This is a genomic window from Vogesella margarita, from assembly GCF_028548475.1.
Lineage (GTDB): Bacteria > Pseudomonadota > Gammaproteobacteria > Burkholderiales > Chromobacteriaceae > Vogesella > Vogesella margarita.
Genome location: NZ_JAQQLE010000011.1, coordinates 1 through 53,261, shown reverse-complemented (window position 1 = coordinate 53,261; position 53,261 = coordinate 1). Strand labels below are relative to the sequence as shown.

The following is a 53,261-nucleotide window of genomic DNA, read 5'->3' as shown; positions in this document are numbered from 1 at the left end:
CGCTGCAGGTGGCGAAGCTGGACTGGTTTGCCGGCTTTGTCGACCTGGGCGCCATCCTTGGCATGATGACGGTGATCCTGGTGATGACCTACGGCCAGACCCGCATCCTGCTGGCAATGTCGCGCGACGGCCTGCTGCCCAAGGTGTTCTCCGACATCAATCCGAAATACGGCACCCCGTACAAGGCGACGTGGATGGTCGGCACCGTGATCGCGCTGATCGCCGGCTTCGTGCCGCTGCACACGCTGGCGGAGCTGGTCAACATCGGCACCCTGGCCGCGTTCTCGCTGATCGCGCTGGCGGTCATCGTGCTGCGCAAGCGCGAGCCGGACCTGCCGCGCAAGTTCTACTGCCCAGCGGTGCCGTATGTGCCGGCGCTGGCGATCCTGTTCTGTGTGTTCCTGATGACGCAGCTGTCGGCGCTGACCTGGGCGTTCTTTGTCGGCTGGCTGCTGATCGGCCTCGTCGTGTACTTCGGCTACTCGCGCCGCAATTCGCTGCTGCACAAGCCGCACTGATCCGCCAGTAAGCATATGCGGCCAACCTTGACTTCAAGGTTGGCCGCATGGTTTTTGTGCCGCGTGGTGATACGGGCGGGGCAGGGCGCCGCCATGATGGGGGCAGCGGCGCATTGCCCGAGCAGCGCCGACCGGGTGCGTCATTGCCATGATGGCGTGCCGTGCAAGGAGCCGGCCCTGGACGCCGGATTGCCGCCGGCAGCGCTTATGCGCTAGAATCAGCGCCCTGTCTGTGCCCCGGTGGTGAAATTGGTAGACACAAGGGACTTAAAATCCCTCGGCTTCGGCTGTGCCGGTTCGACCCCGGCCCGGGGCACCACACCGACTTCCAAGGAAGTCCAAGACAGAACAGAAACCCGCGAGCGACAAGGCTTTGCGGGTTTTTTGTTGTCCAGACTTACTTACGTGGACTGCGCCGCCGGCCGCCAGCGCCGCGACAGCGGGGCGAGGGCGCCCTGGGTCAGGCTGACGCCGAGCAGGATCAGGCCGCCGCCCAGCCAGTGGTAGGCGTGGATGGTTTCGCCAAGCAGCAGGCTGGCGATGAGCGCGGTAAACAGCGGCAGCAGGTTCATGAAGATGGCGGTGCGTTCGCTGCCCAGCTGCTGCAGGCCGCGCATCCAGAAGTAGGCGGCGAGGATGGAGGAGGCGATGCCGGCGAACAGCACCAGCGGAATGCCGGCGGCGGGGATGGCCAGGCTGTCGGCGCTGGCGGCCAGCGGCGTCAGCATCGCCACCGCCAGCAGCACCTGGGTGTACAGGTTCAGCCACTGCCCGAACGGCGGCGCCCAGCGCTTGTAGAGGATGCCGTACAGCGCGTACGACGCCGAGCCGATCAGCATCAGCGCGTCGCCGCGGTTGATGCCGCCGGCCAGCAGGCTGGCCGGATCGCCGTGGCCGAGCAGGTACAGCACGCCGGCCAGCGAGAGCGCCACGCCCAGCATGGCCGCCGGCGCGATGCGCTGGCGGAACACCACGCCGTTCAGCAGCAGCCCCAGCAGCGGGATCAGCGCGCAGATCACGCCCATATTGGTGGCGGTGGTGCTGTGCGCGGCGTAGTAGGCCAGACACTGGTACATCACCATGCCCAACAGCGACAGCACGGCGAGGTGCGGCAGGTGCGGGCGCAGCTCGGCGCGGCGACGCCACAGCGGCCGCGCCAGCAGCGGCGTCAGCACCACGGCGGCGACCAGCCAGCGGTAGAAGGAAATGGCGGCCGGATCGAACACGCCGGCGGCAGCCTTGGAAACAACGGTGTTGGCGGCCCAGATCAGCACCGCCAGCAGGGGAAACAGTACGGCCATGACAACGCTCCTGCAGAAGATGGCGCCAGTGTAAGCCTGTCTGTTTTGTTGCTTATAATGCAAAACAGACAAACTCATGCGCCGAATCCGACAACATGCTGCCGCCTTACTCCGCCATCGATCTGCAGCTGCCGCCGCCGGTGCCGCTGTACTTCCGCTACGAGCAGTTCATGGCCAATACCGATTTCGAGCCACACCGCCACCCGTGGGGCCAGATCAACCGCATCAGCCTCGGCCTGCTGGAACTGGTGCTGGACGACAGGCGGCTGATCGCGCCGGCCGACTACCTGGTGTGGGTGCCGGCCGAGATGCCGCACGCGGCGCACGTGCGGCAGGCGATGGACTACCTGTCGGTGTACGTCAGCCCGGCGCTGGCCGCGCGCCTGCCGGCACACGCCTGCCTGATCGCGCAGACGCCGCTGGTGCGCGCCTTGCTGGAAGATTTCCGCCAGCGCGAGGTGGCGGCGATGGGCGACGCGTGGGACGTGCGCCAGGCCGAGCTGCTGGTCGAGCATCTGGTGCGCGCCGGCAGCGTCGACAGTTACCTGCCGGACAGCAGCGACCGCCAGCTGCAGCCGATACTGGCCGCCATCCGCGCCACGCCGGGCGACAACACCACGCTGGGCCACTGGGCGCAGCGGGTGCACAGCACCGAGCGCACGCTGGCGCGGCGCTTCCAGCAGCAACTGGGGATGAGCTTCGTGCAGTGGCGCAACCGCGTACGGCTGCTGCAGGCGCTGGCGTGGCTGAAGGAGGGCTGGGCGGTGCAGGAGATCGCGGCGCAGCTGGGCTACGGCACGCCGTCGGCGTTCATCGCCATGTTCGGCAAGCAGGTCGGTTTTTCGCCGGAACGCTACCGGCGGCAGATGCGCGGCGAGGGTTGAGGCGGCGCGGGTGCTGCAACACGGCGCGGCACAAAGCATTGCGGCCAACCTTGTCACCAAGGTTGGCCGCAATCGTTTTTAACGGCGAGCTTACTTGCGGCCGGTGCTGCCGAAGCCGCCTTCGCCGCGCTCGGAGGCGTCGAAGCTGTCGACGATGTTGAAGCCGACCTGGACCACCGGCACGATGATCATCTGCGCGATGCGTTCCAGCGGCTTCAGCACGAAGTCGCTGTCGCCGCGGTTCCACACCGACACGAACAGCTGGCCCTGGTAGTCGGAGTCGATCAGGCCGGTGAGGTTGCCCAGCACGATGCCGTGCTTGTGGCCGAGGCCGGAGCGCGGCAGGATCATCGCGGCCAGCTTGGGGTCGGCCAGGTGGATGGCCATGCCGGTCGGCACCAGCACCGTCTGGCCGGGCACGATGGTCATCTCGGCGTCGATGGCGGCGCGCAGGTCCAGCCCGGCGGAGCCGCTGGTGGCGTAGGCCGGCAGGTTGTCTTTCAGGCGGGCGTCGAGGATTTGAACGTCGATGGTGGGTTTCATGCAGTGACTCGTTTCATGGGCTAAAAGAAAGGTTGGCCGCAGACCTGCGGCCAACCTTGATGGTTCGGACTCAGAGCAGGCGCACCAAATGGGCGACGATGGCGCGCGCCACCTCGGCCTTGGCCATCGCCGGCAGCGGGTGCTGGCCGGCGTCGTCGAGCAGGGTGACCTCGTTGTCGTCGCTGCCCATCGCCTGCTGCGCCAGGTTGGCGACCAGCAGCGGCACCTTTTTCTTGCGGCGCTTGCTGTCGGCAAACTGCAGCAGGTTCTGGCTTTCGGCGGCAAAACCGACGCAGAACGGCGCGGCCGGCAGGCCGGCGACGGTGGCGAGGATGTCGGGGTTTTCTTCCAGCTCGATCACCGGCAGCGCGTCGCCCTTCTTGATCTTGTGCTCGCTGCGGTTCTTCACGCGGTAGTCGGCCACCGCGGCGACGCTGATGAACACCTGGCTGCGGCCAACCTCGGACAGCACCGCCTGGTACATCTCGCCGGCGCTTTGCACCGGCAGCAGGCGCACGCCCAGCGGCGCGGTCAGCGCGGTGGGGCCGGAGACCAGCGTCACCTCGGCGCCGGCGTCGCGGCAGGCGCGGGCCAGCGCGTAGCCCATCTTGCCGGAGCTGATGTTGGTGATGCCGCGCACGGTGTCGATCGCCTCGTAAGTCGGGCCGGCGGTGAGCAGCACCCGCTTGCCGGCCAGTACTTTTTCGTCGAAGAAACCGTTCAGCAGGTCGAAGACTTCTTCCGGCTCCAGCATGCGGCCGGGGCCGGTCTCGCCGCAGGCCTGCACCCCGTGCGCCGGGCCCCACACCTGCACGCCGTCGGCCTGCAGCTGCGCGACGTTGCGCAGGTTGGGCGGGTTCTCCCACATCTGGCGGTTCATCGCCGGCACCACCACCAGCGGGCAGGTGCGCGCGCTGGCCATGGTCGAGATCAGGTCGCTGGCGGCGCCGTGCGCCAGCTTGAACAGGCAGTCGGCGGTGGCCGGCACGATCACGAACACGTCGGCGCGGCGCGACATCTCGATATGCGCCATCGCGTTGTCCGGGCGGCTGTCCCACACATCGCAGTACACCGCATTGCCCGACAGCGCCTGGAAGGTCAGCGGCGTCACGAAGCGGGTGGCGGCTTCGCTCATCACCACTTCGACGTGATGGCCGGCCTTGACCAGCAGGCGGGTCAGCTCGGCGGCCTTGTAGGCGGCGACACCGCCGGTAATGCCCAGCAGGATGCGTTTTTGCGTCATCGGTTCGGCTTTGTGTTGGTTGGCAACAGGGTGCGAATTGTAACGTATTCACCGCCGCCGGCAGCGAGGCGCGCGAACGCGGCATCACATAATAGTGATATGTCATTAAAAACCTGCTACATATGATGCTATAGCCCAATAAGGAGCCTGCGATGTCGATAGCCCACTGGCCTGAAGCGGAACGCCCGCGCGAAAAGCTGTTGCAGCGCGGCCCGGCGGTACTGTCCGATGCCGAGTTGCTGGCCATTTTCCTGCGCACCGGCATCCGCGGCTGCTCGGCGGTGGACATGGGGCGGCAGCTGATCCAGCGCTTCGGCAGCCTGGGCAAGCTGCTTTCGGCGGAACCGGGCGACTTTGCCCGCGGCAGCGGGCTGGGGCCGGCCAAGTACGCGCAGTTCATGGCGGTGAAGGAGCTGGCGCGGCGGGTGCTGGCGGAGGAAATGCAGCTGGGCGATGCGCTGTCCAGCCCGCAGGCGGTGCGGCAGTACCTGCGGCTGGCGATCGGGGTACGCGATGTGGAGGTGTTCGTGGCGCTGTTCCTGACGGCACAAAACCGGGTTCTGGCGGTCGAAGAGATATTCAGGGGCACTCTCACCGAAACACGGGTCTACCCGCGCGAAATCGTGCGCCGCGCACTGCAGCACAACGCCCACGCGGTGATCGTCGCGCACAACCATCCGTCCGGGGTGGCGGAACCCTCCGCAGCCGACCGGGCACTGACGGCCAGCCTCAAGCAGGCGCTGGCCCTGGTCGATATCAGTTTACTGGATCATTTTGTGGTCACCGGCAGCCACGCCGAATCCCTCGCGGAGCGTGGCTGGATGTAGCAGGCTGCGGCTACCGGCACGCTGCGGCAAAGTTTGTCATGGCTTGAAGCATGTAAACCGGCCCCGCCTTTCGTGACGGAGCGTGGCAGCACCAAGGAGACCATCATGAACATCCTGCGCTTGCTGAATCAGTCCGACTACATCCAGATCAACAACCAGTTGATCAAGCCCGAATTCATGTACGCCTCGGAAGACTACGCCGACGAAGACGACGTGGCGCTGGAGGCCTCGCTCGACGGCAGCGAGTTCACTCTGACCGTGGCCGAGCTGGAGGAGGCGACGCCGCTGTCCGACGGCGGCTACTGGCTGGAGAGCGTCGGTTATATCCGTTTTTTGTCGCAGACCAGTCTGCACTGAGCGCGGCCGGGCCGCGCGGCACCGGGCTGCCAGCTGTCCGCCGAGTGGCGGGCACTTGGCAGCCTTTTTCATGGCGGCGATACTGCGCGCCTCATTGATATTCCCGATAACGACAGCACGCGAGGGCAGGGTATGGGCAAGGTGGTGGTGGTAGGCAGCATCAATATGGATCTGGTGGCGCTGGCGCCGCGCTTTCCGCAGCCGGGCGAAACCATCACCGGCGAGCGCTTCCTGACCCTGCCCGGCGGCAAGGGCGCCAACCAGGCGGTGGCGGCGCGGCGGCTGGGCGCCGAGGTCAGCATGGTGGGCAAGGTTGGCCGCGACGCCTTCGGCGGCGAGCTGCTGGCCGGGCTGCGGGCGGAGGGCGTCGACACCCGCCACGTCGGCGTGGCCGACGGTGTGGCCAGCGGCGTGGCGGTGATCACCGTCAGCGGCGGCGACAACCACATCGTGGTCATTCCCGGCGCCAACCACCAGCTGTTGCCGGCCGATATCGAGGCCGCCGCGGCCACCATCGCCGCCGCCGACGTGATCCTGACGCAGCTGGAAATCCCGCTGCCGACGGTGCGCGCACTGCTGGCGCTGGCGGCGCGCCACCGTGTGCCGGTGATCCTCAACCCGGCGCCGGCGCAGGCCCTGCCGCAGGACATCATCGAGGGCGCGACCCTGCTGACGCCGAACGAACACGAGCTGGCACTGCTGCTGCAGCGCGAGGGCGAGGACATCGCAACGCTGCTGGCGGCGCTGCCGGGCAAGGTGGTGATGACGCACGGCAAGCGGGGCGCCTGGCACGCACGCGCCGACGGCAGCCTGCACCACCAGAGCGGCTTCGCGGTGACGGCGGTGGACAGCACCGGCGCCGGCGACACCTTCAACGGCGCGCTGGCCGCCTTCCTGCCGCAGGGGGTGGAAGCGGCGATGCGGCTGGCCGCCGCCGCCGGCGCGCTGGCGGTGACAAGGGTCGGCGCCCAGGGCGGCATGCCGACGCTGGCCGAGCTGCAGGCCTTCCTCGCGGCGCAGGATGCGGCGGGGAATTGATCCAGCGCAATTCGCCGGCCGGCGCGGATTGCTAGAGTGTCGCCTTCCGATGCCTGAGTCATAGGCAGTCATGGAGGTCACAATGGAAAAAATCCGCATTGCCATGGTGGGGGCCGGTGAAACCGGTACGCCACTGCTCAAGCAGCTGCTGGCTGCGCCGTTTGTCGAACTGGTCGGTGTCGCGGAGCTGAACCTTGCGTTGCCGGGCATCGCGATCGCGCGCGCGGCGGGGGTGCCGGTCACCGACAACTTCATCGAGCTGGCGGAGCAGGGCGAACGCATCGACATCATCATCGACCTCACCGGCTCGCGCAAAGTCCGCGAGGACCTGCGCCGTTTCATGCAGTTCGCCGGTAACAGCCACACGGTGATCATGCACGAACGCATCGCGCTGCTGATGATGTCGCTGTCGGCAGGTTCGCTGGTGGCGACCCGTCACGAGTCGCTGTCCTACTGAGCATCGCAGTGCACGCATCAAAAAAGGGAGGCCGCGGCCTCCCTTTTCCTTTGTGTGCTGCCGCCGTTCAGGCGCACGATTTGGCGTAGCTCGCGCGGTGGATGTCGCGCACCTCCACGCAGCGTTGCAGCGCGATGCCGGGCGGGGCGGCGACCTGCGCGTCCAGCACCTGCAGCAGCGCCGCCGACAGCGCCTGTTTCACGCTGTCGCTGCGCCCGGACAGCAGGTCGAGGCGGACGTGCACGAAGGCGTGGCCGCTGTCGGCCTCGCCCACCAGGTAGTCGTCCAGCCGCAGCGCGCGGCTCTTGATGTCCAGCGCCTCGAACTGGCCGCTGGCGATGAGCGCGGCATTGAGCGCGTGCAGCAGCGGGCGCACGGCAAGGTGGTCGAGATTGGCACTGTATTCGGCAGTCAGGTGCGGCATGGGGGCTTTCCGGCCTTGCGGCCAACGTTGGGGGGGGGTCAGGACTGGTGTTGCAGCAGCGGCGCGCCGTCGCGGAACAGGATCATTTCGCCGGCCTGCATCGCCGTCCACTGTTCGTTGTCGGTCAGCGGGATGGTGGCGATCACCGCGACACGGTCGTCGGGGGTGGTCACGGTGGCAAAGTCGACGGTGACGTCCTCGTCGACCAGGTGCGCCGCCGGAAACGGCGCCTGGCGCACGATGTAGTGCAGCTTGGTGCTGCAGTGGGTGATCAGCCAGTCGCCATTGGACAGCATGAAGTTGAAGATGCCGTGGCCGTTCAGCTCGGCGGCCAGGCGCGCGATCTCGGCAAACAGCGTGGCGGTATCCGGCGGCGTGCACCACTTGGCGCGCAGCGCCTCCATGATGTAGCAGAATGCGGCCTCGGAATCGGTGTTGCCCACCGCGTTGTAGTAGCAGCCGGGGCGGGCGTGGAAATCCTTCAGGTCGCCGTTGTGGGCAAAGATCCAGTACTGGCCCCAGATCTCGCGCTGGAACGGGTGGCAATTGGCGAGGTTGATCACGCCCTGCGTCGCCTTGCGGATGTGCGCGATCACGTTTTGCGACTTGATCGGGTACTGCCGCACCAGCGCCGACACCGGCGAATCCGCCGACGGCTTGTCGTCGATGAACAGGCGCACGCCCTTGCCCTCGAAAAAGGCGATGCCCCAGCCGTCGGCGTGATGGTCGGTCAGCCCGCCGCGGCGGTGGAAGCCCTCGAAGGAAAACAGGATGTCGGTCGGGGTATTGCAGTTCATGCCGAGCAGCTGGCACATGGTGGGTCCGTTTCTGCGGTGTTGCCGGGGTGATACCTTATTGTTTCACGCAGCGGCGCGCCCGCCAAGCCCGTTGCCGCGCCGGATGCAGGCAGGGCTTGCAATTTCCAGTAAAATCACCACCTTTGCTTTCTTTTCCGGGGGAGATGGCGATGACCACCATCGTGGTAGTACGCAAGAACGGGCAGATCGCCATCGCGGCGGACAGCCAGACCACGTTTGGCGACGACCAGCGTTTGCCGGCGGCCTATGACGTGTTCCACGACAAGATCTTCCGCCTCGGCGACAGCTATCTGGCCATTGCCGGCTCGGCGGCGCACGACCTGGTGCTGCAGGGCGCGCTGAAGGGGATGAAATCACGCGACCTGTCCAGCCGCAGCGGCCTGTTCGAGACCTTTCGCAAGATCCACCCCAAGCTGAAAGACCACTTTTTCCTGCGCCCGGAAGAAGACGAGGAAGACCCGTACGAATCCAGCCAGATGATGGTGCTGGTCGCCAATACCCACGGCATCTTCGGCGTCTACCCGATGCGCGAGGTGTACGAATTTTCCCGTTTCTGGGCCATCGGCTCCGGCCGCAAGTTCGCGATGGGCGCGATGCACGCGCTGTACGACAGCGCGCTGGATGCCAGGGCGATCGCCGAGGCGGCGGTGCGTGCCGGCGCCGAGTTCGACGCCAGCAGCGCGTTGCCGATGTCGCTCTACACTGTTTCGATTGATGAGGATTCTGACAAATGAACCAAGCCGATACCCTGCAGCGCTTCCTGTTCGACGGTGTGCCGGTCCGCGGCGCGCTGGTGCGCCTGGACGGCGCCTGGCAGCAGGTGGTGAGCCGCCACAACTACCCGGCGGCGGTGCGCCACGTGCTGGGCCAGATGATCGCCGCCAGTAGCCTGCTTGCGGCCAACCTCAAGTTCGACGGCACGCTGATCATGCAGCTGCACGGCAAGGGCGCGCTGCGCCTGGCGGTGGCCGAGTGCACCAACGAGCGCACCGTGCGCGCCACCGCGCGCTTTGACGCGGCCATTACCGACGCGCCGCTGGCCGAGCTGCTGGGCGAGGGCGGCACCTTCGTGGTGACGCTGGAGCCGAAAGAGGGCGAGCCGTGGCAGGGCATCGTGGCGCTGGAAGGCGACAGCATCGCGCAGATGCTGGAGAACTACATGCAGCGCTCCGAGCAGCTGGACACCCGCCTGATCCTGGCCTGCAACGACGACACCGCCGCCGGCCTCCTGCTGCAGCGCCTGCCGGATGGTCACGGCGACGTCGAAGGTTGGCCGCACGTGGTGGCGCTGGCCGACACCCTGCAGCAGGACGAGCTGCTGACGCTGGGCGCCGACGACATCCTGTACCGGCTGTATCACCAGGAAACGGTGCGCGTGTTCGATCCGGAGCAGGTCAGCTTTGCCTGCAACTGCAGCGAGGAGCGCGTCGGCGAGATGCTGAAGCTGCTCGGCGGCCAGGAGGCGGCCGACGTGGTGCTGGAGCAGGGCAGCATCGAGATCGGCTGCGAGTACTGCGGCCAACGTTATGTGTTCGACGAGGACGACGTCAACCGCCTGTTCAACTTCGACGTGATGGCCGCGGTGCGCGAAGCGCGCCACTGAGCTGGAGACGGCACAAACAAAAACCGGACGGCAGCGTCCGGTTTTTTCATGGCCATCACACGGCCGCGCCCACACGGTCACGCATCAGTGGTGCAGCTGGTGGTGCATGCCGTCGACCCAGTCCTCGAACTCGGTCTTGTCCATGCCCAGGTAGGCGATGATGTCGTCGGCGCGCTCGCGCCAGGCGCCGTCGCCGTGGTGGTCGGTACTGGTGCGCCACACGTACTGCGCCGCGCGCGCCACCGCCACCATCATCATGTGCTCGTGGTCCAGCAGCGGCTCGCTGCCGACCTGGAACAGCTCCGGCTGGTGCTGCAGCAGGATGGCCTGGCAGAACGGCTCCGGCATGTTCCAGGTGCGCGCCACCAGGTAGCCGACGATGTCGTGGCTGGTGTTGTGGAATTCCTGCTCGATCTTGCTGATCTGGCGGTCGCGCGCCTGGCCGATCAGGCGCAGCGTGCGCTCGTAGCGCGCATCGCGCATCAGCAGCACCGCGATGCCGCAGCTGCGGAACAGCGCGAAGCTCTGGCACTCCTCCGCCGGCCGTCCCAGGCGCTCGCACAGCGCGGCGGCGATGGCCGCCTCCTGCATGCTGCGTTCCCAGAACTGCTCGATCGCCGGCGGCGATTCCGCGGTCAGCGCCAGGCGCAGCAGCAGGCCGCTGACCAGGGTGATGGTGTTGCGGGTGCCGAGCAGGCTGACCGCCTGCTGCACCGAGGTGATGTTGCGCTGGCTGCCGAACAGCGGGCTGTTGGCGGCCTTGAGAATGGCGGCCGACAGGCCGATGTCGGTGGCGATCAGCCCGGCGACGTCCAGCAGGCTCATCTCCGGGTCGTTGCGCAGCGCGGCGAGCTGGTCCAGCAGTGCCGGACGCGGCGGAATCACCAGGTTGCGCACCAGCGCGGCGGTGGTGTCTTGGTCGAAATGGGGAACCTTCATGTTGCGGCAGCTTATGGTGGTGGGTTCGGGTCAGGGTTGCACAGTGTACCCGCGTTCAGCCGTGGCGCAGCAGGGCGATGGTCGAATCTTGACATGCGTCAGGATGGGCGGTGACGCGCAGGATGTGCTGCATCGCCGGGTGCGGTGGGCGGTGTACCGCGATGCCCTGCTGCAACAGCGCCTTTTGCCGCTGCAGCGCGCTGTCGGCGTCCGGGTACACGATGCAGACGAAGTTGGTGTGCGACGGCAGTACCGTCAGCCCGCCGTCACGCAGCGCGCCGGCCAGCCGTTCGCGCAGCAGGCAGGTGTCGCGGATGATGGTGTCGGCGCACTGTGGCGCGTCCAGCACCGCCACCGCCGCTGCCTGCGCCACGCTTGAGACGGCGAACTGGGTGCGGATCTGGTCGGTCTTGGCGATCCACTCTTCCGGCGCGATGGCGTAGCCGACGCGCAGCCCGGCGAGGCCGTGTGCCTTCGACAGCGTGCGCAGACGCACGGTGTTGGCCAGCACGCCCTCGCGCTCGGCGGCGGCGCAGAAGTCGATATAGGCCTCGTCCAGCAGCAACAGGGTGTCGTCGGCCAGCGCGCCGCGCAGGCTGGCAACGGCGTCGCGCGCGTGGAAGGTGCCGGTCGGATTGTCCGGGTTGGCGAGGTAGACCAGCGCCGCCTGGTGCGCATGGGCGGCGGCGGCCAGCGCCGGCAGGTCGTTGACCGGCACGCCGTCCTGCTCGGCGTACGGCACCTCGACGATCTCGGCGCCGACGCCCTCGGCAAAGTAGCGGAAGGTGGGGTAGGTGCCGGCGGTGCACACCACCACGTCGCCGGGCGACACCCGCGCGCGCAGGAACAGCGCGATCAGGCTGTCGGCGCCGGCGTCGACCACCACGTTGGCCGCATCCACGCCGTTCAGCGCCGCGGCGCGCTCGCGGATGGCCGTGGCGTACGGGTCCGGATACAGCCGCGCCAGCTCGTACAGCGCCTCGCCCCACTGCGTCGCCAGCGGGTGGCCGGCAATCGGCATGCTCTCGTTGGAGCCGATGCGCGACACGATGCGGCGGCCGATGGCGGCCTCCAGCCGTGGCAGGCCCTGGAACGGGTTGACGATGGTGCGCTGTTGCAGATGGCGGGCGTAGCGGGTCATGGCGGGCTCCGGTAAAAACGACAATGGCGTTTACCTTACGTTAAGGGCAGCCCGAAATCCATAGCCCGCTTAGACGGATTGTTCCTGAGTAAAGAACGATTGCAGCGTTGCGGCCAGGCTTGCCGGCTGTTCCCACTGCACCATGTGGCCGGCGTCGGCGATCACGGTTTCGCGCAGGTCGGCAAAGCAGGCGCGGCGCTCGTCCAGGGTGTCGAACACGCCCTTGGCCATCGGGTGGTCCCACATCTCGCCGCCAATCACCCACTGCACCGGGCAAGCGATGCGCCGCCAGCAGGCCTTGGCCTCTTCCAGCCGGTACAGCACCGGATTGACCATCTTGTGGCGCGGATCGGCGCGGTAGCTCAGCACGCCGTCGCGCTGCGTGGTCAGCGCCTGCGCCATGAAGGCGGCGCGCTCGGCGCTCAGGTGCGGGTTGCGCTCCTGCAGCCGCCGCGCGACCGCCGCCAGCGACGCCAGCGGCTGGTAGGCCGGCGGCTGCTGCTTCTCGCGCAGCCAGCGCGCGTAGCGCCCCGGCGCCTCGGTCGCGCGGCTGTCGGCAAGGCCGAAGCCCTCGACCAGCGCCAGCTTCGCCACCCGCTCCGGGCGGATGCCGGCGTACAGGCCGCTGACCATCGCGCCCATGCTGTGGCCGACCACGTTGGCCGCCGCCTGCGGGCTGTAGTGCTGCAGCAGCGCGTCGAGATCGGCGAGGTAGTCGGCGCTGTAGTAGCTGCCGCTGTTCCAGCTGCTGGCGCCGAAGCCGCGCCAGTCCGGCGCGATGATCTGCCACTGCGGCAACAGGTCGGCGACAAACTGGAAGGTCAGCGCGCAATCCATCCAGCCGTGCAGCATGAACAGCGCCGGCGCGTCGGCCTCGCCCCAGCGCAGCACGTGGCAGGGATGGCCGTTGAGGGTGTGGTACTCGCTGCGCGGCTGGCGCAGCGGCTGGTAGCAGTCGGGCATGGTGAGGATCCGGGGCATTCCGGTGTGATTGGTGCCCCGTAGTGTAGCGGCTGGCATCCGGCCTGCCGAGTGCCGCCGCTTGCGGCCAACGTTGGCCGCAAGCGTGGCGGCCCGGTTCAGCGGCACTCGAACAGCATCATCCCGGCTGCGGTATTGGAGATCGGGATGTGGTAGTTGCGGTGCAGCTCCACCACCTCGCCCGGCAGCGCGGCGCGGGTGGTCAGCCACATCAGCAGCTCCACGCCCTGGGTGCCGGTCTGCTCCACCAGCTCCTCGTTGCGGTACTGCGTCGCCCACTTCGGCGCGGCGGTGAGGCTGTCCATGAACTGCAGGTCGAAGGCCTTGTTGATGAAGCCGGCGCGCTCGCCGTCCAGCTGGTGCGACAGGCCGCCGCTGCCGATCACCACCACCTTCAGCTCTTCCGGCCACGATGTCACCGCGCGCGCGATCGCCTCGCCCAGCTTGTAGCAGCGGGCGGCCGACGGCAGCGGGTACTGCACGGTGTTGATGCATACCGGGATGGTACGCAGCGGCGGGCTGTCGTGCTCTGGCCACAGCAGCTTCAGCGGCAGCGAGAAGGCGTGATCGACCAGCATTTCCTGGCAGCTGGTGATGTCGAATTCGTCCGCCACCAGGCTGTTGATCAATTGCCACGACAGCGCGGCGTCGCCGGTAAACGGCGGCAGGGTGGGGATGCCCCAGCCTTCGTCGGCGTTGTGGTACTGCGCGGCGGCGCCGACGGCGAAGGTCGGCAGCTTGTCGAGGAAGAAGTTCAGACCGTGGTCGTTGTAGATCACGATCGCCACGTCCGGCTTCACCTCGTCCAGCCACTTTTGCACCGGCGGGAAGCCGTCAAAGAACGGCTTCCAGTACGGGTCCTGCTGCAGGTTCTGCGCGATGGCGCGGCCGATGGCCGGAACGTGTGAAGTGGTAATGCCGCCTACAATTTTTGCCATGATTATTTCCCTGCCTCCAGCAACATCTGTTTGAACGCTTCCTTGCTCATGCCGGTCTGGGCGGCACCAAGATCCTGTACGTCCAGCCCGAGGATGCCGGCGAACTTGGCGAGGTAGTACACGTTGCCGCCGGCGGCGAGCAGGCCCAGCACGTCGCGCTCGCGCACCACGCGGCTCTGCTCGTCGTTCAGGCCGTAGCGCCAGCAGTAGCCGGCCTCGTCGGCGGCAAACGCCTGGCGGTTGGCCGCGTCATTGAAGGAAAAGCACATCTTGTTGAGGGCGTAGCCCTTCATCGCCATGTCCCCATCGAACAGATAGGTGCCCGGCACGTTGAGACCGCTGGCTTGCGTCACGGTGTTTCTCCTTGTTGTCACTTGCTGTGCTGGTTAGTATCCGCAAAGCAATAACCGGAATAAAGACAGGGGTATTGATGGCACGTATGAGCGATTTCGATCATTTGCAGCTGGACGGCCGCCTGCTGCAGCTGCTGCTGGCGGTGATCGAGGAGCAGTCGGTCACCGGTGCGGCGCGGCGGCTGGGGGTCACGCAGTCGGCGGTGTCGCACCTGCTGGACAAGCTGCGCCAGATCACCGGCGACCCGCTGTTCGTGAAGAGCGGGCGCGGCATCGTGGCCACCGCGCGTGCCGAGGCGCTGGCGCTGCAGGCGCGGGTGCTGCTGGACGAGATGCGGCGTTTCGCCGCCGGCGAGGCGTTCGTGCCGGCGACGCTCGCCACCACCTTCACCATCGCCGCCAACGACTTCCAGCGTGACCTGCTGCTGCCTCCGCTCTTGCAGCGGCTGCGCCGGCAGGCGCCGGGCGTGCGGCTGCGGGTGATCCCGTCCGACGTGCCCGGCAGCGAGCTGCTGCGCGACGAGCACTGCCAGCTGGCGATCTCGCCGCGGCCGCCGGAGGCCGGCGACATCCTGCAGAAGCGGCTGTTCGAGGATGACTACCGCGTGTTCTACGATCCGGCGCAGCGCACGGCACCGGCGCGGCTGGACGACTACCTCGCAGCCGAGCACGTCACCGTGCTGTACACGCCGCGGCGGATGCTGGACGTGGACCGGCAGCTGGAGGCACGCGGCGTGGCGCGCCGCTTCGCCGTCACCGTGCCCAGCTTCGCCGGCATCCCGGCCTTTCTGCGCGGCAGCGACCTGCTGGCGACGTTGCCCGGCCTGCTGTCGCGCGGGCTGATGCAGGGCTTTGCCAGCTGCCCGTTGCCGGCCAGGGTTGGCCGCATGCCGATGTACATGATCTGGCACCTGAAATACCGCCACGACCCGGCGCACAGCTGGCTGCGCCATGAGCTGGAGCAGGTGGTGGCCGAGGTGCTGAACAACGGCACACAGGCGTAAAAAAGCCCGCCGGAGGCGGGCGAAGCAGAGCAGAAACCTCGCCGTTCAGGCGGCAAATTCCTCGGTGTCGATCTCGGTCTGGGTGGCGGCGTTGTAGCGCGGGCCGGCCACCGCGCCGCGGGCGAACAGCGCGTCCAGCCGCTGCAGCGTGTCCACGCCGGGCTGCTTGCCGGCGGCGGCCACGTCTTCCAGCAGGTGCGGGACGCTGGTGGTGCCGGGGATCGGGATCACGTGCTCGCCGCGCGTCAGCAGCCAGGCCAGCGCCAGCTGCGCCGGGGTGCTGCCGGCATCGGCGGCGATGGCGCGGTACTCGGCCAGCAGCGCAAGGTTGGCCGCATGGTTGTCCGCGGAGAAGCGCGGCATCGCGCGGCGGATGTCCTTGCCATCCAGTGCCGCCAAGGTGGCCATGTCCGGCAGGCCATCGGCGAGGAAGCCGCGGCCCAGCGGGCTGAAGGCAACAAACGCCACCCCCAGCTCGCGGCAGGCATCCAGCACCGCGATCTCGGCATTGCGCGTCCACAGCGAATACTCGGTCTGCAGCGCGGCAATCGGGTGCACCGCGTGCGCGCGGCGCAGGGTGGTGGCGGACACCTCGGACAGGCCGATGCTGCGAATCTTGCCCTCGCGCACCAGCTCGGCCAGCGCGCCGACGCTGTCCTCGATCGGCACCTGCTTGTCCCAGCGGTGCAGATAGTAGAGGTCGATCACCTCGGTGCGCAGTCGGCGCAGCGCGTCTTCGCAGGTGCGCTTCAGCGTGTCCGGCCGGCCGTCGATGACCCGCTTGAACCCGTTTTCAGAGGGCACCCCGGTCATGCCGCACTTGCTGGCCAGCGTGATGCGGCTGCGGTGCGGCGCCAGCACGCGGCCCACCAGCTCCTCGTTGGCGCCAAAGCCGTACAGCGCGGCGGTATCGAACAGGGTGATGCCGGCGTCCAGCGCCGCCAGCAACAGCGCCTCGGCCTGTTCCGGCGCCGGCGGCACGCCGTAGGCGTGGCTGAGGTTCATGCAGCCGAGGCCAATGGCCGAGACAGAGAACGGGCCGAGTTGTCGCTGTTGCATGGGTTTGCTCCTTAAAAGCCTGTTTACGATCTCGCGAGCTAGAGCGAGACAAGGCAAAAACGTGAGGTGCGCGGAGTTTACTCAGCGTAAATACGCATCACTGAGCCGAATTCAGCGCCGTATCGCCGACGCGCAGCTGATCGTAAACAGGTTTTTTTACAGACTGGCGTTCAGCTGCTGTTCCAGCTTGGCCAGCACCTGGTAGCACGGCAGCACCTTGGCCACCGACGAGTTCGGCTCGCAGCCTTCGCGGATGGCGGCGAAGAATTCGCGATCCTGCAGCTCGATGCCGTTCATCGACACGTCCACTTTCGATACGTCGATCTGCTCTTCCTTGCCGTTGTACAGGTCGTCGTAGCGGGCGATGTAGGTGGCGGTGTCGCCGATGTAGCGGAAGAAGGTGCCCAGCGGGCCGTCGTTGTTGAACGACAGGCTCAGCGTGCAGATGGCGCCGTTGGCCGCCTTCAGCTGGATGGACATGTCCATGGCGATGCCCAGTTCCGGGTGGATCGGGCCTTGCAGCGCATTGGCCTGCACGATGGGGCTGCCGGCCTGGTAGGCGAACAGGTCCACGGTGTGGGCGGCGTGGTGCCACAGCAGGTGGTCGGTCCAGCTGCGTGCCTGACCCAGCGCGTTCATATTGGTGCGGCGGAAGAAGTAGGTCTGCACATCCATCTGCTGGATGTTGAACTCGCCGGCCTGCACCTTCTTCTGCACATACTGGTGGCTGGGGTTGAAGCGGCGGGTGTGACCGACCATGGCCACGAGGCCGGTCTGCTGCTGCAGCGCGACCACGGCCTCGGCATCGGCCAGGCTGTCGGCCAGCGGAATCTCCACCTGTACATGCTTGCCGGCTTTCAGGCACTGCATGGCCTGCGCGGCGTGCACCTGGGTCGGGGTGCACAGGATCACCGCGTCGACTTCCGGCAGCGCCAGTGCGTCGGCCAGATCGGTGGCCACGTGCGGGATGCCGTACTTGTCGGCGACTTCCTTGGTGGCGTCGAAACGGCGGCCAACCAGCGATACCACTTCCACGCCGGCTATGTTCTTGATGGCGTCCAGATGCTTGATGCCGAAGGCGCCGGCGCCAGCCAGCGCTACCTTGATGGTCTTGCTCATTGCTTGTTCTCCAGAATCAGATGACCCACGGCGGTATTGGATGCCGGCACGTGGTAGAAGCGTTGTTTCACCTCCGGCGCCGGGCCGCCGGCGACATCACTCATCGCGCCGCGCGCGATCAGCCACATCACCAGCTCGATGCCCTCGGAGCCGGCTTCGCGCACATAGTCGATGTGCGGCACCTCTGCCAGCCCGGCCGGATCGGCGATCAGGCGGTCGAGGAAGGCGTTGTCCCATTCCTTGTTGATCAGGCCGGCGCGCGGGCCTTGTAACTGGTGGCTCATGCCGCCGGTGCCCCAGATCTGCACGTTGAGGTCGCCGTCAAACGATTCCACCGCGCGGCGGATCGCCTGTCCCAGCTGGAAGCAGCGGCGGCCGGACGGCACCGGGTACTGCACCACGTTGACGGCGAACGGGATCACCGCACACGGCCAGGCCTCGGGCTGGCCGAACATCAGCGACAGCGGCACGGTCAGGCCGTGGTCGACGTCCATCTTGTTGACGATGGTGAGGTCGAAGTCGTCCTGGATCACGCTTTGCGCGATGTGGGCGGCCAGCTGCGGGTGGCCCATCACCTTGGGCACCGGGCGCGGCCCCCAGCCTTCGTCGGCCGGCTGGTATTCGGCACCGGTGCCGATGGCGAAGGTCGGAATGAAATCCAGACTGAAAGCAGTCGCGTGGTCGTTGTAGACCAGAAAGATCACGTCCGGCTTCTGCTCTTTGATCCACTCCTTGCCGTAGTCGTAGCCGGCAAACAGCGGCTGCCAGTACGGTTCCTGCGCCTTGCCCAGATCCAGTGCCGCGCCGATGGCCGGCACGTGCGATGTGTAAACGCTCGCGGTAATGCGTGCCATATCAGTTGCTCCCCTTGCTCTTGCCTTGCGGCTGGTGCTGCGGCTGGGCATCGCCGTCTTCGCCCAGATAGCGGTTGCCTTCTGCCGAGCGACCACCGCCCAGCATCATGTCGCGGTATTCCTCTTCCGTCATGCCGGTCATGCTGCCGGCCATCTGCTGGAAGCTCTTGCCGTCGGTGGCGCCGATCTTGGCCAGGAAATAGATATTGCCGCCCAGGGCGATGCAGCGGTTCAGATCGCGATCCAGCACCGCCTGCTTCTGCTCCTCGCTCATCGCCCACTCGTCGAGATAGGCACGCTCGTCAGCCTTGAAGCGGGCACGGTTGTCGGCCTTCATCAGCGACATGCAGAACTGGTTCAGCCAGTAGCCCTTGCGCGATTGTTCGGCATCGAAAATGGTGGTGCCGGGCAGGTCCAGATACGGTTTGTTCAGTGCCATGGTTTACGCTTCCTGTGTTTCTTCCGGCCAGTACAGGCGCATCGGGTTGGCCACCAGCAGCTTGTGCTGCAGCTCGGCGGTCGGCGCGATGTGCGGGATGAAGTCCACCAGCAGGCCGTCGTCCGGCATGTGGTCCTTCAGGTTCGGGTGCGGCCAGTCGGTGCCCCACAGTACCCGATCCGGGAATTCCTCGACTACCCGGCGTGCAAACGGCACCACGTCGCGGTAGGCGGCCTGTTCGCCGTCCAGCGCCTTGGGGCCGGTCAGCGACAGGCGTTCCGGGCAGCTGACCTTGCTCCACACGTTCGGGTTGTCGCGCATGAATTTCAGGAACAGCTCGAACTCCGGGCCGTCCAGCGGCTTGCTTACGTCGGGGCGGCCCATGTGGTCGACCACCACGGTGGTCGGCAGGCCGGTGAAGAAGTCCCACAGCTCCGGCAGGTCCACCGCTTCAAAATAGATCACCACGTGCCAGCCGAAGCGGGCAATGCGGCTGGCGATCTCCATCAGTTCGTCCTTGGGGGTGAAATCCACCAGCCGCTTGACGAAGTTGAAGCGCACGCCGCGCACGCCGGCGTCGTGCATCGCCTGCAGTTCTTCATCCGTCACGCTGCGGCGCACGGTGGCGACACCGCGTGCCTTGCCATCGGAGTGCAGCAGCGCATCGACCATGGCGCGGTTGTCGGCGCCGTGACAGGTGGCCTGCACGATGACGTTGCGGGCAAAGCCGAGCTGGTCGCGCAAGGCGAACAGCTGGTGCTTGCTGGCATCGCACGGGGTGTACTTGCGCTCCGGTGCGAACGGGAATTCCTCGCCCGGGCCGAACACGTGGCAGTGGGCATCCACCGCACCGGCCGGCAGCTGGAACTTGGGTTTGCTCGGGCCCTGGTACCAGTCCAGCCAGCCGGGGGTTTTCTGAAATTGCATGATTCTGTCCTTGAGCTCAAGGTTGGCCGCAGTGCGGCCAACCTGGCGGCGTGGCGCCGCTTCAGTCGATGTAACGCAGGCCGGCTTTTTCCAGCGGCTCGCGCATCTTGTACATGTCGAGGCCCAGTACGCCGGCGGCCAGCTTCTCGCGCTTCTCGCCTTCGAAGCTCTCGCGCTTCTCGGCGGCGTCGGCCACCTGCTGGGCGATGGCGGCCGGTACCACTACCACGCCGTCGACGTCGGCGATCACCACGTCGCCCGGGTTTACCAGTGCGCCGGCGCAGATCACCGGGATGTTGACCGAACCCAGCGTCGCCTTAATGGTGCCCTTGGCGCTGATGGCCTTGCTGAACACCGGGAAGCCCATCTTTTCCAGCTCTTCCACATCGCGCACGCCGCCGTCGATGATCAGGCCGCGGGCTCCGCGTGCCTGGAAACTGGTGGCCAGCAGGTCACCGAAGAAGCCGTCGCTGTTGTCGGCGGTGCAGGCGGCCACGGCGACATCGCCCGGCTGCAGCTGCTCGGCAGCGACGTGCATCATCCAGTTGTCGCCCGGCTGCAGCAGCACGGTGACGGCGGTGCCGCAGATCTTGGCGCCCTTGTACACCGGGCGCATGTACGGCTGCATCAGGCCGACGCGGCCCATCGCTTCGTGAATGGTGGCGACGCCGAACTGTGCCAGCTTGGCGACGGCGGCGGGATCGGCGCGCTCGATGTTGCGTTTGACGATACCGAGTTGGTTCATGGCTTGTGTCATGGTGATGTCCTTACTTGCCCTTGGCCTTCAGCGCCGCATCCAGGCGCGAGTACACGCGGCGGGCGTTGCCTTCGTAGATCTGGTGACGCTCGTCGGCGGTGAGGTTGGCCGCTTCGATGTAGCGCTTGGTGTCGTCGTAGTAGTGGCCGGTTTCCGGGTCGATACCGCGCACGGCACCGATCATCTCGGAAGCGAACAGCACGTTGTCGACCGGAATCACGCGCGTCAGCAGGTCGATGCCCGGCTGGTGGTAGACGCAGGTGTCAAAGAAGATGTTGTTGAGCAGGTGATCCTTCAGCAGCGGCTTTTTCAGCTCCTGCGCCAGACCACGGAAGCGGCCCCAGTGGTAGGGCACCGCGCCGCCGCCGTGCGGGATCACGAACTTCAGTGTCGGGAAGTCCTTGAACAGGTCCGAGGTCAGGCACTGCATGAAGGCGGTGGTGTCGGCGTTCAGGTAGTGCGCGCCGGTGGTGTGGAACGCGCAGTTGCAGCTGGTGGAGACGTGGATCATCGCCGGGATATCGTACTCCACCATTTTTTCGTAGATCGGGTACCACTGCTTGTCGGACAGCGGCGGGCTGGTCCAGTGGCCGCCGGACGGGTCCGGGTTGAGGTTGATGCCGACAAAGCCGTAGTCGTTGACGCACTTTTCCAGCTCCGGAATGCAGCTGGCCGGATCCACGCCCGGGCTTTGCGGCAGCATCGCCGCGCCGATGAAGTGGTCCGGGAACAGCTGGGACACGCGGTAGCACAGCTCGTTGCAGATCGCCGCCCAGGTCGACGAGGTGTTGAAGTCGCCGATGTGGTGCGCCATGAAGCTGGCGCGCGGGCTGAAGATGGTCAGGTCGGCGCCGCGTTCCTTCATCAGGCGCAGCTGGTTGCTCTCGATGGTGTCGCGCAGCTCGTCGTCGCTGATCTTCAGCTCGGACACTTTCGGGCCCAGTTCCGGGGTAGCCAGGTTGTCGACCTGACGCTTGCGCCAGTCTTCCAGCGCCTTGGGCGCGGTGGTGTAGTGGCCGTGAATGTCGATGATCATGTCGGTTTCCTTTTAGTAGCAGGAGCGGCGCGGGCGGGGCAGGTGGCTGCCCCGGCCGCTGCGGCAGGGATTAGTGGCTTTGCGGCATCGCCTGCAGCGAGACCTTGCCGCTGTCGGGATGGGCACGCAGCTTGATGAACAGGGCCGCCGCGGCGATCAGCCCCGGGATGGCCAGCACCATGAACACCTGGTCGAAGCCCAGCTGGCGGCGTGCCAGTTCTGCCACCAGGAAAGAGCCGGCAATGCCGCCGAAACGGCCGATGCCCAGCATCCAGGCCACGCCGGTGGCGCGACCCTGGGTCGGGTAGAAGCCGGCGGCCAGTGCCGGCAGCGACGATTGCGCGGTATTCATGATGGTGCCGGCGACGAACACCACCAGCACCAGCAGGCCGACACTGCCGGTCGCCTGGCCGATGGCGTAGATCGATGCCGCGGTGAGCAGATAGCCGATGGCGATGATGCGGTCGGCGTTGAAACGGTCCATCAGCCAGCCGCAGAACACGGCGCCGACGCCACCCAGCGGGAACAGTGCCGAAATCAGCATCGCCTGTTTCGGGGCAATACCGGCGTCCTTGAACAGGATCGGCATCCAGTTGACCAGTGCGTAGAAGATCACCAGACCCATGAAGTAGGCCAGCCACAGCATCACCGAGCCGACACGGTAGGACGGCGACAGCACCACGCCGAGGCCGCTCTTGCCGGCGGCGACGGCACGGGTTTCGGACAGGAAGAAGGAGGCGGCCTCGCTGGCAGTGGCGGAGATGCGGCTCATGACCGCCTGGATACGGGCGTGGTCATAGCCCTTGGCCACCATGTAACGCACCGATTCCGGCAACAGCAGCAGCAACACCACCAGCAACAGCAGTGGCGACACGCCGCCGAATACCAGCACGCTGCGCCAGCCCCACTGCGGAATCATCCACGAGGCGAGGAAGCCGCCGAAGGCCGCGCCCAGCGGGAAGCCGCAGAACATGGCATTGGTCAGCAGCGAGCGGCGCGCGGTGGGGCAGTATTCGCTCATCAGCGTCACCGCATTGGGCATCGCCGCACCGAGGCCGATACCGGTGATGAAGCGCATCACGGTCAGGCTCTGCAGGTCACCGGCAAAACCGGAAAGCAGCGTGAACAGGCCCAGCACCAGTACCGAGCCGGTCAGGACCTTCTTGCGGCCGAGACGGTCGGCCAGCGGGCCGGCCATCAGCGCGCCGGCGGCAAGACCGAACAGCGCGGCGCTGAGCACCGGTGCCAGTGCCGGCTTGCTGACGCCCCACTCCTGGATCAGCGACGGCGCGATATAGCCGATGGCGGCGGTATCGAAACCGTCCAACAGCACGATGCAGAAGCACAACGCGAAGGTAATCCACTGGAACCGCGAGAACGGATGGCGGTTGATGAACTCCTGCACATCAACAGATGGTTTGGTCATGGTCGTTATCTCTATGTTGCGTTTGGACTCGAAACCGCTCTGTGGCGGTTTGGCGGGGTAAAACGGTTGCCGGCTGCCGCGTGGCGGCGGGATCGTCCTCTCCTGTTGTTGTATAAGGATCGATTGACCGGCGAATACTGCTTGGAGCCACTAACAAAACCCCTGATCCTGCGTTGCGCCTCCTTGCCGTACGACTTGTACTGTCTGCGTCGGCGCGCCTTGGCTCAGGTGCTCTGCGAGGTTTTGTTAGCGGCTCCTAACGCTGCCAGACGGCAGCCGGAATCATCACTTCGCCCTTCATGATCAGCCGCGCGGTGCGCAGCAGCGCGGCGCGGGTCACGCTTTGCGGGTTGGCCGGATCGGTCTCCAGCTCCACCGAGAATTCGCCGGTCGGGTGTTCCACTGACACGCGCTTGCTGCGGCCGTCGCCGATGCGGGCGATGCCGTCGGTAATGGCGCCTTCCAGCACGCAGGCGGTGCCGACGGTGACCGCGGCCAGCACGCCGATGGCGTCGTGGCACACGTGCGGGATGAAGCTGCGGGTGGTGAGGCTGCCGCCGGGCTCGCGCGGCGGCGCGATCAGCGTCATCTTGGGATAGGTTTTCTTGCTGACATCGCCCAGGCCCATCCGCTGGCCGCACTCCAGACGCAGCGCTTCCAGCTTGCTCTTCAGTTCGGTGTCGGCATTCATCTCGGCCACCGTTTCGTAGCCGCTGCGGCCAACGTCGGCGGCACGCAGCATCACCAGCGGCATGCCGTTGTCGATGCAGGTGACTTCGATATCGCCGATGCCGGCAACGGTCACGGTGTCGCGCACCTTGCCGGTGGGCAGCAGGCCGGAACATACCGAACCGGCGGTATCGAGGAAGTTGATGGTGATCGGCGAGGCGGTGCCGGGGACGCCGTCGATGCGGGCGTCGCCGTCGTAGCGCACCTGGCCGTTAGGTGTTTCCACCGTCACGTCGCAGGCCATGCCGGTATTCAGCGTCAGCACGCGGAAGGTGCTGGTGTCGCCCTGCGGCTGCAGCATGCCGGTCTCCAGCGCGAACGGCACCACTGCGGCCAGCATATTGCCGCAGTTGGGGGTGGTATCGACGGTGTCCTTGTCCGGCGTGATCTGCGCGAACAGGAAGGTCAGGTCGATGCCGGGCGTGCTGCCGAGGTCGACGATGCCGACCTTGCTGGTCAGCGGATTGGCACCGCCGAGGCCGTCGATCTGGCGACGGTCGGGCGAACCCATGACGGCGAGCAGTACGCGGTTGCGCAGTTCAATGTCGGCGGGCAAATCCGCGGCATTGAAGAACGGGCCACGCGACGTGCCGCCGCGCATGAACAGGGTAGGGATAGAGGTCTGCATGTGGCCAGTATCTGCCGGCCGACAATGCTGCAAAATATGGATAGCTAACTAGTAGATATAACGGTTTGCTATGGGTTGGGCTCGGGAATAACCGCCAGCCGCGGCGGCATGGGCCTACGCCGGCGGCAAGTCCGGGGCGGCCACGATGGGCGGCACCATCTCGCGTACCAGTTCCTGCATCGCCTGCTGCGTCAGCGTGCTGGGGCGGTGCGAGCTGACGGCCAGCGCCAGGCGGCTGACCAGGCCCGGTTCGCCGATCGGGCGCAGCCCCAGCCGCGCCGCCTTGTCGCTGGTCGATACCGCCAGCCGCGACAGCACCGCGCAGCCGGCACCGTCGGCGACCAGCTCCAGGATGGCCGGCACGCTGTCGATCTCCAGCGCGATGGTTGGCCGCAAGCCCAGGGCGCCGAGCTGCGACTCCACCAGCATGCGGATGGCGTGCGGCTGCGACGGGATCACCAGCGGCCGGGCGGCCAGCTCAGCCAGCGACACCGCGCCCGGCGCGGCATCGCCTGCGGCCAGCTCCACCAGGTACAGCATCTCGTCGCACAGCGGCGTGATGTCGATGTCGGACGACGGCACCGGGTTGTACAGCAGCGCGATGTCGAGGCGGCCATTGCGCAGTGCTTCCAGCATGTTGGCGGACAGTCCCTCGCGGATCGCCAGCGATGCCTGCGGCAGGCGGGTGCGGAAGGCGCGCGACAGCGGTACCGACAGTACCCGCGACAGGCTGGGTGGCAGCCCCAGCGCCACCTTGCCGGCCAGTGCGCCGCGCACACGGCCCAGCTCCTCCTTGGCGCGCTCCACCTGGTGCAGCACGCCGCGGCCATGTTCCAGCAGCAGCTTGCCGGCCTCGGTCAGCGTCACGCCGCGGCCGTTGCGCAAGAGCAGCGTCTGGCGCAATTCCACCTCCAGCTGGCGGATCTGGCGGCTGAGTGCCGGCTGCGCGATGTCGAGCACGATGGAGGCGCGGGTGAAGCTGCCCAGCTCGGCAACGCGGACGAAATACTCGATCTGTTTCAGGTCCATGGCGGCGCGGCAAACGAAAGGGAAGACAGGACAGCATACGCGATGGCGGGCGGTGCAGGAATGCCTTTGCGGCATAACCGCGCTGCCATCAGACAGGCCGCGCGATGGACAAGGGTGTGCCGTCGCAGCGGTCCTGTACTTTGCGGGAAAGCTGCGGCCAACGTTGGCCGCAGGGCGGGGACGGGGACGGAAACCGTGGCCCGTTTTAGCTGCTACTTTTCAGTGAGGGTGGCGGCCGGCGGCGAGGACGGGGCGGGGGCGGTCAATGCCATCGCGAAAAATCGTTTTTTATGTCAGCCACTTAGCGCGGTTTCACATTTTTGTAATGCGAAAACTACATTTCCCAAAAAAGTGCCATAAATACCCAAAAAACGATATTGAGGGGCCGCGGCATCGACTATAGAGTTTTGGCACCACTACCAGATCGGTGTTGCAACAACCTTGCATCAGGTCAAAAAAACAGCGTCTGGTGGGCAAGCGGTTTCACCCCGTCATCAGCAGGCCATAACAGTTTCGCCGCGACGGCAGACGGGTGAAGTGCGGACACACACAAGGAGAAAAATGGTGAGTAACGGGAACAGGACAGGCACGCGCGCCGTGCCGGGCGTGCTGCTGGCAGGCTTGCTGGCGGTGACGGCGATGAGCGCCAGCGCCGAAGATACGGCCGAGATCTCCAGAGGCCAGCAGTACTACGAAAAAATCTGCGCCAAGTGCCACGAGACCGGCATCGGCCCGGTATTGCTCGGCCGCGGCCTGCCGGAGGTGATCTTCACCACCATCCCGCGCAGCGGCCTGCGCGCGATGCCGGCCTTCCGGGTGTCGGACATCGACGACGCCACCTTGCAGAGTCTGGCGAAGTACCTCGCCAACTCCAAGCCCAAACCGTAAGCGGGAGGAGCAGGCATGACTACCGATCGTCGCACTTTGCTCAAGGGCCTGGCCGCCGTCGGCCTCGCCTTCACCGGTGGCTCGCTGGCGCAGGCCGCCACCGTGCTGCCCGCCGGCAAGACCCTGGCCGCCAACGCCACGCTGCCGCTGACTGCGGTGGTGTCCGGCAATGTGCCGGCCAGCGCGTTCCTGGCCGGCGTCACCGCCGCCGCGCAGCAGCACGGCATGTCGCAACAGCCGCCGCTGCGCCTGGACGGGCCGGACGGCTCCCTGCTGAACCATATTCACGCGCTGGCGCAGGATGCGCAGCCGGCGATGCTGGTGGGGCTGGTGGATGACGCCACCGCCACCGTGTTGCTGGACCTGGTGCGCTCGTCCGGCGGCCGCGTGCTGTCCGAGCAGCATCAGCGCCTGGGCGGCGACGCCGCCCCGCTGGCCGCGCTGGGGCAGGCCCTGGTGGCCAGCCCGGAGCGCGTGCTGCCGGCGTCCATCCCGCAGGGCACCGCCTGCGTTTCCTTCTGCTGCGTGATCTGAACGGAGTTATCTCATGGCTAGTAAATATCTTGCCCTGCCCAAGGGCGTCAGCGAGGCCCGTTTCGACGCGGCCATCAAGAAGTTCACCGCCGCACTGGGCAAGGAAAACGTGCTGACTTCCGGCGAACACCTGCAGCCCTACACCAAGGTGATGATGGCGGTGGAAACCGAGAAACACATCCCGTCCGCCATCGTGATGGCCACCACCGTGGAGCAGGTGCAGGCGGTGGTGAAGATCTGCAACGAATACAAGATCCCGGTGTGGACCATCTCCACCGGCCGCAACTTCGGCTACGGCTCGGCGGCGCCGGTGGAGCGCGGCCAGATCGTGCTCGACCTGCGCAAGATGAACAAGATCATCAATATCGATCCGGAGCTGTGCACCGCGCTGGTGGAGCCGGGCGTCACCTACCAGCAGCTGTACGACTACATCGAGGACAACAAGCTGCCGCTGATGCTGTCGTTCTCGGCACCGTCGGCCATCGCCGGCCCGGTCGGCAACACCATGGACCGCGGCGTCGGCTACACCCCGTACGGCGAGCACTTCCTGATGCAGTGCGGCATGGAAGTGGTGCTGGCCAACGGCGACGTGTACCGCACCGGCATGGGCGGCGTGAAGGGCGACAAGGCGTGGCAGGTGTTCAAGTGGGGTTACGGCCCGACGCTGGACGGCATGTTCACCCAGTCCAACTACGGCATCTGCACCAAGATGGGCTTCTGGCTGATGCCCAAGCCGCCGGTGTTCAAGCCGTTCGAGATCAAGTTCGACAACGAGGCCGACATCAGCGAGATCGTGGAAATGCTGCGCCCGCTGCGTATCGCACAGATCATCCCCAACGCGGTGGTGATCGCCGGCACGCTGTGGGAAGCGGCCACCTGCAACACCCGTCGTTCCGACTACATCACCACGCCCGGCCACACCCCGGATCACATCGTCAAGCAGATTCAGAAGGACAAGCACCTGGGCGCCTGGAACGTGTACGCCGCGCTGTACGGCTCGCCGGAGCAGGTGGAGGTGAACTGGAAGATCGTCACCGACACCATCAAGAAGGCCGGCAAGGGCCGCATCGTGACCCAGGAAGAGGCCGGTGACCGCCAGCCGTTCAAGTACCGCGCGCAGCTGATGTCCGGCGTGCCCAACCTGCAGGAATTCGGCCTCTACAACTGGCGCGGCGGCGGCGGCTCGATGTGGTTCGCCCCGGTCAGCCAGGCGCGCGGCAGCGAGTGCGACAAGCAGGTGAAGCTGGCCAAGACCATCCTCAACAAGCACGGCCTCGACTACGTCGGCGAATTCATCGTCGGCTGGCGCGACATGCACCACGTGATCGACGTGCTGTACGACCGCAGCAGCGAGGAAGAAACCAAGCGCGCCAATGCCTGCTTCAACGAGCTGCTGGACGAGTTCGAGAAGGAAGGCTACGCGGTGTACCGCGTCAACACCGCCTTCCAGGAACGGGTGGCCAACAGCTACGGCCCGGTGAAACGCAAGCTGGAAAAAACCATCAAGCGCGCGCTGGACCCGAACGGCATTCTGGCACCGGGCAAGTCCGGCATCCGCATCTAAGGCAGGAAACTAGCGATGACAACGAAACAAGCATACGACGGCTTCGAACTGCAGCCGATTGCCGGCCAGTGGCGCCGCGGCAGCTCCAGCCAGCAGCTGACCGATACCAACCCGTACTCCGGCGATGTCCTGCTGCAGCTGCAGCTGGCCAGCCGCGCCGACGTGGACGCGGCCTACGCCGCCGCCGCCGCTGCGCAGACCGAATGGGCGGCCCGCCTGCCGGAAGAGCGTGCCGCGGTGCTGCACCGCGCGGTGGAAATCATGCTGGCGCGCGCCGAGGAGATCCAGGACTGGATCGTGCGCGAATCCGGCAGCTCGCGCCTGAAGGCGATCATCGAATGGGATAGCGCGCGCCGCATCACCCAGGAGTCGGCCACCTTCTGCAACCGCGTCGAGGGCCGCATCCTGGCTTCCGCCATCCCGAACCAGGAAAGCCGGGTCTACCGCGCGCCGCTGGGCGTGGTCGGCGTGATCAGCCCGTGGAACTTCCCCTACCACCTGACCGCGCGCTCCGTCGCCCCGGCGCTGGCGCTGGGCAACGCGGTGGTGGTGAAGCCGGCCAGCGATACGCCGGTGACCGGCGGCCTGCTGCTGGCCAAGATCTACGAGGAAGCCGGCCTGCCGGCCGGGCTGTTCAGCGTGGTGGTCGGTGCCGGCAGCGAGATCGGCGACCACTTCGTCGCGCATCCGGTGCCGAGCCTGATCTCGTTCACCGGTTCCACCGAGGTGGGTCGCAACGTTGGCCGCATCGCGACCGGCGGCCAGCACATCAAGCGCGTGGCGCTGGAGCTGGGCGGCAACGCGCCGCTGGTGGTGCTGGACGACGCCGACATCGAACAGGCGGCGCAGGCGGCCGTGGTCGGCCGCTTCCTGCACCAGGGCCAGATCTGCATGAGCACCAACCGCGTGATCGTCGACGCCAAGGTGCACGATGCCTTCGTGGCCGCGCTGAAGGCGCGCGTCGAGCAGCTGCCGTACGGCGATCCGGCCGATGCGGCCAACATCGTCGGCCCGCTGATCAACGGCAAGCAGCTGGACGGCGTGCTGTCCAAGATCGAGCAGGCGAAGAAGGACGGCGCCACGCTGCTGGTCGGCGGCGCACCGCAGGGCAACGTGTTGCCGCCGCACCTGTTCGTGGACGTGGACCCGAGCTGGTCCATCGCCGTGGACGAGACCTTCGGCCCGGTGCTGCCGGTGATCAAGGCCCGCGACGAGGCGCACGCGCTGGCGCTGGCCAATGCCAGCGAGTACGGCCTGTCCGCCGCCGTGTTCACCCGCGACTACGCCCGTGGCCTGCACTTCGCCCGCGGCATCCGCAGCGGCATGTGCCACATCAACGACATCACCGTCGACGACCAGACCAACGCGCCGTTCGGCGGCGAGAAGAACTCCGGCCTCGGCCGTTTCAACGGCGAGTGGGCGATCGAGGAGTTCACCCGCGCGCAGTGGGTGACGCTGCAGTTCCAGCCGCGCCCGTACCCGTTCTGATCCTTTTCATCTTGCCGTACGCCGGCGGCCAGGCCGCCGGCGCATCAAGGAGCAAACCATGCAATCACGTCGCAATTTCCTGATCAAGAGCGTCGGTGTCGTGTCCGCGCTGGCCGTGGCCCGCGGCGCGCTGGCCGCCGCCCCGAAGGTGGACGCGAAGGACCCGACCGCCGTGGCGCTGGGCTACGTCGCCGACGCCGCCAAGGTCGACAAGGCCAAGCAGCCGAAATACGTCGCCGGCCAGGCCTGCAGCAACTGTCAGTTCTACCAGGGCAAGGCCAGCGACGCCTTCGCGCCCTGTCCGATGCTGGCCGGCAAGCAGGTCGCCGGCAAGGGCTGGTGCAACGTCTACGTCAAGAAGGCCTGACCGTTAATCGCCGGGCCAGGGTTGGCCGCAAGCCGGCCGTGGCGGGCGCAAGGAGAGCGCAATGGGTTCATTCAGCCTGTGGCACTGGTTGATCGTGCTGGCAGTGGTGCTGCTGGTGTTCGGCACCAAAAAACTGCGCCATGTCGGCGCCGACCTGGGCGGTGCGGTACGCGGCTTCAAGCAGGGCATGCAGGGTGAGGGCGAGCCGCCCGCAAACGACGCCACGCCGAAAAGCTAGTTGCCTGCCGGCGCGCGCCGGCATACAAACGCAGCATCACCCATCACCCTGCGGAGAGCGCCATGCTGCACGCCCAGCTGTTCATCGATAACCGGGATGTCGCCTCGTCCGACGGCGCCACCTTCGACTGTCTCAACCCGGTCAATGGCGAGGTCGCCACCGTGGCGGCGGCGGCGAGCGTGGACAGCGCGCTGGCGGCGGTGAATGCCGCCACGGTGGCGTTTGGCGCCTGGGCGGCGATGCTGCCGCAACAGCGGCGCGCGCTGCTGGACCGCGCCGCCGACCTGATCGTGGCGCGCAGCGACGATTTCAGCGCCGCGATGACGGCGGAAACCGGCGCCACCGCGGCCTGGGGCAGCTTCAACTGCCAGCTGGCGGCCAACATCTTCCGCGAGGCGGCGGCGCTGGTGACGCAGATCCAGGGCGAGCTGCCGCCGTCCAGCCGCGCCGGCGCCATCGAGATGGTGCTGCGCCAGCCGGCGGGGGTGGTGCTGGCCTTCGCGCCATGGAATGCGCCGGTGTTGCTGGCGGCGCGGGCGGTGGCGATGCCTCTGGCCTGCGGCAACACCGTGGTGCTCAAAGGCTCCGAGCTGTGCCCGTACACCCACCGCCTGCTGGGCGAGGTGCTGGCCGAGGCCGGGCTGCCGCCGGGCGTGCTCAACGTGGTGCTGAATGCGCCGGCCGACGCGGCCCGCGTGGTGGAGGCGCTGATCCGCCACCCGGCGGTGCGGCGGGTGAACTTCACCGGCTCCACCCGGGTTGGCCGCAGCATCGCCGAGATCGCCGCGCGCTACCTGAAACGCTGCCTGCTGGAGCTGGGCGGCAAGGCGCCGTTCGTGGTGCTGGACGACGCCGATCTGGACGAGGCGGTGAAGGCGGCGGCGTTTGGCGCCTTCTTCAACCAGGGCCAGATCTGCATGTCGACCGAGCGCATCATCGTGGACAGCAAGGTGGCGGACGAATTCGTGCAGCGCCTGGCCGACAAGGCGCTGAGCCTGAAGGCCGGGCTGCCGGACGAGCCGGGCTGCGCGCTGGGGCCGATGATCAGCGCCGGCGCCGCCGAGCGCATCACGGCGCTGGTGCAGGACGCGGTCGGCAAGGGCGCCGAGCTTGTCACCGGCGGCCACGCCCGCGGCAGCGTGATGGCGGCCACGGTGGTCGATCACGTCACCGCGGCGATGCGGCTGTACGGCGAGGAGTCGTTCGGCCCGGTGGTGGCGGTGCTGCGCTTTGACGACGTGGAAGAGGCGATCTCGCTGGCCAACGACTCCGAGTACGGGCTGTCGGCGGCGGTGTTCGGCGGCGACGTGCTGCGCGCGCTGGAAGTGGCCCGCCGCATCGAGTCCGGCATCTGCCACATCAACGGTCCGACGGTGCTGGACCAGGCGCAAATCCCGTTCGGTGGGGTGAAGGACAGCGGTTACGGCCGTTTCGGCGGCCGAGCCGCGATAGACGAATTTACCGAGCTGCGCTGGATCAGCATCCAGCGCGGCGTACAGCAGTATCCGATCTAACAGGATCCAGCCGTATCTGGCGGCGGCCCACCGGGCCGTAGCCGGCCAGGCGCCGCGCCCCATCCGGACGCACGGTGTGCGGCCAACCTTTGCAGCGGGACGCTGCGCTGCCCGTCCCGTTTGCCTAGTCGTGCAGGCAGCGCTTTTTCATCCTCATCATTAATGACATATAAATAAAACGGAGAGATTCATCATGCAACAATCCAGAGCGCTCACCACCCTCGTCACCGCAGGCGCCTTGCTGTCGCTGGCATCCGCCGGCTGGGCCACCGAGGGCGGCGGCGGCATGTACCCCAACGGCAACGAGAACTACCTGACCGGCGCCTTGCCGCCTCCGGGCTTCTACGTGCTGGGCTATGCCTCCAGCTACCGCGCCGATTCGCTGCGCGACAACAACGGCGACGAGCTGCCGGTGGACTTCAAGCTGCGGGTCAACGCGGTGGCGCCGCGCTTCATCTGGGTGAGCGACCTGCCGCTGGCCGGCGGCCAGCTGGCGATGCACGCGATCACCCCGCTGGTGGAGGTCGACGCCACGGTCAACGGCCAGTCGCAGCGCAAGCGCGAGCTGGGCGACATCGTGCTCGGCGGCGGCGCCGCCTATCACGTCAGCGACAAGCTGCACTACTACGCGGGCCTGGACATCAACGCGCCCACCGGCCAGTTCGACAAGAACGATCTCGTCAACGTTGGCCGCAACTACTGGAACGTGGAGCCGCTGCTGGCGGTGAGCTACGTGCAGCCCCGCGGCATCAACGCCGACGTGAAGCTGATGTACGACTACAACTGGAAGAACAAGGACACCGACTACCGCAGCGGCCAGGAAGTGCACGCCGACTACGCGCTGGGCTGGGGCTTCGGCAATGGCTGGGTAGCCGGCGTGGGCGGCTACGCCTATCGCCAGGTCACCGACGATGTCGGGCCGAACGTGGCGGCGCACGGCAACCGCGGCAAGGCCTTCGCCATCGGCCCGTCGATCAAGTACGACAATGGCAAGGGCTACTTCGTCACCGCCAAGTGGCAGCGCGAAAGCGGCGTGGCCAACCGCGCCCGCGGTTCCGAATTCAAGCTGCGCATGACGCTGCCGTTCTAAGCCGGCACGCATGATGTCCGCCACTGCGCCGCCGTGCTCCGCATGGCGGCGCAGTGCCGTTATCATGTGTCTTTGTCCTCCCTCGTCGCGGCCTGCCCATGACCCCCGTCGCCCAGCGCATCAACGCCCACGCCGCCGCCCACCGTATCGACACCACGCTCGATACCCGCCGCTACGCACTGGCCAACGGCCGCCACGACACCGCGCGCGCGGCGATCCTGCTGACAAGCGGCAGCGCCAGCCTCAGCCTGGACAAGGACAGCATCGAGCTGGCGGCGCCGGCGCTGGCCTGGGTCAACGTGCCGCCGCAAAGCCATCTGCGCGTCAGCCCCGGCAGCGCCGGCTACCTGCTGTCGCTGTCGGATGTGCTGGTGAAGGAGGCGGCGGGGCAGGGCGCGGAGTCGGTGCCGCTGCGCTATCTGGCCGATCGCCGCGTCGTGCAGAACCGCCTCGACGCCGCCGAGGCAGTGCAGGAGATGAGCGCCTCGTTCCGCAGCATCGAGCGCGAGCTGAAGCTGGGTGGCAAGGCGTCGTGGAGCTATCTCACCGCCCATCTGGCGCTGATCCTGATCCACTGCTGGCGCCTGTCCGGGCTGGAGGATGTCAGCCAGCAGGGGCACAGCACCAATTCGACGCTGCTGATGCGCTTTCGCCACCTGGCCGAGCTGCACCTGCGCGAACACTGGAAGATCGCCCGCTACGCCGCCGAGCTGGGCATCTCCCACGACCGTCTGCACGACATCTGCGTGCGCACCCTCAAGCGCACGCCGCTGGAGCTGCTGCACGACCGCCTCACCCACGAGGCCTGCCTGCGGCTGGTGCGTTCCGGGCTGACCATCGAACAGGTCGCCGCCGATCTCGGCTTTCGCAGCACCACCCACTTCAGCCGCTTCTTCCGCCTGCGCACCGGGCTGACCCCGGCGCGATACCGGCTGGAGGCCAAGCAGCAGCTCAGCAGCCACGAGGCATTGGCGATCCGCAACTACGCCGACTGGCCGTGAGCGCGGCGGGATTGCTGTCGCCGGTATTGGTATAAGTGTTTTTAGTGGCGGGGGAGGCTGGCGCCGGTCTGGCTGCGTAGATGGAAGCCGGGGGCTTTTTATGCCGAGGAAAAACAAAAAAGCCCTTGATTGCTCAAGGGCTTAGATGCTGGTCTGGCGGAGAGGGAGGGATTCGAACCCTCGGTACGCTCGCACGTACGCCTGATTTCGAGTCAGGTACATTCGACCACTCTGCCACCTCTCCGACTCAGGCTGCGCATTATAGACATCGAATTTTGATCGGTCAAGCGCATTTCATGAATATTGGTGCAGGACGGTGGCTGCGGCATACTGGCGGCCGATGACGCGCCAGGCTGGGCGTCGATAACGCTAACTAAAGGGATTGCCGTGAAACTGTCAAAACGCCTGTCCGCCATTGCCCCGTTCCAGGTGATGGCGATTCTGGAAAAGGCCCGCGCCTTGCAGGCGGCCGGTCATGACGTGATCCACCTGGAAGTGGGCGAGCCGGACTTCGCCACGCCGCAGGCCATCGTCGATGCTGGTCGTGCGTCGCTGGCGGCGGGGCATACCTATTACACCGCGGCGCAGGGGCTGGCCGAGCTGCGCCAGGCGATTGCCGCGTTCTACCAGTCGCGCTTCGGCGTGACCGTGGCGCCGGAGCGCATCATCGTCACCCCGGGTGCGTCCGGTGCGCTGCAGATTGCCCTGTCGTTGCTGGTGGACGAGGGCGACGGCGTGCTGATGGCCGATCCGACCTACCCGTGCAACCGCCATTTCGTCAGCCTGCTCGGCGGCGTGCCGCAGGCGGTGCCGGTCGGCGCGGCGACGCGTTACCAGTTGCTGGCCGACGAGCTGGACGCCAACTGGCAGCCGAACACGGTGGCGGCGATGGTGGCCACGCCGGCCAACCCGACCGGCACCGTGCTCAGCCGCGAGGAGATCAGCGCACTGGCCGAACGCTGTCGCGCCCATGGCGGCGCGCTGATCGTGGACGAGATCTACCAGGGGCTGACCTATGGCGCCGATTCGTTCTCGGCCTTGCAGCTGGCGGACGACGCCTTCGTGATCAACAGTTTCTCCAAGTATTTCCAGATGACCGGCTGGCGGCTGGGCTGGCTGGTGGTGCCGCAGGATTACGTGGAGCCGGCGATCCGGCTGGCGCAGAACCTGTTCCTGTGCCCGCCGGCCTCGGCACAGCACGCGGCGTTGGCCGCGTTCCAGCCGGCGGTGCTGGATGTATTGGAAAGCCGCCGCGCCGAGTTTGGCCGGCGTCGCGATTTCCTGCTGCAGGCCTTGCCGGAACTGGGCTGGCGCATCGACGCGGTGCCGGACGGTGCCTTCTATGTCTACGCCGACGTGTCGGCGGTGACGGACGACAGCTTTGCCTACTGCCAGCGCATGCTGGACGAGGTGAAGGTGGCGATCACGCCGGGGGCGGATTTCGGCAGCCACCGCGCCGGCAGCTATGTGCGGGTGGCCTACACCACCGGTATCGAGCGGCTGGCCGAAGCGGTGGCACGCATGAAGACGGTGCGCTAACCGCCGCGCGCCAGCCACAGCGCCGCCAGCAGCGCGCAGGCGGCGTGACTCCACGCCAGCCGGCGCAGGGTGCGGGCGGTATCCTGTGGCGAGCGCCAGCTGATGATGAAGGGGCGGCGGTCGGCGGGGCGCTGCAGGTGATGGCCGAGTGGGATGGCGGCCAGCGCGCGGTGGTTGCGGCCAACCTCGGCGTGGGCGGCCTGGCGCGCGTGTTCCCACTCCTCGCTGCTGAGCGTGCCGTCGCCGTCCCGGTCGAAGCGGCGCAGCAGCCCTGCCGGGTCCCGTTTCCATTCGTTCAGCGTCAGTTGCAGGTCGTCGCGGAAGGCCTGCCGGTCCGGTTGGCCGCCGAGGCTGCGCAGCTCGCCCAGCGCGTACAGCGGGTCGCCGATGGCAATCCAGCGCTCGCTCAGCACGTCGTCGCCGTCGTGCCAGCTGTGTTGGTGACGGGCCTCGACGCTGGCGCCTTCCGGTTGCACGATGACCTCGCCGCGCCGGTCCAGCAGCCGGAACGAGTCGTCGCTGCATAGCCGTTCGCTGTGCCGTGGCTGCTGCTGGCGACCGTTCGGGCGCCGTTCCGCCTGGTACCACACGCAGCGCATGCCGCCGAACGGGGTCACCAGCGGCGGGCCGTCCAGCGCTGCGGCCTCGCCGAAACATTCGCAATAGCCCTGTGCCGCGGCGCGCGAGGTGGTGGTCGGGGTGTCGGCCACGTGGCGGTAGTGACGATAGAAGTGCAGCCACAGTGTCACGCCGAACAGCGCACCGGCCGCCGGCAGCAGGCGCGGAGGCAGGGTGTCCAGTTGCCAGGCTAGCAGGGCCAGCAAGGGGTAGGGTAGCAGCGAGGCGTAGCGCTGTTGCAGGAGCATGGGCGTGACTCAGCGTTCGAACAGCGCTTTGACGTCGACGTCGCGCTTTTCCGCTTCGGCAAAACGCAGCGCGCGCGCGGTGCGGAAGCCGAACAGCCTGGCGACGAAGACGTCCGGGAATTGCTCGATGCGCACGTTGTTGTTGTTGACCGCTTCATTGTAGAGTTCGCGGCGGTCGGCGATGCCGTCCTCCAGCTGGCTGATGCGCTGCGCCAGGTGGCTGAACTGCACGTTGGCCTTCAGCTCCGGGTAGGCCTCGGCCACCGCGAAAATCTGGCCGAGCAGGCCGCGCAGCTGGCCTTCCAGCTCGCCGATGCGGCCAACGTTGCCGGCGCGGGCGGCCTCCGACATCGCGGCACGCGCTTCCATCACCTGCGTCAGGGTGTCCTGCTCGAACTGGCCGTAGTGGCGGCAGACGTCGACAAGCTTGGGGATCTCGTCGTGGCGCTGTTTCAGCAGCACGTCGATATTGGCCCAGCTCTTGCCTACCTCGTGCTTCAGGCGGACCAGGCCGTTGTAGAGCAGGATACCGTAGAAAAACAGCACCACGAATGCAGAAACGAACAGGAAAAATGGCATGGGCGGGTGTCCTATGAAATTCGATGCCATCGTCACCGCGGCGCTGGCGGGTGTCAAGAAAGGGGCGGGATGATTTCTCTCAATATTGTCGGCGGCGGACGTCTGGGCAAGAGCGTGGCGCGGCTGGCGCACGACAGCGGCCGCTACCGCATCGGCGCGCTGCTGTGCCGCAGCCGGGCGTCGGCGCTGGCGGCGCGAGACTTCGTCGGTGCCGGCATGGCGCTGACGGATCTGGCGGCCTTGCCGGCGGTCGACATCACCCTGCTGGCGGTGCCGGACGGCGAGATTGCCGCCGTGGCCGCCGCGCTCGCGGAAGCGGAGGTGATTGCCGCCGGCAGCGTGGTGTGTCATGCCAGTGGCGTCGGTGAGGCGGCCTTGCTGGCGCCGCTGGCGGCGCGGGGTGTGTACTGCGCCAGTCTGCATCCGGCGTTTTCCTTTGCCGATCCGGCGCGCGCGGTGGCCGGTTTTGCCGGTACCCGCTGCGCGCTGGAGGGGGATGTCGCGGCCTTGCCACTGTTGCAAAGCTTGGCCGCAGATATCGGCGGCGTGCCCTTCGTACTGGCGCCGGGCGGTAAGGCGGCCTACCACGCCGCGCTGTCCATCGCCTCGAATTACCTGGTCACGCTGCACGACCTGGCGGCGCGGGTGGCGGCGCAGGCCGGCATGACGGACGAGGTGGCCGCCGCGGTGCTGGGCGGGCTGATGCGGCAGACACTGGACAACACGTTGGTGCTGGGGCCGCAGGCGGCGCTGACCGGACCGATCGCGCGCGGCGATGCTGGCACGGTGGCCAAACATCGCGCGGTATTGTCGGCGCAGGACGATGCGCTGTACTGCGCACTGGGGCAGGCAACGGCAAGCCTGGCCGCAACGCGGCTGACGGCGGCGCAGCAGCGTGCGCTGGCAGAGGTGCTGGGGATGCTGGCCGTTTAGCGTCGGGGTGTGATGGGTGCCGGATAGAGGAGTCGGGATGATGGACGACGGACTGCGGCAGGTGGTGCTGGCGGCGCTGCGGCACGAATTGCGGCGCCAGGGCGAGAGTGACGACTATCCGGGCAGCTCCGCCGCGGTCGGAGCGCCGGAGCGGGCGGCCTTGTGCGGGGTGTTTGATCTGGAGGAGCTGGCCGAGGCGGTGTGTCGGGAACTGCAAGGGCGCGGTGGCGGGTATGGCTAAGGGGCGCCGGTGTTGCTTGTTGTCGCGCGTCTGAACAAAGGTTGGCCGCAAGCGTTGCGGCCAACCTTTTGCCGTCAGGCGGCGTGGATCACGAAAATCGCCGGCCGCTTGTGGAAGTCCGGCGCTTCCTTTGGCCAGTCCTTCACCAGCCGGCTGACGATGGTCTGTGTCGGCGCGGTCAGGTCGGCGGCCACGCACAGGCGGGTGGCCGGTGCCAGCGTCTCGCGCAGTTGTTGCAGCAGCGCGTTGTTACGGTACGGCGTCTCGATGAACAGCTGGGTTTCGTTGTTCTGTCGCGAGCGGGCCTCCAGCGCCTTGATGGCCTTGCCGCGCTCGGCGGCGTCCACCGGCAAGTAGCCGTGGAAGGCAAAGCACTGGCCGTTGGCGCCGCTGGCCATCATCGCCAGCAGGATGGACGACGGCCCGATCAGCGGCTCCACGCGGTAGCCTTTCTCGTGCGCCAGCGCCACCAGTTGCGCGCCGGGGTCGGCCACCGCCGGGCAGCCGGCTTCCGAGACCAGCCCTACGTCCAGCCCTGCGGCCAACGGTGCCAGCAGCGCGGCCACTTCCGCCGGCTTGGTGTGCTCGTTCAGCGTGTTCATCACCAGCTCGCGGATCGGCGTGGTGACGCCCAGCTGCTTCAGGTGCTTGCGTGCGGTTTTTTCCGCCTCCACCACAAAGTGCGTGATGTGGGTGACGCGGGCGCGTTCGCCTTCCGGCAGCCACGGGGTATCACCCTCGCCCAGCGGGGTGGGGATCAGGTACAGGGTGCCGGCCATCACAGGATCTCCACGCCTTCGTTCTGCAACATGGTCACCAGCGCGAACAGCGGTACGCCGATCAGTGCGTTGGGGTCGTCGGCTTCCACCTTCTGCAGCAGCGCACCGCCCAGCGTCTCGCTCTTGGCACTGCCGGCGCAGTGGAGTGCGTCCGGTTCGCGCGTCAGGTAGTTGCGGATCTGCTGTTCGGTCAGCTGGCGCAGGGTAACGCGGGTAAGACCCACGTCTTCCTGGATATGGCCGCTGCGGCTGTTGTACAGCGCTAGGGCGGAATGAAACACCACGGTGCGGCCGCTCATCCACTTCAGCATCTGCACGCCGTTTTCGAAGCTGCCCGGCTTGCCGATCTGCTGGCCGTCCAGCAGGGCCACCTGGTCGCCGCCGATGATCAGCGCGTCGGGGAAGCGCTCCGCCAGCGACATCGCCTTGCTGCGCGCCAGGCGCACGGCGGTGTCGAGTGCGGTTTCACCCGCCAGCGGGGTTTCGTCGCACACCGGCGCCACGGCGGTGACGGGCAGGCCGAGGCGTTCCACGATTTCGCGGCGGTAGGGAGAGGTAGAGGCAAGCACGATCTGCATGTCGGTTATCCGTGGGAAAAAGGGCGCAGGCTGCCTGTTGCATCAATGGCTTGTTGCCACCGCTGCCGCAGTCAGTATGCTGGTTTGTTTTGACAAAGTGATGGCGCTGATAATATCATGCCGGGTTTATGTCTAACCCGATTTTGATTGATCCGCTCGCGTTTGCCCGCGATGGCGCTTCGTTGCAGAACGAACGGCCGGTTGCGGCGCTCGCCGAGCGCGTACATGAGCTGCTGGCATCCGATGCTGGCGTGGTGAAATTCGCCGTGGAAGGTTTTCAGGACCGCCTGCTGCGACCGTCGCTGCGTTACTGTCTGTCTGTCACGCTCAGCGTTGAATGTCAGCGTTGCCTGACGCCGATGCCGTTCGAACTGGAAGCAGAGGGCGTGATTACTCTGTTCTCCCGCGAGGACAAGCTGGAAGCAGCGGTAGAGGCCGATGACGAACTGGACGCCATTCTGGCGGAAGAAACTTTCGACGTTATCGCACTGATCGAAGACGAAATTATCATGGGCTTGCCGCTGTCGTTGATGCACGACGACTGCGACACGGAAGAACTGAAGCGCGCCAAGGCCGACAAGCCTAATCCGTTTGCGGTACTGGCGGCGTTGAAGCAATCCAAGTCCTGAACGTTTAACTTGAATCCTTAGGAGTCGACCATGGCTGTTCAACAGAACAAAAAGTCCCCGTCCAAGCGTGGCATGCACCGCGCACACGATTTTCTGACCGCTCCGTCGCTCGCTAAAGAGCCGACTACCGGTGAAACCCACCTGCGTCATCACATCAGCCCGAACGGCTTCTACCGTGGTCGTCAGGTTGTGAAGGCCAAGGGCGAGTAATCGCTCCTTACGATTATCCTTACCTTCATAACAACAGGTAGGTTAACTACCGTGTCACGTTGATGACTATCACCGTAGCGGTCGATGCAATGGGCGGTGACGTTGGCCTCAAGGTCACTGTCCCTGCATCTGTCCAGTTCCTTAGCGACACTCCCGATGTCAGTCTTGTACTGGTGGGCGATCAGGCGGCAATCGAAGCCGAGCTGATGGCGCTGCCGGCTTCCGTGCGTGCGCGCATCACGGTTCGTCATGCCTCCGAAGTGGTGGGGATGGACGAGTCGCCGCAGCTGGCGCTGAAGAACAAGAAAGACTCGTCGATGCGGGTGTCCATCAATTTGGTCAAGGAAGGCCTGGCGCAGGCAGCGGTTTCCGCAGGGAACACCGGCGCGCTGATGGCGACGGCCAAATTCGTCCTGAAAACCATTCCCGGTATTGACCGCCCCGCCATCGCCAAGATGATGCCCGGCATCAAGGGCAATACCTGCGTGCTGGATCTGGGTGCCAATATCGATTGCTCGCCGGAGCAGTTGTTGCAGTTCGGCATCATGGGTTCCGAACTGGTGGCCAGCCTCGAACATCGTCCGAATCCAAGCGTCGGCTTGTTGAATATCGGCTCCGAGGACATCAAGGGCACCGAGTCGATCAAGCGTGCGGCCGAGCTGCTGCGCGAATCCGGCCTCAATTTCTACGGTAACGTCGAAGGCAACGACATCTTCAAGTCGACGGTAGATGTGGTAGTCTGCGATGGCTTTACCGGTAATGTCGCGCTGAAAGCCTCCGAGGGGCTGGCGCACATGATTTCTACCTTCCTGCGCGAAGAGTTTGCCCGTACATGGTGGACCAAGCTGTGCGCCCTGGCTGCCATGCCGGTGCTCAAGCTGTTCAAGGCCCGTGTCGATCCCCGTCGTTACAATGGCGCCAGTTTTCTGGGCCTGCGGGGAATCGTGGTGAAAAGCCATGGTGGCACCGACGCGCTGGGGTTCCGTATCGCGCTGGAGCAGGCTTGCGAGGAAGTTCGCGCCAACGTGATTGGTCACATTGCAGACCGGGTTGCCGTTCAATTACAAAATATCAAGCAATCCGAGTCAGAAGCTAAAGACAGCGCATGACCTATTCCCGCATTCTCGGTACCGGCAGCTACCTGCCGGATACCGTCATGACCAATGCCATGCTGGCCGAGCGTATCGAAACCAGTGACGAGTGGATTGTCTCTCGCACTGGCATTCGCGCGCGCCACATCGCGGCAGACGACCAGAAAACCAGTGACCTGGCTTACATCGCGGCGCAGCGTGCGCTGGAAAGCGCCGGGCTGCAGGCCAGCGACATCGACCTGATCATCCTGGCTACCACCACCCCCGACATGGTGTTCCCGAGCACCGCCAGCATCCTGCAGGAAAAGCTGGGCATTCCCGGCGTGCCTGCCTTCGACGTGCAGGCCGTCTGCGCCGGCTTCGTCTACGCGCTGGCCACCGCCAACGGCTACATCAAGAGCGGCATGGCGAAAAACGTGCTGGTGGTGGGCGCCGAAGTGATGAGCCGCCTGCTGGACTGGAGCGACCGCCGCACCTGCGTGCTGTTCGGCGACGGTGCCGGTGCTGTGGTGGTGGGGCCGTCCGACGAGCCGGGCATCCTGCATGCCAAGTTGGCCGCAGACGGCCGCTATCGCGATATCCTCAAGACCGAGGCGCAGATTGCCGGTGGCGAAGTGGACGGCACCCCGTTCCTGTACATGGATGGTCCGGCGGTATTCAAGTTCGCGGTCAAGGCCCTGTCCGATATCGCGGAAAAAACCCTGGCCGAGGCCGGTGTGCAGCAGGACAGCGTGGACTGGCTGGTGCCGCACCAGGCCAATCTCCGCATCATCGAGGCGACAGCTAGGCACCTGCAGCTGTCGATGGACAAGGTCATCGTGACCCTGCCGGAGCAGGGCAATACCTCGGCCGCCTCCATCCCGCTGGCCTTCGATCACGCGGTGCGCACTGGCCAGATCCGGCGCGGCCAGACCGTGCTGATGGAAGGCATCGGCGGTGGCTTCACCTGGGGCGCGCTGCTGCTGCGCTACTAAAAACAGCAGACGGGCACGGCATTGTCGTGCCCGTTTTCCATCTGATTGACGGTAATCGGCGGCCAACTGCGACAAACCTCCATTCATACGGATGTTTGATCGTTTTTTTGCATTAAGGCCGGCAAGTCGTCATTATTCACCCCGTTTCAAAAAGGAGACCCCGAGATGGCGTTTGCCTTTCTTTTTCCCGGCCAGGGCTCGCAGAGCCTGAAAATGATGGACGGCTTTGCCGACCTGCCGGTAGTAAAACAGACTTTCGACGAAGCCTCGGCCGCCCTGGGTGAAGACCTGTGGGCGATGCTGCAGGCGGAAACCGCCGACGCGATCAACGCCACCGTCAACACCCAGCCGCTGATGCTGGCAGCCGGTGTGGCGACCTATCGTGCCTGGCTCGCGCAAGGCGGTGCCTTGCCGGTTGCCCTCGCCGGGCACAGCCTGGGCGAGTACAGCGCGCTGGTGGCTGCCGGGGCGCTGGATTTTGCCGATGCGGTGAAGCTGGTGCGCCTGCGCGCCGAAGCGATGCAGGACGCGGTACCGGCCGGTGAGGGCGCGATGGCCGCGATCCTCAACCTGTCCGACGACGACATCCGCGCCGCCTGCGCCGAAGCGGCACAGGGCGAAGTGGTGGAGCCGGTGAATTTCAACTCGCCGGGCCAGGTGGTGATTGCCGGCAACAAGGCCGCGGTGGAACGCGCAATGGAGCTGTGCAAGGCCAAAGGTGCCAAGCGCGCGCTGCCCTTGCCGGTATCGGTGCCGTCGCACTGCTCGCTGATGAAGCCTGCCGCCGACAAGCTGGCCGCGGCACTGGCCACGATCCAGATCAACTCGCCGCAGATTCCGGTGCTGCATAATGCCGACGTTGCCGCCTACGACAGCGCCGACCAGATCCGCGACGCGCTGACGCGCCAGCTGTACCGTCCGGTGCGCTGGACCGAAACCATCCAGCAGCTGGCTGCCGGTGGCATTGTACAGATGGCCGAGTGCGGCCCGGGCAAGGTACTGGCTGGCCTCGCCAAGCGTATCGACGGCAACGTGAACTGCCACGCGCTGACCGATGCCGCCAAGCTGGAAGCTGCCCGCGCCGAGCTGGCGTAAAGACACAAGGTTGGCCGCATGCGGCCAGCCAGGAGAGAGACAATGAGTTTGCAAGGTAAGGTTGCGCTGGTTACCGGCGCCTCGCGCGGCATCGGTGCCGCCATCGCCGATACCCTGGCCGCCGCCGGCGCCAAGGTGATCGGTACCGCCACTTCCGAAAGCGGCGCCGCCGCCATCGGCGAGCGCCTGGCGCAGTGGGGCGGGGTCGGCATGGTGCTGAACGTCGGCGAAGACGGCGCCATCGATGCGCTGGTCGACACCATCAGCAAGGAATACGGCGATGTGGCGATTCTGGTGAACAACGCCGGCATCACCCGCGACGGCCTGTTGATGCGCATGAAGGAAGAAGACTGGGACGCGATCATGGATACCAACCTGAAGTCGGTATTCAAGGCGTCCAAGGCCGTGATGCGCGGCATGATGAAGGCCCGCTGGGGCCGCATCATCAACATCGCCTCGGTAGTCGGCGCGATGGGCAACGCCGGTCAGGCCAACTACGCCGCCGCCAAGGCCGGCATCATGGGCTTCACCAAGTCGATGGCGCGCGAGGTCGGCAGCCGCGGTATTACCGTGAACTGCGTGGCACCGGGTTTCATCGATACCGACATGACCCGCGCGCTGCCGGAAGCGCAGCGTGAGGCGTTGGTACAACAGATTGCACTGGGTCGCCTGGGCGCGGCGCAGGACATCGCCGATGCCGTGGATTTCCTGGCGTCCGACCGCGCGGCTTACGTGACAGGCCAGACCCTGCACGTGAACGGCGGCATGCTGATGCCGTAAGCGGCAGCAAGAACGAATGGTTTTGGGGTTTTTGCCAGTGCAGCATGAGCATGCTGACGGGTCAAAAGCCGGACTGACTGCCGATTCGTGGTCAATATCGAGTCAATGATGTGACTGCGGTAGGCTTGAGCAGGTTTTTTTTGTAGAATGGCGGGGTTTTGTTGTCCCGTACACAGAAAGGTAAAGGATTTAAACAAATGGAAAACATCGAAGCGCGCGTTAAAAAGATCGTTGCCGAGCAACTGGGCGTGAACGAAGCCGAAGTTAAAATCGACTCTTCGTTTGTTGACGATCTGGGCGCCGACTCCCTGGATACCGTTGAACTGGTAATGGCACTGGAAGAAGAGTTCGAGTGCGAAATCCCGGATGAAGAAGCCGAGAAGATCACCACCGTTCAGCAAGCAGTAGACTACGTTACGGCTCACCTGAACAAGTAATCCCCCCGGGGCTTACCAGGACCTCTGCCGGTGTAGCCTAGGCTCGCCTGCAGGGGTCTTTTGCTGTCGTGGCTCTGAAACGTGCGTTTGACTTGATGGCCCGCCATCGAGCCCGTCCGTTCAGGACTATCGGGAGATTCCCTCCCTTTTTTCGCGGAGATACCCTGTGTCAAAACGCAGAGTAGTAGTGACCGGCCTGGGCCATGTGTCCCCGGTCGGCAACGATGTGAGCAGTGGCTGGGCCAATCTCCTGGCCGGCAAGAGTGGTATCACCACCATTACCCGCTTCGATGCCAGTGATATTGCCTGCCAGGTTGCGGGTGAAGTCAAAGGCTTCGACATTACCCAGTACATTTCGGCGAAAGACGCGCGCCGCATGGATGTGTTCATCCATTACGGCATTGCGGCTGCGCTGCAGGCGGTGGCCGATTCCGGCCTCGACGACGTGCCGGGCCTGGATAAGACCCGCGTCGGCGTGAACATCGGCTCCGGTATCGGCGGCCTGCCGCTGATCGAGGAAACCGGCGTCGCCCGCCACGAAGGCGGCATCCGCAAGATCGGCCCGTTCTTCATTCCCGGCTCGCTGATCAACATGGTGGCCGGTCACGTATCCATCCTCAAGGGCTATCAGGGTCCGAGCTACGGCATCGTGTCCGCCTGCACCACCGGTGCGCACTGCATCGGCGACGCTGCGCGTGTGATCCAGTACGGTGACGCCGACGTGATGGTAGCCGGTGGCGCCGAAGGCACCATCTCCAGCCTGGCGGTAGGCGGCTTTGCCGCGATGAAGGCACTGTCGACCCGCAACGACGATCCGGCGACCGCCTCGCGGCCGTGGGACAAGGGCCGTGACGGCTTCGTGATGGGCGAGGGCGCCGGTGTGCTGGTACTGGAAGAGTACGAGCACGCGGTCAAGCGCGGCGCCAAGATCTACGCCGAGCTGGTCGGCTTCGGCATGAGCTCCGACGCGCACCACATCACCGCGCCGAGCGCCGAAGGCCCGGCCCGCGGCGTGCTGAACGCGCTGCGCGACGCCAGGCTGAATCCGGAAGACGTGCAGTACGTGAACGCGCACGGCACCTCCACGCCGCTGGGCGACGCCAACGAAACCAACGCGCTGAAGATCGCGTTCGGCGATCACGCCAAGAAGCTGGTCGTGAACTCCACCAAGTCGATGACCGGCCACCTGCTGGGCGGCGCCGGCGGCGTGGAAGCGATCTACTCGATCCTGGCCGTGCACAACCAGGTATCGCCACCGACCATCAACCTGCACGATCAGGATATCGAAGGCGGCTGCGATCTGGACTACTGCGCCAATACCGCGCGCGACATGAAAATCGACGTGGCGATCTCCAACTCCTTCGGGTTTGGCGGTACCAACGGCACGCTGGTATTCAAGCGCGTGTAAGCCCTGCCCAACGGTGTCGAAACCGTTGACAGCCAAGACCGCTGCGATAAACTCGCGCGGTCTTTTCTTTTTGCGGCCAACATGACGTTGCTGTTGCCGCGAGAGGGCGGGTGGCGCCGGCTGCCGCAGTCGCGCTGGCAAGGCATGGCGGCGGATGTATAGTCCTATTAGGTGGCGGTCGGCGCGAGTCAATCACCGCCGTCCGCGCCCGGCCGGCCACCCCGCCACTCTTGCCGCAACTGAACCTCGGGCCCTGCTGCCATGCACTGTGAACTGCTGAGTTTTACCCCCGATCTGCTGGCCCTGCACGCCCACGATCGCGCCCGTTTCCCCTACCTGATGCAGTCGTCGGGTGACAGCGGCTGGGACATCCTGATGGCCCTGCCACAGCACACCCGCGTCTATCGCGAAGGCGAGGGCGCGCTATTCCTCGACGACGTACGCGCGCTGCCGCTGCCGCAGGCGGTGGACAATCCGCACCGGCTGCCGTTCAGCGGCGGCTGGTTTGTCTATCTCGGTTACGACCTGCTGTCCGAGTTCGAGCCCAGCGTGCCGCAGGCGATCAGCGACAGCTTCCCGCTGGCGGTGCTCAGCCGCATTCCCGCCGCGCTGCTGCATGACCGCGTGAAGCGCGAAAGCTGGCTGCTGGCGGAAACGCCGGCGCAGCTGGACGCGCTGAAACAGGCGCTGGTGGAATCGGAGCCGTTTGCGGCCAACCCGGTGGTGCTGCAAACGCTGGAAGAAGATCCGCCGCACTGGTACACCGACGCTGTGGTCAAGCTCAAGGACTACATCTACGAAGGCGACGTGTTCCAGGTCAACATCTCGCGCGGCTGGCGTGCCACGCTGGGCGAGGAAGTGCGCCCGGTGGACCTGTACGCCGCGCTGCGCCGCGCCAACCCAGCGCCGTTCTCGGCGCTGGCCGATTTTGGCGACGCGCACATTGTCAGCTCTTCGCCGGAGCGGCTGGTGCGCGTGCACGACGGCTGGGTCGACACCCGCCCCATCGCCGGCACCCATCCGCGCTCGCCCGATGCGGCTGAGGACGCCGCGCTGAAGCAGCGGCTGATTTCCAGCATCAAGGAGCGCGCCGAGCACGTGATGCTGATCGACCTGGAGCGCAACGACCTGGGGCGCATCTGCCAGCCGGGCACGGTGGAAGTCAACGAGCTGATGGCGGTGGCCAGCTACGCCTACGTGCACCACATCGAATCCAATGTCCGCGGCCGCATCCGTCCCGGCGTGGACACCGTGGACGTGTTCCGCGCGTTGTTCCCCGGCGGCACCATCACCGGTTGCCCCAAGGTGCGCACCATGCAGATCATCCGCGAGCTGGAAAACAGCGCGCGCCGCGCCTACACCGGTAGCCTCGGCTACCTCAACCGCGACGGTACGCTGGATGTGAATATCCTGATCCGTACCTTCATGCAGCAGGGGCAGCAACTGCGCTTCCGTGCCGGCGGCGGCATCGTTGCTGATTCCGATCCCGAGCGTGAACTGCAGGAAACCCGCCACAAGGCACGCGGCCTGCTGCGTGCGCTGGGCGTGGAGCAAGCCTGATGCTGATCAACGGCCTGCCCGGCGATAGCATCAGCGCCAGTGACCGTGGCCTGGCCTACGGCGACGGCATCTACCGCACGCTGGAGGCGCGCCATGGCACGCCGCTGCTGTGGCCCTGGCAGTGGCAAAGGTTGGCCGCAGACTGCGCCGCGCTGCGCCTGCCGTGCCCGGACGAGGCGCTGCTGCTGCGCGAGATCGCCAGCGTGGCGGCCAACCTTGAGCGCGCGGTGGTCAAGATCGTGCTCACCCGTGGCACCGGCCAGCGCGGCTACGCGATGCCGTCGGAATGCAGCCCGACCCGCATTGTCAGCGCCAGCGCCTGGGGCGGTTACCCGCCGGAGCGGGCGCAGCAGGGCATCGTCGCGCGCTGGTGCGACACGCGGCTGGCGATCCAGCCGTGCCTGGCCGGCATCAAGCACCTCAACCGTCTGGAAAACGTGCTGGCGCGCAGCGAGTGGACGGATCCGGCCATCGCCGAAGGGCTGATGCTGGACATGGACGGCACGGTGGTGGAGGGCACCATGAGCAACCTGTTCATCGTGCAGAACGGCGTGCTGATCACCCCGCCGCTGGACCGCTGCGGCGTGTCCGGCGCCATGCGCGCCTGCGTGATCGACACTGCGGCCAACCTTGGCCTGTCGGTGCGCGAGGCGCGGCTGTCACCGGATGAGGTGCTGGCGGCGGACGAGGTCTTCGTCTGCAACAGCCTGGCCGGCATCTGGCCGCTGCGGCAGCTGGCGGCGCGGCAGTGGCAGCCCGGCGCGCTGACCCGCCGCCTGCAGCAGCTGGTCTGATCCATCGCCGGCGGCCACGCCAGCATGGTCACGCTATGGGTGATGGCCTGTTAGCACTGGCCGGCACTCGCCGTCCTCCCCTGAGCTGAGCCTTGTGCCACCGCTGTTCCCCGTCATGCCGCTGCGGTACTGGCTCAGTGCCATCCCGCCAGCGTGCGCCACGCCAGCAGCAGCGCAAAGCCGATCAGCAGCACGCCGCAGGCCTTGTCGACCATCAGCTGCCCGCGCGCGCCCAGCCGCGACAGCAGCCGGCCGCCGCCGTAGGCCAGCACCAGCCACCACAGCGCCGAGCCGGCGAACACCCCCACCACCATCAGCACGCTGTCGGCCAGCGACGGCGTGCGCGCGCCGGCCAGCCCGGCGAAGATGGCGATGAAGGACAGGATGGTCATCGGGTTGGTCAGCGTCAGCGCCAGCGCGCTGCCGTAGGCGCGTGGCAGGCTGTGCGCGCCGGCGGCACGGGCGGCGTGGCTGGCCGCGTCGCGGCGCAGGGTGGCGATGCCCAGATACAGCAGCAGCACGCAGCCGGCCAGCGCCAGCGGCGTCGCCAGCCGCGTCAGCAGCGCGATCAGCGTGCCGAGGCCGGCGGCGCCGATCGCGGCGTAGATGGCGTCGGCGGTGGCGGCGCCCAGCCCGGTGACAAAGCCGGTGGCCGCACCTTGGCGCAGCGTGCGCTCGATGCACAACAAACCCACCGGCCCGACCGGCGCGGCAATCGCCAGCCCGATGAGGGCGGCTTCGACAAACAGGCGGCTGTTTTCCATTGGCATCTTGCTCCTCGATGTGATGAGCTAGTGTGCAACGGCGACGCCGCGCGCACCATGAGGTATCTTCGCCAGAATGCGATGTCGGGTTTATATTCTTAGGCCAAACGGCAGAAAGGCTTGCAAATGGAAGTGGATGGCAAATCGTGGCTGATCCTGCAGGCGTTGCAGGACAATGCGCGGCAATCGCTGACCGAACTGGCGCAGACAGTGGGCTTGTCGGTGCCGGCGGTATCGGAGCGGGTGAAGCGGCTGGAAGAGGCGGGGGTGATCAGCGGCTACCACGCCGTGGTGGCGCCGCTCAAGGCCGGCTTCGCGCTGTCGGCGCTGGTCGGCATCACCGTGCCGCAACCGGCGAAGAAGGTGCTGCTGGAAAGGTTGGCCGCGATGGCGGAAGTGCAGGAGTGCCACCATGTGACCGGGGTCGATTCCTACGTTTTCCGCGTGCTGGCGCGCGACGTGTCGCACCTGGAGCTGCTGGTATCGCGGCTGAACGATCTGGGCGAGACACGCACCAGCATCATCCTGTCGACCCCTCTCAGCAACCGGCCGGTGCTGCCACCGAGGTAGAAAGCGTCAGCGGACTTGCCGTTGCTGATGCGCTCTCCGGTAAGGGAGATCCTGGCTGGGTACCAGCTGGTCTGTCGATCATGACATGACGGGCGAAGGCAGTGGCTATAGTGTCAGCAGGGCGGTTGCAGGCGATACGCTGGTCGGCGTTCAGGACTCTGTGCTGCCGGACTCGACGGGGGGAGGGGCGGTCATGAGCAACACGACGGAGCCCGGTTTGTGTTATCTGCTGTATCTGTACTTCATTCCCTACTGGCTGTTCCGGGATGTCTCGCGTGGTGACCAGATGCTGCGCGAGCAGAACTACCGCTACAACCGGGAGCAACGCAAATACCTGCCTGGCTATCTGCTCAAGTGGGCTGTCCTGTGTGCGTTATTACTGGCCAGCCACTATCTGGCCAAGGAGCTGGCAGCGCAGCTGCCGGACTGGGAGCAACTATTAAGCATCTGGGCGCTGTTTTCCGGTATCAGCTTCACGGCGGGTCTTGTCCTGATGTCGAACATCATGGTGGCATGGAGCTTTCTGACCTTCATGCATTGATAGCCTGTTACCACCGCCGGTTTGCCTGGAGGGTGAGCAACGGAGCATCGGAATGCCACGGGCAGCCGGTGTCGGCGTGCCCATCCGGCTCATGCTGGCGAGTGCGTTGCGGCCAACCTTTAGCAGCGGCCCTTCATCGCCTGCCCTGGCGGGCAGAAGCCGCCGCCGCGATGATAGTGGTCATCGTAGACTGGCTCGATCACGACCGGCTCCAGCACGACGGGAGAGCGCAGCTTGACGCGTGCAGGTTGCACCACACAGGCCGACAGACTACTGGCGGCGATCAGGGCGAACAGGATGGTTTTCATGGTGGTTCTCGCTATGGCTATACAGGGGCCGCCATTGCTGACGACCGCTTGAATCGGTTATGGGCAGAGCCGGCGTAGGCCGGCCCTGTCGTATCTTGCATATTGCGCGCTATGCGGGGGCTTAGTGACGCCGGCCACCGTGGCGATAATCATCGCGCCAGCCATCGCCACGCCAGCCTTCATCGTGTGAATAGCGGTCGTGGCCGTAGTAATCTCCGTGGCGGTAGGGGTACAGCGGTCGCACGACGCACGCACTCAGCATGCTGGCGACCAGTATCAGCATCAGCAGTCTCATGATGTCTCCTTCGCGTACCTTGCCGGGTGTACCGGTGCACTACGCGCAGGCAGCCTCGGCAGTTCATCCTGTTTCAGGATAATCGAAGTGCTTGCCACCAGATAGCTGCCATTTGCAAACAAGTATTAACGGTGTACAGCTTGTGTGACACCGGTTCAGCTAGCCATGACGGGGGCACGCATCCGGCTTGATGTCTGCCTGGTCGATCATGCTTTGTGGTGGTGATCTGCTGCCGTTTTGGCATAAGCTGAAGCAGGGATGCAGCCCGGTGTGATAAGCGGGGGATTACGATGGCAACGCAGACGCAACATGACCAGATGGCAGACGATACAGGGCAGCCCCTGCGGGTATTCGCGATCAGTGACTTCCCGTTGTTGCTGGCGGCGTTGGCCAGCCTGTTGGCGGCGCAGACACCACGGCTGGCGCTGGTCGGCACCGCCGCAACCACGCCGCTGCCGCTGGATGGTGCCGACAGTGACGTCGTGCTGCTGGATCTGGATGGTGATGCCGAGCCGACCCTGGCACTGGTCCGGGCACTGGCCGCGCGTGGTGGCAAGGTGCTGCTGCTGACGCGGCAGCAGGAACGGGCGCTGCAGGACCGTGCCATCATGCTCGGCGCCCGCGGCCTGCTGACGCGGGACACCGACGAGGCGCAGCTGCTTACCGCCATCGAGAAAGTCCACCAGGGCCAGCTGTGGCTGGATCGCGAGGCTACCGGGCGTATCTTCGGTGAACTCTCGCGTCACGGTGGTATGCCGCTACCGGACGCCAGTGTCGTGCCGCCGCCACTGAGCGAGCAGGAGAAGAAGATCGTTGCCATCCTGATGGCCAATAGCGGCGAGCCGGCCAAGCTCATCGCCGGCAAGCTGCACATCAGTGAAAGTACCCTTCGTAACCATCTGACGGTGATTTACAAGAAGTTCGGGGTCAGCAATCGTCATGGCCTGCTCGGTTATGTACTGCAGCATGGCCTGTTGCTGCCCGCCTGAGCCAATAGTACTGCCCTGCGGGAGCTCTCTCTGGGGCATTCAGGAGCTTACTCCTGCCAATAACGGGATGTTTCTCCCGTAGATTAAAAAGTTCCGCTTACTACACTTCCTATGTCATGACCGGTTCCGGCGCCTCATCGTCATGCCGCCAGCCTGATGTGCCAAGCGCATCCTGCATGCCCGTGTCGGGCAAGGTTGGCCGCAAGTCCGCTGCCGCTCATGCCACCGATTCCGTCGTCCTTGCGCGCACGCGCAAGCGGCGCACTCGTCATCCGGCCAGCGCAGATCATTCAGGGAGAACATCATGGCTATCAGCACCGTTTCCTACACCAAGACACCGCAAGCCGGTGATGATTGCTACTGGTATACCGAGGATCAGCTGCTGGCGGCCAGTAACTACGACAGCAGCTGCAATGTCCTCAAGCTGGACGTGATGAGTAATGACCTGGGCGGTAACGCCAAGAAGCTGTACTCCATCGATGACGGTAGCGGGGCGCTGGCGGACTTGTTGACAAGTAATGTCACCACCGGCTGGGAAGATACGCACTGTGGCAACCAGATCCGCATCAATGCCGGCAAGATCGAGTTCAAGTTCGCGACCGGGCTGGACTCCCTCGCCGTCGGCGAGAGCAGGCACGATTCCTTTGTCTACGCCATCCAGCTGGGCAACGGCACCATCAGCTACGCCACGGTCACCGTCGATGTGATGGGCAGCAATGACGGCCCGCGCGTCAGTTCTGCCGTCACCGCAGCCGCGCACGAGGGTGATGCCGCGTTCGGGGTCAACCTGCTGCAATACGCCAGCGATATCGATGCCGGTGAAACCGCTACCCTGCAGGTGAGCGGGTTGACATACCAGGTCAACGGCGGCCCGGCATCGTCCACCGCACCGGCTGGGTTGCTGCTGGTCGGCAACCAGCTGCAGGTCGACCCGGCCAGCACGGCCTTTGATCACCTGGCCGCCGGCGCGACCGAAGTCATTACCGTCAGCTATTTCGTGGAGGACGTTCACGGCGCCAAAGTGGCGCAGACCGCGACCATTACAATCACCGGCACCAACGACGCAGCGGTGATCACCGGCTCCAGCACTGCCGAACTGAGCGAGAGCAATGCGGCACAGAACACTGGCGGCAATCTGGATGCCAGCGACGTGGACAGCGCGGCGGACTTCGTGGCGCAGACCGACGTGGGCGGCAGCAACGGCTACGGCACCTTCAGCATCGACGCCAGCGGTGCCTGGACGTA

At 66.1% G+C, this 53,261-nt stretch carries 62 protein-coding genes and 2 tRNA genes (1 of these 64 running past the window's edge); 36 read left to right on the top strand and 28 right to left on the bottom strand.

The window, feature by feature from the left end; genetic code table 11:
* Both bcaP and PQU96_RS12280 read left to right on the top strand, forming a co-directional pair.
* Positions 1-518, top strand: partial view of a branched-chain amino acid transporter BcaP gene (gene bcaP / locus PQU96_RS12285; RefSeq protein WP_272772675.1) — the final stretch only. 880 nt of this gene lie to the left of the window's left edge; 518 of the gene's 1,398 nt are visible here — the last part of the coding sequence; its start codon lies beyond the left edge, outside the window; it ends in the stop codon at positions 516-518.
* Positions 519-752: 234 nt separating this feature from the next.
* Positions 753-837: transfer RNA gene (locus PQU96_RS12280), tRNA-Leu, on the top strand.
* Between the two features lie 82 nt (positions 838-919).
* Here PQU96_RS12280 and PQU96_RS12275 read toward each other — a convergent pair.
* A complete protein-coding gene (locus tag PQU96_RS12275) occupies positions 920-1,819 on the bottom strand; it encodes a DMT family transporter (RefSeq protein WP_272772674.1) in 900 nt (299 codons plus the stop codon).
* A gap of 95 nt (positions 1,820-1,914) precedes the next feature.
* Here PQU96_RS12275 and PQU96_RS12270 point away from each other — a divergent pair, with 95 nt between their 5' ends.
* Positions 1,915-2,703, top strand: a complete 789-nt coding sequence (locus PQU96_RS12270) for an AraC family transcriptional regulator (RefSeq protein WP_272772673.1) — start codon at positions 1,915-1,917, stop codon at positions 2,701-2,703.
* A 90-nt stretch (positions 2,704-2,793) separates the two neighbouring features.
* On the opposite strand, the gene dut is transcribed toward PQU96_RS12270, so the two are convergent.
* A complete protein-coding gene (gene dut / locus PQU96_RS12265) occupies positions 2,794-3,246 on the bottom strand; it encodes a dUTP diphosphatase (RefSeq protein ID WP_047965624.1) in 453 nt (150 codons plus the stop codon).
* Between the two features lie 70 nt (positions 3,247-3,316).
* Positions 3,317-4,489 carry a bifunctional phosphopantothenoylcysteine decarboxylase/phosphopantothenate--cysteine ligase CoaBC gene (coaBC, locus tag PQU96_RS12260; protein ID WP_272772671.1) on the bottom strand — a complete coding sequence of 391 codons (1,173 nt, stop codon included), beginning with the start codon at positions 4,487-4,489 and terminating at the stop codon, positions 3,317-3,319.
* 152 nt (positions 4,490-4,641) lie between these two features.
* Between coaBC and radC the strand changes: the two genes are divergently transcribed.
* The 4 genes from radC to PQU96_RS12240 all read left to right on the top strand — a co-directional run bounded on the left by radC (position 4,642) and on the right by PQU96_RS12240 (position 7,168).
* A complete protein-coding gene (radC, locus tag PQU96_RS12255) occupies positions 4,642-5,316 on the top strand; it encodes a RadC family protein (RefSeq protein ID WP_047965622.1) in 675 nt (224 codons plus the stop codon).
* Between the two features lie 105 nt (positions 5,317-5,421).
* Positions 5,422-5,673: a hypothetical protein gene (locus tag PQU96_RS12250; protein ID WP_047965788.1), complete on the top strand. Its 252-nt coding sequence runs from the start codon at positions 5,422-5,424 to the stop codon at positions 5,671-5,673.
* Positions 5,674-5,805: 132 nt separating this feature from the next.
* Positions 5,806-6,711 (top strand): ribokinase, encoded by a 906-nt coding sequence (gene rbsK / locus PQU96_RS12245; protein ID WP_272772669.1) that lies wholly within the window; start codon positions 5,806-5,808, stop codon positions 6,709-6,711.
* 82 nt (positions 6,712-6,793) lie between these two features.
* The gene (locus tag PQU96_RS12240) at positions 6,794-7,168 is read left to right on the top strand and encodes an oxidoreductase (RefSeq protein ID WP_272772668.1); all 375 of its coding nucleotides are present in this window, start codon (positions 6,794-6,796) and stop codon (positions 7,166-7,168) included.
* 67 nt (positions 7,169-7,235) lie between these two features.
* On the opposite strand, the gene PQU96_RS12235 is transcribed toward PQU96_RS12240, so the two are convergent.
* Together PQU96_RS12235 and PQU96_RS12230 are read right to left on the bottom strand one after the other, a co-directional pair.
* Positions 7,236-7,592, bottom strand: a complete 357-nt coding sequence (locus tag PQU96_RS12235) for a 5-carboxymethyl-2-hydroxymuconate Delta-isomerase (RefSeq protein WP_272772667.1) — start codon at positions 7,590-7,592, stop codon at positions 7,236-7,238.
* Between the two features lie 38 nt (positions 7,593-7,630).
* Positions 7,631-8,407, bottom strand: coding sequence for a class II glutamine amidotransferase (locus PQU96_RS12230; RefSeq protein ID WP_272772666.1), 777 nt, complete (start codon positions 8,405-8,407; stop codon positions 7,631-7,633).
* 152 nt (positions 8,408-8,559) lie between these two features.
* Here PQU96_RS12230 and PQU96_RS12225 point away from each other — a divergent pair, with 152 nt between their 5' ends.
* Together PQU96_RS12225 and hslO are read left to right on the top strand one after the other, a co-directional pair.
* On the top strand, positions 8,560-9,144 hold the full coding sequence (locus PQU96_RS12225; protein WP_272772665.1) for an Ntn hydrolase family protein: 585 nt from the start codon (positions 8,560-8,562) through the stop codon (positions 9,142-9,144).
* Positions 9,141-10,013: an Hsp33 family molecular chaperone HslO gene (gene hslO, locus PQU96_RS12220; RefSeq protein WP_272772664.1), complete on the top strand. Its 873-nt coding sequence runs from the start codon at positions 9,141-9,143 to the stop codon at positions 10,011-10,013. The genes PQU96_RS12225 and hslO overlap by 4 nt, the downstream gene beginning before the upstream one ends.
* Positions 10,014-10,097: 84 nt before the next feature.
* On the opposite strand, the gene PQU96_RS12215 is transcribed toward hslO, so the two are convergent.
* The 5 genes from PQU96_RS12215 to PQU96_RS12195 form a co-directional block, all read right to left on the bottom strand.
* Complete coding sequence (locus PQU96_RS12215) at positions 10,098-10,952, bottom strand: HDOD domain-containing protein (RefSeq protein WP_272772663.1); 855 nt, start codon at positions 10,950-10,952, stop codon at positions 10,098-10,100.
* Between the two features lie 55 nt (positions 10,953-11,007).
* Positions 11,008-12,093 carry an aminotransferase class I/II-fold pyridoxal phosphate-dependent enzyme gene (locus PQU96_RS12210; protein ID WP_272772662.1) on the bottom strand — a complete coding sequence of 362 codons (1,086 nt, stop codon included), beginning with the start codon at positions 12,091-12,093 and terminating at the stop codon, positions 11,008-11,010.
* A 69-nt stretch (positions 12,094-12,162) separates the two neighbouring features.
* Positions 12,163-13,056, bottom strand: coding sequence for an alpha/beta fold hydrolase (locus tag PQU96_RS12205; RefSeq protein WP_272772661.1), 894 nt, complete (start codon positions 13,054-13,056; stop codon positions 12,163-12,165).
* 116 nt (positions 13,057-13,172) lie between these two features.
* Positions 13,173-14,012 (bottom strand): class III extradiol dioxygenase family protein, encoded by an 840-nt coding sequence (locus PQU96_RS12200; RefSeq protein ID WP_272772659.1) that lies wholly within the window; start codon positions 14,010-14,012, stop codon positions 13,173-13,175.
* Between the two features lie 2 nt (positions 14,013-14,014).
* The gene (locus PQU96_RS12195; RefSeq protein ID WP_272772657.1) at positions 14,015-14,365 is read right to left on the bottom strand and encodes a protocatechuate 4,5-dioxygenase subunit alpha; all 351 of its coding nucleotides are present in this window, start codon (positions 14,363-14,365) and stop codon (positions 14,015-14,017) included.
* 86 nt (positions 14,366-14,451) lie between these two features.
* Between PQU96_RS12195 and PQU96_RS12190 the strand changes: the two genes are divergently transcribed.
* Positions 14,452-15,369, top strand: coding sequence for a LysR family transcriptional regulator (locus PQU96_RS12190; protein WP_272772656.1), 918 nt, complete (start codon positions 14,452-14,454; stop codon positions 15,367-15,369).
* Between the two features lie 45 nt (positions 15,370-15,414).
* On the opposite strand, the gene PQU96_RS12185 is transcribed toward PQU96_RS12190, so the two are convergent.
* The 10 genes from PQU96_RS12185 to PQU96_RS12140 form a co-directional block, all read right to left on the bottom strand.
* Entirely contained in the window at positions 15,415-16,428 is a 1,014-nt protein-coding gene (locus tag PQU96_RS12185) for an aldo/keto reductase (RefSeq protein ID WP_272772655.1), read from the bottom strand.
* Positions 16,429-16,584: 156 nt separating this feature from the next.
* On the bottom strand, positions 16,585-17,547 hold the full coding sequence (locus PQU96_RS12180; protein ID WP_272772654.1) for a Gfo/Idh/MocA family oxidoreductase: 963 nt from the start codon (positions 17,545-17,547) through the stop codon (positions 16,585-16,587).
* A complete protein-coding gene (locus PQU96_RS12175; protein WP_272772652.1) occupies positions 17,544-18,401 on the bottom strand; it encodes a class III extradiol dioxygenase subunit beta in 858 nt (285 codons plus the stop codon). The genes PQU96_RS12180 and PQU96_RS12175 overlap by 4 nt, the downstream gene beginning before the upstream one ends.
* A 1-nt stretch (position 18,402) precedes the next feature.
* Positions 18,403-18,840, bottom strand: a complete 438-nt coding sequence (gene ligA / locus PQU96_RS12170) for a protocatechuate 4,5-dioxygenase subunit alpha (protein WP_189372174.1) — start codon at positions 18,838-18,840, stop codon at positions 18,403-18,405.
* Positions 18,841-18,843: 3 nt separating this feature from the next.
* On the bottom strand, positions 18,844-19,767 hold the full coding sequence (locus PQU96_RS12165) for an amidohydrolase family protein (RefSeq protein ID WP_272772651.1): 924 nt from the start codon (positions 19,765-19,767) through the stop codon (positions 18,844-18,846).
* A 61-nt stretch (positions 19,768-19,828) separates the two neighbouring features.
* Positions 19,829-20,512: a 4-carboxy-4-hydroxy-2-oxoadipate aldolase/oxaloacetate decarboxylase gene (gene ligK, locus PQU96_RS12160; protein ID WP_272772650.1), complete on the bottom strand. Its 684-nt coding sequence runs from the start codon at positions 20,510-20,512 to the stop codon at positions 19,829-19,831.
* 22 nt (positions 20,513-20,534) lie between these two features.
* The gene (locus tag PQU96_RS12155; RefSeq protein ID WP_272772648.1) at positions 20,535-21,560 is read right to left on the bottom strand and encodes an amidohydrolase family protein; all 1,026 of its coding nucleotides are present in this window, start codon (positions 21,558-21,560) and stop codon (positions 20,535-20,537) included.
* Between the two features lie 70 nt (positions 21,561-21,630).
* Complete coding sequence (locus PQU96_RS12150) at positions 21,631-22,986, bottom strand: MFS transporter (protein ID WP_272772646.1); 1,356 nt, start codon at positions 22,984-22,986, stop codon at positions 21,631-21,633.
* A 256-nt stretch (positions 22,987-23,242) separates the two neighbouring features.
* Positions 23,243-24,343 carry a 4-oxalomesaconate tautomerase gene (locus tag PQU96_RS12145; protein ID WP_272772645.1) on the bottom strand — a complete coding sequence of 367 codons (1,101 nt, stop codon included), beginning with the start codon at positions 24,341-24,343 and terminating at the stop codon, positions 23,243-23,245.
* 114 nt (positions 24,344-24,457) lie between these two features.
* The gene (locus PQU96_RS12140; RefSeq protein ID WP_272772644.1) at positions 24,458-25,372 is read right to left on the bottom strand and encodes a LysR substrate-binding domain-containing protein; all 915 of its coding nucleotides are present in this window, start codon (positions 25,370-25,372) and stop codon (positions 24,458-24,460) included.
* Positions 25,373-25,933: 561 nt separating this feature from the next.
* On the opposite strand from PQU96_RS12140, the gene PQU96_RS12135 reads away from it, so the two are divergent.
* The 9 genes from PQU96_RS12135 to PQU96_RS12095 all read left to right on the top strand — a co-directional run bounded on the left by PQU96_RS12135 (position 25,934) and on the right by PQU96_RS12095 (position 34,056).
* On the top strand, positions 25,934-26,260 hold the full coding sequence (locus tag PQU96_RS12135) for a c-type cytochrome (RefSeq protein ID WP_272772643.1): 327 nt from the start codon (positions 25,934-25,936) through the stop codon (positions 26,258-26,260).
* A gap of 15 nt (positions 26,261-26,275) precedes the next feature.
* Positions 26,276-26,794, top strand: coding sequence for a hypothetical protein (locus PQU96_RS12130; RefSeq protein ID WP_272772642.1), 519 nt, complete (start codon positions 26,276-26,278; stop codon positions 26,792-26,794).
* A gap of 13 nt (positions 26,795-26,807) precedes the next feature.
* Entirely contained in the window at positions 26,808-28,358 is a 1,551-nt protein-coding gene (locus PQU96_RS12125; RefSeq protein ID WP_272772641.1) for an FAD-binding oxidoreductase, read from the top strand.
* Between the two features lie 15 nt (positions 28,359-28,373).
* A complete protein-coding gene (locus tag PQU96_RS12120) occupies positions 28,374-29,846 on the top strand; it encodes an aldehyde dehydrogenase family protein (protein ID WP_272772639.1) in 1,473 nt (490 codons plus the stop codon).
* A 58-nt stretch (positions 29,847-29,904) separates the two neighbouring features.
* Entirely contained in the window at positions 29,905-30,213 is a 309-nt protein-coding gene (locus PQU96_RS12115) for a high-potential iron-sulfur protein (protein WP_272772637.1), read from the top strand.
* A gap of 61 nt (positions 30,214-30,274) precedes the next feature.
* Positions 30,275-30,451, top strand: coding sequence for a Sec-independent protein translocase subunit TatA (gene tatA, locus PQU96_RS12110; protein WP_272772636.1), 177 nt, complete (start codon positions 30,275-30,277; stop codon positions 30,449-30,451).
* Positions 30,452-30,513: 62 nt separating this feature from the next.
* Positions 30,514-31,965: an aldehyde dehydrogenase gene (locus tag PQU96_RS12105; protein WP_272772635.1), complete on the top strand. Its 1,452-nt coding sequence runs from the start codon at positions 30,514-30,516 to the stop codon at positions 31,963-31,965.
* A gap of 193 nt (positions 31,966-32,158) precedes the next feature.
* Complete coding sequence (locus PQU96_RS12100) at positions 32,159-33,055, top strand: SphA family protein (protein WP_272772633.1); 897 nt, start codon at positions 32,159-32,161, stop codon at positions 33,053-33,055.
* Positions 33,056-33,153: 98 nt separating this feature from the next.
* Complete coding sequence (locus tag PQU96_RS12095; RefSeq protein WP_272772632.1) at positions 33,154-34,056, top strand: helix-turn-helix domain-containing protein; 903 nt, start codon at positions 33,154-33,156, stop codon at positions 34,054-34,056.
* Positions 34,057-34,210: 154 nt separating this feature from the next.
* On the opposite strand, the gene PQU96_RS12090 is transcribed toward PQU96_RS12095, so the two are convergent.
* A tRNA-Ser gene (locus tag PQU96_RS12090) sits at positions 34,211-34,300 on the bottom strand.
* Positions 34,301-34,443: 143 nt separating this feature from the next.
* On the opposite strand from PQU96_RS12090, the gene PQU96_RS12085 reads away from it, so the two are divergent.
* Positions 34,444-35,595 (top strand): pyridoxal phosphate-dependent aminotransferase, encoded by a 1,152-nt coding sequence (locus tag PQU96_RS12085; protein WP_272772631.1) that lies wholly within the window; start codon positions 34,444-34,446, stop codon positions 35,593-35,595.
* Here PQU96_RS12085 and PQU96_RS12080 read toward each other — a convergent pair.
* Positions 35,592-36,461 (bottom strand): hypothetical protein, encoded by an 870-nt coding sequence (locus PQU96_RS12080; RefSeq protein ID WP_272772630.1) that lies wholly within the window; start codon positions 36,459-36,461, stop codon positions 35,592-35,594. The genes PQU96_RS12085 and PQU96_RS12080 overlap by 4 nt on opposite strands.
* Positions 36,462-36,470: 9 nt before the next feature.
* Positions 36,471-37,040, bottom strand: coding sequence for a LemA family protein (locus tag PQU96_RS12075; protein ID WP_272772629.1), 570 nt, complete (start codon positions 37,038-37,040; stop codon positions 36,471-36,473).
* Between the two features lie 69 nt (positions 37,041-37,109).
* On the opposite strand from PQU96_RS12075, the gene PQU96_RS12070 reads away from it, so the two are divergent.
* Together PQU96_RS12070 and PQU96_RS12065 are read left to right on the top strand one after the other, a co-directional pair.
* On the top strand, positions 37,110-37,973 hold the full coding sequence (locus PQU96_RS12070) for a Rossmann-like and DUF2520 domain-containing protein (RefSeq protein WP_373316299.1): 864 nt from the start codon (positions 37,110-37,112) through the stop codon (positions 37,971-37,973).
* Positions 37,974-38,010: 37 nt separating this feature from the next.
* Positions 38,011-38,214, top strand: a complete 204-nt coding sequence (locus tag PQU96_RS12065) for a hypothetical protein (RefSeq protein ID WP_272772627.1) — start codon at positions 38,011-38,013, stop codon at positions 38,212-38,214.
* Positions 38,215-38,288: 74 nt separating this feature from the next.
* Here the strand turns inward: PQU96_RS12065 and PQU96_RS12060 are convergent, their stop codons facing one another.
* Together PQU96_RS12060 and PQU96_RS12055 are read right to left on the bottom strand one after the other, a co-directional pair.
* A complete protein-coding gene (locus tag PQU96_RS12060; RefSeq protein ID WP_272772626.1) occupies positions 38,289-38,993 on the bottom strand; it encodes an SAM-dependent methyltransferase in 705 nt (234 codons plus the stop codon).
* Positions 38,993-39,571: a Maf family protein gene (locus PQU96_RS12055; RefSeq protein WP_272772625.1), complete on the bottom strand. Its 579-nt coding sequence runs from the start codon at positions 39,569-39,571 to the stop codon at positions 38,993-38,995. Before PQU96_RS12055 ends, PQU96_RS12060 begins: the two co-directional genes overlap by 1 nt.
* Before the next feature lie 128 nt (positions 39,572-39,699).
* Between PQU96_RS12055 and PQU96_RS12050 the strand changes: the two genes are divergently transcribed.
* The 10 genes from PQU96_RS12050 (at position 39,700) to pabC (ending at position 48,549) form a co-directional block, all read left to right on the top strand.
* Positions 39,700-40,200, top strand: a complete 501-nt coding sequence (locus PQU96_RS12050; protein ID WP_272772623.1) for a YceD family protein — start codon at positions 39,700-39,702, stop codon at positions 40,198-40,200.
* 30 nt (positions 40,201-40,230) lie between these two features.
* Positions 40,231-40,410 (top strand): 50S ribosomal protein L32, encoded by a 180-nt coding sequence (gene rpmF / locus PQU96_RS12045; RefSeq protein WP_017509929.1) that lies wholly within the window; start codon positions 40,231-40,233, stop codon positions 40,408-40,410.
* A gap of 62 nt (positions 40,411-40,472) precedes the next feature.
* Complete coding sequence (gene plsX, locus PQU96_RS12040) at positions 40,473-41,519, top strand: phosphate acyltransferase PlsX (protein ID WP_272772622.1); 1,047 nt, start codon at positions 40,473-40,475, stop codon at positions 41,517-41,519.
* Positions 41,516-42,475, top strand: a complete 960-nt coding sequence (locus tag PQU96_RS12035; protein WP_272772620.1) for a beta-ketoacyl-ACP synthase III — start codon at positions 41,516-41,518, stop codon at positions 42,473-42,475. The genes plsX and PQU96_RS12035 overlap by 4 nt, the downstream gene beginning before the upstream one ends.
* 165 nt (positions 42,476-42,640) lie before the next feature.
* The gene (gene fabD, locus PQU96_RS12030) at positions 42,641-43,570 is read left to right on the top strand and encodes an ACP S-malonyltransferase (protein WP_272772618.1); all 930 of its coding nucleotides are present in this window, start codon (positions 42,641-42,643) and stop codon (positions 43,568-43,570) included.
* 18 nt (positions 43,571-43,588) lie between these two features.
* Positions 43,589-44,350, top strand: coding sequence for a 3-oxoacyl-ACP reductase FabG (gene fabG / locus PQU96_RS12025; protein ID WP_373316297.1), 762 nt, complete (start codon positions 43,589-43,591; stop codon positions 44,348-44,350).
* Between the two features lie 197 nt (positions 44,351-44,547).
* Positions 44,548-44,787 (top strand): acyl carrier protein, encoded by a 240-nt coding sequence (gene acpP / locus PQU96_RS12020; protein WP_047965576.1) that lies wholly within the window; start codon positions 44,548-44,550, stop codon positions 44,785-44,787.
* Between the two features lie 166 nt (positions 44,788-44,953).
* Complete coding sequence (fabF, locus tag PQU96_RS12015) at positions 44,954-46,195, top strand: beta-ketoacyl-ACP synthase II (RefSeq protein WP_272772616.1); 1,242 nt, start codon at positions 44,954-44,956, stop codon at positions 46,193-46,195.
* 261 nt (positions 46,196-46,456) lie between these two features.
* Complete coding sequence (locus tag PQU96_RS12010) at positions 46,457-47,755, top strand: aminodeoxychorismate synthase component I (RefSeq protein WP_272772615.1); 1,299 nt, start codon at positions 46,457-46,459, stop codon at positions 47,753-47,755.
* The gene (gene pabC, locus PQU96_RS12005) at positions 47,755-48,549 is read left to right on the top strand and encodes an aminodeoxychorismate lyase (RefSeq protein WP_272772614.1); all 795 of its coding nucleotides are present in this window, start codon (positions 47,755-47,757) and stop codon (positions 48,547-48,549) included. The genes PQU96_RS12010 and pabC overlap by 1 nt, the downstream gene beginning before the upstream one ends.
* A 134-nt stretch (positions 48,550-48,683) precedes the next feature.
* Here pabC and PQU96_RS12000 read toward each other — a convergent pair whose 3' ends face one another.
* Complete coding sequence (locus tag PQU96_RS12000) at positions 48,684-49,313, bottom strand: LysE family translocator (protein WP_272772612.1); 630 nt, start codon at positions 49,311-49,313, stop codon at positions 48,684-48,686.
* 126 nt (positions 49,314-49,439) lie between these two features.
* Here PQU96_RS12000 and PQU96_RS11995 point away from each other — a divergent pair, with 126 nt between their 5' ends.
* Complete coding sequence (locus PQU96_RS11995; RefSeq protein WP_272758727.1) at positions 49,440-49,883, top strand: Lrp/AsnC family transcriptional regulator; 444 nt, start codon at positions 49,440-49,442, stop codon at positions 49,881-49,883.
* 85 nt (positions 49,884-49,968) lie between these two features.
* On the top strand, positions 49,969-50,424 hold the full coding sequence (locus tag PQU96_RS11990; protein WP_272772611.1) for a hypothetical protein: 456 nt from the start codon (positions 49,969-49,971) through the stop codon (positions 50,422-50,424).
* A gap of 119 nt (positions 50,425-50,543) precedes the next feature.
* Here the strand turns inward: PQU96_RS11990 and PQU96_RS11985 are convergent, their stop codons facing one another.
* A complete protein-coding gene (locus PQU96_RS11985; RefSeq protein ID WP_272772610.1) occupies positions 50,544-50,732 on the bottom strand; it encodes a vir-repressed protein in 189 nt (62 codons plus the stop codon).
* Between the two features lie 121 nt (positions 50,733-50,853).
* Positions 50,854-51,027 carry a hypothetical protein gene (locus PQU96_RS11980; RefSeq protein ID WP_272772609.1) on the bottom strand — a complete coding sequence of 58 codons (174 nt, stop codon included), beginning with the start codon at positions 51,025-51,027 and terminating at the stop codon, positions 50,854-50,856.
* 317 nt (positions 51,028-51,344) lie between these two features.
* Between PQU96_RS11980 and PQU96_RS11975 the strand changes: the two genes are divergently transcribed.
* Positions 51,345-52,016: a helix-turn-helix transcriptional regulator gene (locus PQU96_RS11975; RefSeq protein WP_272772608.1), complete on the top strand. Its 672-nt coding sequence runs from the start codon at positions 51,345-51,347 to the stop codon at positions 52,014-52,016.
* A 304-nt stretch (positions 52,017-52,320) separates the two neighbouring features.
* Positions 52,321-53,261: VCBS domain-containing protein (locus PQU96_RS11970; RefSeq protein ID WP_272772607.1), on the top strand; the 941-nt coding region annotated here is incomplete at its 3' end.

Excerpts from the sequence above, each read along its gene's own strand:
- PQU96_RS11995 (WP_272758727.1), top strand. The coding sequence starts at position 49,440 with ATGGAAGTGGATGGCAAATCGTGGCTGATCCTGCAGGCGTTGCAGGAC.
- rbsK (WP_272772669.1), top strand. The coding sequence starts at position 5,806 with ATGGGCAAGGTGGTGGTGGTAGGCAGCATCAATATGGATCTGGTGGCG.
- PQU96_RS12185 (WP_272772655.1), bottom strand. The coding sequence starts at position 16,428 with ATGCAACAGCGACAACTCGGCCCGTTCTCTGTCTCGGCCATTGGCCTC.
- PQU96_RS12190 (WP_272772656.1), top strand. The coding sequence starts at position 14,452 with ATGAGCGATTTCGATCATTTGCAGCTGGACGGCCGCCTGCTGCAGCTG.
- PQU96_RS12065 (WP_272772627.1), top strand. The coding sequence starts at position 38,011 with ATGATGGACGACGGACTGCGGCAGGTGGTGCTGGCGGCGCTGCGGCAC.
- PQU96_RS12070 (WP_373316299.1), top strand. The coding sequence starts at position 37,110 with ATGATTTCTCTCAATATTGTCGGCGGCGGACGTCTGGGCAAGAGCGTG.
- PQU96_RS11990 (WP_272772611.1), top strand. The coding sequence starts at position 49,969 with ATGACGGGCGAAGGCAGTGGCTATAGTGTCAGCAGGGCGGTTGCAGGC.
- dut (WP_047965624.1), bottom strand. The coding sequence starts at position 3,246 with ATGAAACCCACCATCGACGTTCAAATCCTCGACGCCCGCCTGAAAGAC.
- PQU96_RS12165 (WP_272772651.1), bottom strand. The coding sequence starts at position 19,767 with ATGCAATTTCAGAAAACCCCCGGCTGGCTGGACTGGTACCAGGGCCCG.
- PQU96_RS12010 (WP_272772615.1), top strand. The coding sequence starts at position 46,457 with ATGCACTGTGAACTGCTGAGTTTTACCCCCGATCTGCTGGCCCTGCAC.
- fabG (WP_373316297.1), top strand. The coding sequence starts at position 43,589 with ATGCGGCCAGCCAGGAGAGAGACAATGAGTTTGCAAGGTAAGGTTGCG.
- pabC (WP_272772614.1), top strand. The coding sequence starts at position 47,755 with ATGCTGATCAACGGCCTGCCCGGCGATAGCATCAGCGCCAGTGACCGT.
- PQU96_RS12215 (WP_272772663.1), bottom strand. The coding sequence starts at position 10,952 with ATGAAGGTTCCCCATTTCGACCAAGACACCACCGCCGCGCTGGTGCGC.
- PQU96_RS11975 (WP_272772608.1), top strand. The coding sequence starts at position 51,345 with ATGGCAGACGATACAGGGCAGCCCCTGCGGGTATTCGCGATCAGTGAC.
- PQU96_RS12235 (WP_272772667.1), bottom strand. The coding sequence starts at position 7,592 with ATGCCGCACCTGACTGCCGAATACAGTGCCAATCTCGACCACCTTGCC.
- PQU96_RS12270 (WP_272772673.1), top strand. The coding sequence starts at position 1,915 with ATGCTGCCGCCTTACTCCGCCATCGATCTGCAGCTGCCGCCGCCGGTG.
- PQU96_RS12200 (WP_272772659.1), bottom strand. The coding sequence starts at position 14,012 with ATGGCAAAAATTGTAGGCGGCATTACCACTTCACACGTTCCGGCCATC.
- PQU96_RS12180 (WP_272772654.1), bottom strand. The coding sequence starts at position 17,547 with ATGAGCAAGACCATCAAGGTAGCGCTGGCTGGCGCCGGCGCCTTCGGC.
- PQU96_RS12075 (WP_272772629.1), bottom strand. The coding sequence starts at position 37,040 with ATGCCATTTTTCCTGTTCGTTTCTGCATTCGTGGTGCTGTTTTTCTAC.
- hslO (WP_272772664.1), top strand. The coding sequence starts at position 9,141 with ATGAACCAAGCCGATACCCTGCAGCGCTTCCTGTTCGACGGTGTGCCG.
- ligK (WP_272772650.1), bottom strand. The coding sequence starts at position 20,512 with ATGAACCAACTCGGTATCGTCAAACGCAACATCGAGCGCGCCGATCCC.
- acpP (WP_047965576.1), top strand. The coding sequence starts at position 44,548 with ATGGAAAACATCGAAGCGCGCGTTAAAAAGATCGTTGCCGAGCAACTG.
- PQU96_RS12130 (WP_272772642.1), top strand. The coding sequence starts at position 26,276 with ATGACTACCGATCGTCGCACTTTGCTCAAGGGCCTGGCCGCCGTCGGC.
- PQU96_RS12000 (WP_272772612.1), bottom strand. The coding sequence starts at position 49,313 with ATGGAAAACAGCCGCCTGTTTGTCGAAGCCGCCCTCATCGGGCTGGCG.
- PQU96_RS12105 (WP_272772635.1), top strand. The coding sequence starts at position 30,514 with ATGCTGCACGCCCAGCTGTTCATCGATAACCGGGATGTCGCCTCGTCC.
- PQU96_RS12210 (WP_272772662.1), bottom strand. The coding sequence starts at position 12,093 with ATGACCCGCTACGCCCGCCATCTGCAACAGCGCACCATCGTCAACCCG.
- radC (WP_047965622.1), top strand. The coding sequence starts at position 4,642 with ATGTCGATAGCCCACTGGCCTGAAGCGGAACGCCCGCGCGAAAAGCTG.
- PQU96_RS12125 (WP_272772641.1), top strand. The coding sequence starts at position 26,808 with ATGGCTAGTAAATATCTTGCCCTGCCCAAGGGCGTCAGCGAGGCCCGT.
- PQU96_RS12205 (WP_272772661.1), bottom strand. The coding sequence starts at position 13,056 with ATGCCCGACTGCTACCAGCCGCTGCGCCAGCCGCGCAGCGAGTACCAC.
- PQU96_RS12120 (WP_272772639.1), top strand. The coding sequence starts at position 28,374 with ATGACAACGAAACAAGCATACGACGGCTTCGAACTGCAGCCGATTGCC.
- ligA (WP_189372174.1), bottom strand. The coding sequence starts at position 18,840 with ATGGCACTGAACAAACCGTATCTGGACCTGCCCGGCACCACCATTTTC.
- PQU96_RS12095 (WP_272772632.1), top strand. The coding sequence starts at position 33,154 with ATGACCCCCGTCGCCCAGCGCATCAACGCCCACGCCGCCGCCCACCGT.
- PQU96_RS12035 (WP_272772620.1), top strand. The coding sequence starts at position 41,516 with ATGACCTATTCCCGCATTCTCGGTACCGGCAGCTACCTGCCGGATACC.
- PQU96_RS12240 (WP_272772668.1), top strand. The coding sequence starts at position 6,794 with ATGGAAAAAATCCGCATTGCCATGGTGGGGGCCGGTGAAACCGGTACG.
- PQU96_RS12050 (WP_272772623.1), top strand. The coding sequence starts at position 39,700 with ATGTCTAACCCGATTTTGATTGATCCGCTCGCGTTTGCCCGCGATGGC.
- PQU96_RS12135 (WP_272772643.1), top strand. The coding sequence starts at position 25,934 with ATGGTGAGTAACGGGAACAGGACAGGCACGCGCGCCGTGCCGGGCGTG.
- PQU96_RS12060 (WP_272772626.1), bottom strand. The coding sequence starts at position 38,993 with ATGGCCGGCACCCTGTACCTGATCCCCACCCCGCTGGGCGAGGGTGAT.
- coaBC (WP_272772671.1), bottom strand. The coding sequence starts at position 4,489 with ATGACGCAAAAACGCATCCTGCTGGGCATTACCGGCGGTGTCGCCGCC.
- PQU96_RS12275 (WP_272772674.1), bottom strand. The coding sequence starts at position 1,819 with ATGGCCGTACTGTTTCCCCTGCTGGCGGTGCTGATCTGGGCCGCCAAC.
- PQU96_RS12140 (WP_272772644.1), bottom strand. The coding sequence starts at position 25,372 with ATGGACCTGAAACAGATCGAGTATTTCGTCCGCGTTGCCGAGCTGGGC.
- PQU96_RS11985 (WP_272772610.1), bottom strand. The coding sequence starts at position 50,732 with ATGAAAACCATCCTGTTCGCCCTGATCGCCGCCAGTAGTCTGTCGGCC.
- PQU96_RS12150 (WP_272772646.1), bottom strand. The coding sequence starts at position 22,986 with ATGACCAAACCATCTGTTGATGTGCAGGAGTTCATCAACCGCCATCCG.
- PQU96_RS12175 (WP_272772652.1), bottom strand. The coding sequence starts at position 18,401 with ATGGCACGCATTACCGCGAGCGTTTACACATCGCACGTGCCGGCCATC.
- PQU96_RS12145 (WP_272772645.1), bottom strand. The coding sequence starts at position 24,343 with ATGCAGACCTCTATCCCTACCCTGTTCATGCGCGGCGGCACGTCGCGT.
- PQU96_RS12080 (WP_272772630.1), bottom strand. The coding sequence starts at position 36,461 with ATGCTCCTGCAACAGCGCTACGCCTCGCTGCTACCCTACCCCTTGCTG.
- PQU96_RS12225 (WP_272772665.1), top strand. The coding sequence starts at position 8,560 with ATGACCACCATCGTGGTAGTACGCAAGAACGGGCAGATCGCCATCGCG.
- tatA (WP_272772636.1), top strand. The coding sequence starts at position 30,275 with ATGGGTTCATTCAGCCTGTGGCACTGGTTGATCGTGCTGGCAGTGGTG.
- PQU96_RS12115 (WP_272772637.1), top strand. The coding sequence starts at position 29,905 with ATGCAATCACGTCGCAATTTCCTGATCAAGAGCGTCGGTGTCGTGTCC.
- plsX (WP_272772622.1), top strand. The coding sequence starts at position 40,473 with ATGACTATCACCGTAGCGGTCGATGCAATGGGCGGTGACGTTGGCCTC.
- fabD (WP_272772618.1), top strand. The coding sequence starts at position 42,641 with ATGGCGTTTGCCTTTCTTTTTCCCGGCCAGGGCTCGCAGAGCCTGAAA.
- rpmF (WP_017509929.1), top strand. The coding sequence starts at position 40,231 with ATGGCTGTTCAACAGAACAAAAAGTCCCCGTCCAAGCGTGGCATGCAC.
- PQU96_RS12250 (WP_047965788.1), top strand. The coding sequence starts at position 5,422 with ATGAACATCCTGCGCTTGCTGAATCAGTCCGACTACATCCAGATCAAC.
- PQU96_RS12155 (WP_272772648.1), bottom strand. The coding sequence starts at position 21,560 with ATGATCATCGACATTCACGGCCACTACACCACCGCGCCCAAGGCGCTG.
- PQU96_RS12100 (WP_272772633.1), top strand. The coding sequence starts at position 32,159 with ATGCAACAATCCAGAGCGCTCACCACCCTCGTCACCGCAGGCGCCTTG.
- PQU96_RS12055 (WP_272772625.1), bottom strand. The coding sequence starts at position 39,571 with ATGCAGATCGTGCTTGCCTCTACCTCTCCCTACCGCCGCGAAATCGTG.
- PQU96_RS12230 (WP_272772666.1), bottom strand. The coding sequence starts at position 8,407 with ATGTGCCAGCTGCTCGGCATGAACTGCAATACCCCGACCGACATCCTG.
- PQU96_RS11980 (WP_272772609.1), bottom strand. The coding sequence starts at position 51,027 with ATGAGACTGCTGATGCTGATACTGGTCGCCAGCATGCTGAGTGCGTGC.